Raw genomic sequence first — 47208 nt, forward strand, 5'->3', positions numbered from 1 at the left:
GTACGGAAGCAGTCCACACACGGACCCTCGGCGGTCTCTTCGACTCATCTCCGAGCCCACGAGTGCGTAACCAGGGACGCGGAGGCCAGCTGCAGGGTGTCCTGCGGGGGGGGCGGGGGGGGGGGGGGGGCGGGCGGGGGTGGCGGCGCCGGACGGCCCGCCACCCCGCGCTCGGCTTACTTGGCCTCGTCGTCCAGGAACTTCTGGAACGCCGCGTTGGCGGTGTCGGCCGCGGCCGCCGCGTCCTTGCCGGCGATGGCGTCGACGATCGGCTGGCCGACGATCTCCCGGGCCTGGGCGACCTTGTTCACCAGCGGGCGGTCGTGACCCACGCCCGCCTTGGTGCTCGCCGCGATGGCCTCCACGAGGTCCTTCGGGTAGGTCGCGGTGCCCTCCGGGTTGGCCCAGACCGAGGTACGCGCGCTGGGCACGCCGGACTTCTGCTGCGCGAGCGTCTGCTCCTTACCGGTCGCCCACTCGACGAACTTCCAGGCGTTGCCCTGGTTCTTGGAGCTGTCGTTGATGCCCAGCGCCCAGGAGGGGATGTTGTAGGGCTTCGAACCGGCGGGGCCGGCCGGGAACGGCGCGAAGCCGACGGTGTCGGAGACCTTCGACTTGGCCGGGTCGGTGGCGTTCTTGTAGAGCGAGTTGGCCTCGGTGTAGAACGCCGCCTTGCCCTGGGTGAAGATGGCCATCGCCTCGGGCCAGCTCATGTCGGTGCTGACGTTCGCCGGGCCGTTGTCCCGGATGAGGCCGCCGTAGAAGGCGTACGCCTGCTTGGCCGCCTCGGTGTTGACGGTGGCCTTGCCGCTGCCGTCGACGAAGTCACCGCCGAAGCTGTAGAGGAAGCTGGAGAACTGGGTGACGGCCGGCGACTTGCCGGTACGGGCCACGAAGCCCGCGACACCCGGGTCGGCGGCCTTGATCTTGGTGGCGGCCGCCTTGAGCTCGTCGAGGGTCTTCGGCGGGGCGGTCAGGCCGGCCTTGGCCAGCAGGTCCTTGCGGTAGTAGAGGACCTCCTGCTCGGTGATGATCGGGACACCGACCGACTTGCCCTCGTACGAGGTAGCCTCCACCGGCCCTGCCTGGAAGTCGCTGAAGTCCCAGTCCTTGTTGGATTTGACCTCGTCGGACAGGTCGGCGAGGTACTTGTTCTTGGCGAACAGCTTCCCCTCCTGCAGGGGGCGGTACATCATCACGTCGATGTCGCTGGAGCCCGCGTTCAGCTTGACGTTGTACTGGTCGGAGAGCTGGTCCTCGCCGAGCTGGGTGATCTCGACCTTCAGGCCGGTCTCCTTCTCGAACTCAGGCAGGGCCTTCTTGATGTTGTCGGTCCACACGTGGTTGGCCAGGGTCACGCGGACGGTCTTGGAAGCGCCGCTGTCGTCGCCACCGTCGCCGCAGGCGGACAGGCCCATGGCGACAACCACGGCCAGAGAAGTGCCGATTATCGATCGACGTCGCACGTCCATCTCTCCTTCTGTCGTGGCCGCCACCTCGGGGGGAAGAGCGCCACACCGTTGTAACGTCTGTTTATCGCCCGGATGTTAGGGCTAAAAAGCCGACTTATTCAAGACCTGATCTTCAACTGATATGCTCCGACGCGTGGATCAGTCCTCTCCAGAGGCCGCAGCCGCCCAGCAGGCCCCTGCCGAGGCCGGGCTGCACGCACGCGTCCTCGACCACCTCGGCACCGCCATCTGCGGTGGCGAGGTCGCGGCGGGAAGCGTGCTCAACATCGACGACCTCGTCGACCGGTACGCCGTGTCCCGCTCCGTGATTCGCGAGGTCCTGCGGGTGCTCGCGTCCATGGGATTCGTCGAGACCCGTCGCCGGGTCGGGGTGATGATCCGCCCGGCGGACCACTGGAACGTCTTCGATCCGCAGGTGATCCGCTGGCGGCTCGCCTCGGCCGGGCGGATGGCGCAGATGCGCTCGATCACCGAGCTACGTACCGCCGTGGAGCCACACGCCGCCTGGCTGGCCGCCCACCGGGTCGATCACGATGAGGCGAGCGACCTCGTCGGGCTCGCCGCCAAGATGTGGGCCGCCGGCAAGGCCGGCGACGGGGAGCGCTTCCTCAACCTGGACATAGAGTTCCACCGGCGGGTGCTGCTCGCCTCCGGCAACGAGATGTTCGTCAAGCTGCAGCAGATCGTCGCCGAGGTGCTCACCGGCCGGCACCACTACCACCTGATGCCGCACTACCCCGACGAGCAGGCCCTGCAACTGCACGCCGACGTGGCGCAGGCGATCCAGCGGCACGACGGCGAACGGGCCAGGCACGCCATGGTGCAGATCATGGAGCAGGCTTTTGACGAGATGAAGGCCATGTGGGAACAGGAGCGAACCACGGAGCCCGGCCCGGCCTGACCACACCGTCATGACGCCGCGCCCGGCGCGCCCCTGGCTGACCCGCGGACGGCGGGTCAGACGCCGCGGGTGCGGGGCCGACCGGTGGACCGGCGCGACAGCGAACTCGGCGCGTTGACGCCCGCGTTCTCACTGACGCTGATGCCGAGCCGCTCGACCAGTTCGCCGCCGAGCCACCCGGTCACCCCGACCAGGATGATGCCCGCGAAGCTGCAGATCAGGGCGAGGGCGTTCGGGTCCCAGTTGTCCGCGGCCCGCCGCAGCAGCCAGCTCACCGCGAACAGCAGCACGACCACGACGTTGCCGACACCGTGCACCGCACCGACCCGCTTGGCGCGCGTACCGGCGGGGATGGCCCGCCAGTCGATCAGGCCGAACACCGCGGCGACGAGGCCGCCGATGACGCCGACCCCGATCGTGTACGCCGCGGAGATCTGAAAGCCCGCCCGGTCGGTGATCAGGTACAGGACGTCGAAGATCACCGAGGTGGCGAGCAGTCCCAGCGGAAACACGATCATGATGGGGTGGATCCCGTGGCCCATGGCCTTGGCTCGGCTTTCCATGGCAAGCCCTCCCTGTCTCCCCCCAGGCGGGCGGCGGGTTCCCTGTCCCGGCGCTGTTACACCTCCTACCGTGGGGCCGCCATCCGGGCAGGTGGCGCGGCAGGGCCGACCGGCGGGTCAGGACCGGTGACGGCGGGTGGACATGGCCTGCAGCGTGGGGCGGCGGACCACCGCGATCCGGTCACCACGCGCGCGGACCGTGGTCCGGCCGCCACGCCGGCGTCGGACGGTGAGGTCGACGGTGGCGCCACCGACCTGCACACCCTCCAGCCGGAGGTCCGGCAGCCACTCGGGCAGGTGTGGATCCACGAAGATGGTCCGCAGCGGTGCGGCCGGGCGCAGCGCCAGCAGCGCCTGCACCAGCGCGATGATGGAGCTGGCGGACCATGCCTGCGGGGAGCAGGAGTTCGGATAGACGCCGGGGTGCGGGTGGGCGTCGTCGCGCGGCAGACCGCTGAGCACCTCGGGCAGGCGGTGTTCCTCGAAGAGCGCTGCCGCGGCGAACATCCCCTCGGCCAGTTGGTGCAGGTGTTCCCAGCAGCCGTACCGGGCCAGGCCGAGGCCGATCGTGCCCGCCTCCACTGGCCAGACGCTGCCCCGGTGGTAGCTGAAGGGGTTGTATGCCGGGTGCACGGCGGAGAGGGTACGCACACCCCAGCCGCTGAACATGTCCGGCGCGAGCAGCCGGCGGGCCACCACGGGGGCGACCCGGGGCGGCACGATCCCGGTGGCGAGCAGGTGGCCGTCGTTGGAGTTGACCGACCGGACCGGCCGCTTGTCCGGCCCGAGCGCCATCGCATAGCAGCCACGGCCGGGAAGCCAGTAGGCGCGGTGGAAACGACGGCGCAACCGGTGGGCCCGGGCCAGGAGGGCGGCGCCCGTGGCCGGGTGGCCGGTCGCGGTGAGCACCACGGCGGCGTGCCGCAGCGCGGCGTACCAGTACGCCTGCAGCTCGCTGGTCGCGATCGGGTTCGGCACGACCGTCCCGTGCTCGTCGACGATGGCGGTGTCCGAGTCCTTCCACCCCTGATTCTTCAGGCCCGCCCGGGAGCGGCAGTGGTACTCCAGGAAGCCGTCCCCGTCGGGATCGCCGTACCGTTCGATCCAGTCCAGGGCGCGACGTGCCGTCGGCAGCAGGTCCCGCACGGTGTCCAGGTCTCCGGTCCAGGCGAAGTACTGGCCGAGGAAGACCAGGAAGTCCGGCGCGGTCGACCAGTCGCCGTAGTAGCCGGTGTACGGGTCGAGCCCGAGCACGGACACCGGGCCTTGGCGGGCCTCGTGCAGCGGCTTGCCGGGTTCCTCGTCCCGCCAGTCGTCGATGCGCTGCCCGAGGTGGTGGGCGTTGAGCCGGAGGCTGTCGGCCAGCATGGTCGGTCCGGCGAGCAGGGCCTGCCACGACGCGGTCATCGTGTCCCGGCCGAAGATCTCCTGGTAGATGGGAAGCCCCGCCATCGGCGCCGTCGGCCCGGACGGTTCACCGAGCGGCAGCAGGGCGAGGTCGTCCATGGCGCACCGCCAGGCCGCCGTGACGTCGAAGTTGGTGCTGCCCAGCCGGGTGAGTTCGTGGGTCAGCCGGGCCCGGGCGACACCCGCGGTGTCGTCGGGCTCGGCGAAGGTCGCCGGTGGCGCGGGTAGGCGATCTCCATCGAAGATCGGCTCGACGATGAGGTCCACCCGGCTGCTTCCGCCCGGCGGCAGCCCGAACCCGATCGTGAGCACGCCGTCCGCGTACCGGACGGGTGCGTCGGCCCGTACCCGGATCGCCACCGCCCGGTCGAGGTCGTCGCGCAGGTAGGTCAGGCGTAGTTCCTGGTCGCCCGGGTTCCAGCTCGCGTCGACGGCGCCGACCTGCACGCGGCGGCCCGTCTCGGCCTCGCCGGTGTCGGCGAAGTCGGCGGCGAGGCGGATCGCCAACCGCAGGGTCAGCCGCTGCTGGGCGAAGCTGACCACGGTGTGTCTGGTACGCAGCCCTTCGCCGACGAACCGTTCGGTCAGCAGGTAGGCGGCACGGGAGGGCAGCGTCTCCCCGTCGCTGATCTCGGCGTACGAGAGTTGGGCGTGTCCCTGCACGTTCGCCGTGCTGAACGGGACCGGCTCCCGGCCGTCGACGGCAACCCGTTCGGCGCTGAGCACCCGGGTGTTGCGGGCGAAGAAGCCCTGCGGGTCCGCTCCGGTGATACGGCCCCGCACGTCGGTGACCAGCGTGCTCCAGCCGGTCGCCACGTAGAGCAGGTCGGGTCGGACGCGGAGGTTGCGGACCCGGCTCATCGACCGTGCGGTCGCCGCGACGGCACGTCGCGGCGACCCGGTCGGCGGAGCTGGGCGGGCGACGCGTTCGGAATCGCCGGCGGCACGGGTGGCACCCCCCTGAGCTGCGGACGCGGCCCGGGCGCACCCGTGGCTACGGGCGCGGGACGGGTCGGACAGCCGGCCTTACCCGTCCTCGCCGCCGGTACACCTCCCGTCCCGCACCGCCCGGGCGCCGCGGGCGTGGTCACCGCGTCAGATCAGATTGCCGACGACCGCCTGCTGCTTCGCGGCGGTCTGCTCTTCAACGGGCTACGGCCGCCAGGTACTCCTTGCGGTCGGTGGGGTCGTGGTCCCAGCGGACGCGGGTGGGCGGTTCGCCGCGGACCGGGCGGTGGTGGTCGAAGGCCGTCTCGAAGATCGCCTCGCCGCGGGTCAGGGCGGGCAACCGCCGCTCCACGGCGTGCACCCGCCCCGCCGGGACGTACCCCTCGACCACGTACGACGAACCGTGTGACGCGGTCGCGCGAGGCACCGCGTCCAGCCGGGACAGCACGGGCAGCACCACGCCGAGGACGTCGTCGGGCACCTCCAGGCGGAACCGGTGCATCGGCTCCTCCACCCGGCTGCCGGCCCGCGTCAGCGCCGCCATCAGCACCAGCGGCGTCAGGTTGCGGAAGTCCCCGGCGGTACTGGACATGCTCTTGTCGAACGTGCCGTGGGAGTGACTCTGGCGGGCCCAGTACCCGGCGTGGGTCATCGTCACCACGCAGTCGACGACCTGCCAGCCGTGCGGTCCCTGGCGCAGCGTCTCGCGGACGGTCTCCTCGACCGCGGTGAAGAAGGCCGGCGGCATCGAGCCGAGTTCGACGCCGAGCCGGAAGCCGACTCCGCTGCCGGTCGGCCCGGGTGCGACGCGCAGCCCGACGGTGGCCAGGAACGGATTGGGCGACACGCCGATCACCTCGACCGCCGCGCCGTTGCCGACCAGGCGTTCGACGCAGACGGTGGTGGTCTCACGGAAGTCGACCGCCAGGCCGTACCCGTCGGCGAGCAGCGCCTGGATGACCTCCTTCTGCACCTCCCCGTAGAGCGACACGGAGATCTCCCGCCGGTTCGGGTCCTGTCGCACGTTGATCAACGGGTCCTCCTCGGCGAGCTGGCTGAGCGCGGCGTGCAGGGCGCCCTGTTCCGCCGCCCGCGCGGGGACGACGACGGTTTCCAGGCTCGGCGGGGCGAAATGGCGGTCGCCGGTCGGGCCCGCCGGCGACGCTCCGACCGGGTCACCGATCCGGACGTCCCCCAGGCCGCGGAGCAGGGCGATGCGGCCGGCGGTGACGGCGTCGGCGCGTACGGTGCGGCCGCGGTCGAAGATCTCGATCCCGGTGACGGTGGCGATCCGGCTGGGCCCGACGGGCAGCCGGTCCCGCAGCCGGACGGTGCCGCCGAACATCCGGACGTAGGCGACCTTCTCGCCGGACCGGCCCCGCTCCAGCTTGAAGACCATGCCGGCGGCCGGGGCGTCGACCTGCTGCCCCCGCACGGGCAGCAGCTCGGTCAGCCCGGCGATCAGGGGCGCCACCCCGGCACCGGTGATCGCGGAGCCGCCGAACACCGGGTGCACTAGGGCCTGCCGGCTCTGGGCGGCGAGCGCGGTCCGCAGCCGCCGGCCGGTCAGCCGCCGCTCGTCCTCGACGTACTCGGTCAGCAGCGCATCGTCGTGCGCGGTGAGCAGGTCGCGCAGCCGTCGGGCGAAGTCCGGGTCGGTGTCTGGGTACGGGACGCAGCGGGCTGCCGCCGTGCCGGGCGCGTGGACGGCCCCGGTCGACACCACCGCCGGGGAGAGCCGGGCGGCGATGTCGCGCAGCACCCGGTCGGGGTCGGCGCCACCCCGGTCAATCTTGTTGACGAAGATGAGGGTGGGCAGGCGCAGGCGTTGCAGCGTCCGCATCAGTACCCGGGTCTGCGCCTGCACGCCCTCGACGGCGGAGACGACGAGCACCGCACCGTCGAGCAGGCCGAGAACCCGTTCCACCTCGGCGATGAAGTCCGGGTGGCCGGGTGTGTCGATGAGGTTGACCGTGACATCGTCGACGACGAAGGAGACGACGGCGGAGCGGATGGTGATGCCGCGTTGCCGCTCCAGGGCCATCGAGTCGGTCCGGGTGGTGCCGTCGTCCACGCTGCCGATCTCGTCGATGAGGCCGACGGCGTGCAGCAGGCGTTCGGTCAGGCTGGTCTTCCCGGCGTCAACATGCGCCAGGATCCCGACGTTCAAGGTCTTCACGGAGCATCATGTCCCTCGGGTAGGTGGTCATTCCCAGACGGTCGGACATGAACGCTGCGCGCATCTCTCTTCCTCTCCGATCGGTTGCAGTGGCCCGCCCAGTCCATCAGCGGACCGTGGGCCGGGCAAACGAATATGGGAACGATCAGGAGATCCCGTCGCCGGCTCTGTCGCCGCAGCGGTGATGCTGCTGCTGGTCACCCGCCGGCTCGTGGCGGCCCTGGTGGACCTCGAGTGCTGTCGGCCGCGCTCCTCTGTCCCAGGACGGCTTTACATGCATCTCACCGCGCCGCCGTTCATGCGGACGTGTGGCGGTCGAAGAGACCAGAACCTATCGGGGGTCGCCACTCGGGTGGTGGTTCGGCCGCCTGCTGATCTGGGCGGCGTATGCCGCCCAGTCACCGTTGGAGGCACGTTGCCAGGCCGCGGCGCTGCCGATGTGGATGCCGAGCCGGCCCGGCTCGTAGCGGCTGTCGAGGCGTTTCGCGACCACGCCTTCGATGCCGGCCGTGGTCCACGTGGCCGACCATTCTCGCGGCGCTGGACCCGCTCACCGGCGCCCTGAACCGGCGCGGCCTGGCGGAGTTCGCCACACAGCTCTTCAAGGACGGCGATCGCCCCGGCCCGTCCATGCTCTGCCTGGATCTCGACGACTTCAAGCTCGTCAACGACCGCCTCGGCCATGCCGCCGGCGACAAACTGCTGCAGCGGACGGTGGCGACGGCGCGAGAGATGCTGCGGGCCGAGGATGCCATCGCACGTGTCGGCGGTGACGAGTTCGTCGTCGTCCTGGTCGACACTGACGAGGCCACCACGCGGACGATGGTGGCCCGAATCGACGCGGCGGTTCGCCAGCACGCCGCCGTCAGCATCGGCTCGGCCACCGCTCCGCACGACGGCGACACGCTTGAGACTCTGATGCAGGTGGCTGACCAGCGCCTTTATCGTGTGAAACAGGACCGCCGCCGCGCGGCCAACTCACCGCTGGCAGACGGCCACGGCCTGGTGTCCAGCCGCTCGGACACCCTCGGCGCGCCGTAGCGGGACACCTGTTCATTTCGCTGGCCGGTGAGCTCGGCAGAGCGCGCCGAGTGGACCTTCCCGTTCACCGGCCTGCAGCCAGCCCGGTTCCGCCGGCTGGTCCGCCTGGTCGCCGGGCGTGGCGGGGATGCGATTGCTGACGGCCGACCGGACCGACGGATGCCGTAGGGGTCACGATGCGGTGTTCGGCTTAGGGGCCGGTCGCGGCGAGGTCGCGGAGGTGAGCGAGCGGGCTGCGCGGCGGGCGCCACTCGAGGAACACCGCCGTGGCGTCGTCGTCGAGCTCGTCATCCTGGTACTCGACGACGGCGCGCACGAGGCGGCGCATCGTCTCGGGGGTGGGCAACTGGTCGTTGAGCGCGCGGTTGACGAAGTCGACGAGCCGGTCCACCCCGAACCGATCGCCGCCGGCGCCGCGGGCATCGGTGATGCCGTCGGTGTAGGCGAGGATGCGGTCCCCCGGGTGCAGGTCCTCCTCGTACACCTGGGGGCGGCGTGCCGAAAAGTGACCGAGGCCGAGTGGCAGCGCGGTCGGCCCCGGCAGTTCCCGGATCGCCTTGCCGTCGCGCAGCAGCAACGCGCCGGGGTGACCGGCGTTGATCATCCGCAGTCGGCCGGTCGCGCGGTCCAGCTCGGCGAGCATCGCGGTCGCGAAGAAGTGCGGATGCTCGGACCGCACCCACTTGTCGATGCTGCTCGCCGTGTCGACCAGGTCGAGCCCGCAGCGGCGCGCGTTGCGGTAACTGCTGACCACCAGTGATGCCAGCGTGCTCGCCTTGATGCCATGCCCGCAGGTGTCAAAGAGCCCGACGCTGAGCACGTTGCCGTTCAGTGCGTAGTCGAAGATGTCCCCACCGACGTCGTAACACGGTTCGAGGATGGCGGTAATCAGCAGGTCGTCGGTCGCGAAGGTCAGCGGCGGCAGCAGTCCCCACACGATCTCGGCGGCGACCTGCATCGGAAGGCGCCGCCGCAGCCGCTCGACGACGTCACCGTAGGGCCGGCGGTTCACCAGGAGCTGGGCGACACTGACCGCCAGCTCCCGCGCGGGCCCCTCCTTGGCCCGATCACCCGCCGCCGGCAGGACGATTTCCAGCACACCGATCCGTTCACACCCGACGAGCAACGGAACCCAGATCCGGTCCGGGCCGTCGGCCGCGCGCTGCACGTCGAGGCTGGTGAACGCCCGGCCGGCGAGGGTGGTCTCGATCGGCAGCTCGTCCCGGACGAGACCGGCGCCGAGCAGCGGCACGAGGCGGGACTGCGTGTAGTCGGCGAGATAGATCACGATCTCGGTGGCGCCGATCGCCGGTGCGGCTCGGGCGACCAGCAGGGACAGGTCTTCCGGCCCGCCGCGGGGCGCGGTGAGCTGCAACCAGCGCATGGCAGGGCCCGCGTCCACCAATCCCCACCTCCCCATGTCTCCCCCACCTTAGGGGCAGTGCCGCGGCCTCGGGCCCGGCGATTGTCCGCGCCACCGCGCGCGCACGGCGCCACCCTAACCGCGCGGTCCCGACCCGAGGGCGGCCTGGACATCGAGGTCACATTCCCCGAAGGTGGAGAGGGTGAAGGTGATCCGTCTCAGCTGGCGCAGGTACGCGCGGACGGCCGAACCGCAAGCCGTTCCGCTGGGATCGGAAGGCCGCATCGCTCACACCTGCCGTACGTGCCCGCGTCCAGTCGTTCCAGCGCGGCATCCAGCTCCGCGAGGTGTCGTCGCGCGCTGGCCAGCAGCGCGGCGACCTGTTCCCGCTCGAACGCGATGGTCGCGCCTTCAGGATCGTGTTCGTCATCGGCGTTGGAGGAGAGGGAGGCGTCGATGACCCCGTTCAAATCGCGGGTCAACGACGCCCGTGCGCGGCCACGGTTCGGCGGGCCGCCGGGAGGGTACCGGGCACGGGTGTCTCCTACCGTTGACAATGACAGCGCTGCCGGCGTACCCGGATCAACCGTCGCCCCAGCGGGGCGAAAACCTCGGCGCCGGCGCATCCTGATCGTCCTGGCCGTGCTCGCGCTGCTCGCCGGCACCGGTCTCACGGCCGGTACCTACTACATCGACAGCGTGCCCACGCCCACCGACCTGAAGCTGCCGGAATCGACCACGGTCTACTTCGCCGACGGCCGCACGCCGATGGCGAAGCTGGGCGCGGAGAACCGCACGATCGTGCCCTACGACCAGATGAACGACTCCGCCAAGCAGGCGATCGTGGCGACCGAGGACCGCACGTTCTGGACCAACGAGGGCATCGACTTCACCGGCGTGCTGCGCGCCGCCTGGTCCAACGTCACCGGCGGCCAGCGCCAGGGTGCGTCGACGATCACCCAGCAGTACGCCCGGGTGGCCGCCGACCTCAAGGGCGTCTCGTACTCGCGCAAGCTCCGCGAGGCGGTCATCGCGTGGAAGCTCGACGACAAGTACAGCAAGGAGGAAATCCTCGGCTTCTACCTGAACACGGTGCCGTTCGGGCGGGGCGCGTACGGTATCGAGGCGGCCGCGCAGGCGTACTTCGGCAAGACGGTGCGCCGCGACGCGCCGGCGGCCAACCAACTGACCACGGCGGAGGCGATGGTGCTCTGCGCCATGGTGAAGCAGCCGGAGGCCGACCCGGACGATCCCGAGGGCCACCCCGGCTACGACCCACGGCGCAACGCGACGGCCCGGCAGAACTCGATCGACCGGTGGAACTACATCCGCGACGGCATGGTGAAGCTGGGCTACCTGTCGGCGGACGAGGCGGCCAACCTGGCGTACCCGGACACGGTGAAGCCGATCGACCCCACCGCCCGCCAGTCCGGTCTCGACCGGCCCACCGGCCTGGTGGTCAACCACGTACTCAGCGAGCTGCGGCAGAACGAGCCGTTCAAGGACAAACCCGTCGACTACCTGCGCAATGGCGGTTTCAAGATCGTCACGACCATCGACAAACGGGTCCAGGACGCCGCCGCGGCGGCCGCCGACATCCGGCGCGACACCGCCCCCGAGGCGGTCCGCGGGCAGCCGAAGAACTGGCAGGCCGCGCTCGTGGCGGTGGAACCCGGCACCGGCCGGGTGCTCGGCTACCACGGCGGCAACGACGGCTCCGGTGCCGACTACGCCGGTTGGTACAACGACGAGAACGGCGAGGCCCGCGGCTTCGGCCAGCACCCGCCGGGGTCGTCGTTCAAGGTGTACGACCTGGCCACGGCGGTACAGGAGAAGATCTCGGTGAAGCAGCACTTCGACTCCCCGGAGACCAAGGAGTTCCCCGCATCCGGCCGGACGAAGGACAGCCCCGCTGGTCCGATCCGCAACGCCGAGCACGCACCGTGCCAGCCGGACTGCGCGCTGTGGGAGGCCACCGTCGCCTCGCTCAACGTCACCTACTTCGCGCTCACCGAGCAGGTCGGCACGGCCAAGGTGATCGACATGGCCACCCGGGCCGGGGTCGACTCGATGTGGGCCAACCAGAAGGGCAACCCGCAGCCGAAGCGGATCGAGCTGCGCGGCCACCCCGGCCAGGAGACGGCGCGGCACTTCTCCACCGAGGTCGGCATCGGCCAGTACGGCATCACCGTGCAGGACCACGCCAACGGGATGGCGACCTTCGCGGCCGGCGGGAAGCGGGCCGACGCGCACTTCGTCCGCTCGGTGACCAAGGGCGACGAGCACGTCCTCGACGAACAACTGGTACAGGCCGACGTCGGGCTCGACCAGGAGGCGATCGACCAGCTCAACTGGACGCTGCGCCGGGTGAAGGCGGCCAAGCTGGACAACGGCTGGGACTCCGCCGGCAAGACCGGCACCTGGCAGGCCGGCACGAGCACCACCCAGAACGTCCACACCTGGATGGTCGGCTACACGGGGGCAATCGCCGCCGCGGTCTGGCTCGGCACCACCGACGGCAAGCCGCTGAAGACCTCCGACGGCAGCTACGAGGTCTATGGGGCCACCGGCCCCGGGCCGATCTGGCGGCAGTTCATGGAACAGGCCACGGCCGCGCTCAAACTCGACCCGGACAAGTACCGGTTCCGGGAGCCGAAGTTCCCGGACGACACACCGTCGCCCACCGCTGCGGCGACGCCGAAGCCGACCACCGCGCAGCCGACGCCGACCGTGACCCGGCCGACCTGTGACCCGGGGCCGTGCGTCACCGCGAGCCCGACCGGGAAGCCGACGCGGACGCCGACGCGATCGCCCAAGCCGAGCCCGTCGCGGAGCCTGGAGCCGTCGCGGAGCCCGGAGCCGTCGCTCCCCCCGCCACCGAGGTGACGGCCGGTGTCCGCCGCCGCCCGGCACAGCCCCGGCGGGCGGGGCGGCGGCTGACACCGCGACCGGAGCCTCGGGGCCGGCCGCCGGCGGTACCGCCGGGGCGCTGCTCGGCTTCAGGTTGTGGAGGATGCCGGTATTCCCCGGGGGGCTCCACTACGGTCGGGCCTGTGCCCGCCAACGAACTCCGGCATCGGGTCCGGTCGGCCCGGGTAGCCCGGCTGGCCACCGTCGGCTCGGACGGTGGTCCGCATCTGGTGCCGGTGTGCTTCGTCCTGCTCGGCGACGTCGTCTATCACGCCGTCGACGAGAAGCCCAAGCGCCACCGGCGGCTGCGCCGGCTGGAGAACATCCAGGCGACGGGACAAGCCTGCCTGCTCATCGACGAGTACGACGAAGACTGGTCGAAGCTGTGGTGGGTTCGGCTGGACGGGCATGGCCGGCTGGTCGAGGACCGGGCGGAGGACGCCGCGGCCCGCGCGGCACTGGCCGTCAAGTATCCGCAGTACGTGAAGCGCCCACCTGGCGGGCCGGTCATCGCCGTCGCGGTGACCCACTGGTCGGGGTGGTCAGCCGCCGACGGCGTGGCGGAGCCGGCCGGGTGACCGCCGAGGAGCACCGCGCGGCCCAGCGCGTCAGCGGGTTGGGGCGAGGGCATCGAGGACCTCATCGGCCCGTCGCATTGACACGTGCGGGTCCACCCGGGGTGCGCCGATCTCCGGGTCGAAGTTGAGGTCCACGAACAGCTCGGTGATGCCGGCCGCGGCGAGTCTGCCGAAGTCCGACCGGATCTGATCGAGGGTGCCGGTGAGCGGCTCGCGGTCCACCGGGCCGGCTTGGCGTACCCGAACGGCGCCCCGGCAGACGAACCGTAACGAGGCCGGGTCGCGGCCGGCGTCCGCCGCGGCGGCCTTGACCGTCGCGACCGCCTCGCCGATGTTCTCCAGGTCGGCTTGACTGCCACTGACCCAGCCGTCGGCGAGCCGACCCGCCCGGCGCAGCGCCTCGGGGGCGTGGCCGCCGAGCAGGATCGGCGGGTGCGGTCGCTGCACCGGCTTGGGTTCCATCCGGGTCGGCGGGACCTGGTAGAACTCGCCGCGATGCTCTGCGACGTCATCCCGCCAGAGGGTGCGAAGGACGGCGAGGAACTCCGTGGCCCGCGGGCCCCGCCGGTGCCTGCTCGCGCCGGTCGCCTGATACTCCTCATCCGACCAGCCCAGACCGAGTCCGACGTCCAGCCGTCCGGCGGAGAGGATGTCGAGAGTAGCGGTCTGCTTCGCCAACACCACCGGTGAGAGGAACGGCAGGTTGAGCACAGCCACCCCGAGCCGGATCCGCGTGGTGTGGGCCGCGAGAAAGGCCAGCGTGGTCAGCGGGTCCTGAACGCTGTGATAGGCCTCGCTCCAGCCGAGGTCGGCGGGCACCAGCAGGCGCTGGAATGTCCACAGCGAGTGGTACCCGAGCTGCTCGGCACGGCGGGCGACGTGGATCATGTTCTCCGGGGTGGCCCACGAGCCGGAGACCGGCGGGGCGAATCCAACCTCCACGCTGGCACGGTATCCGGTTCCGCGCTGCTCCGGCGCGACAACCGACATCGTCCACGCCGTTGCCGCGACCCGCCACCACGCTCTGCCACCGGTTCGCTACTCGGATCGCCAACGCTATGAGCCAGGTGATATATAGCGCCGTCGATCAGACGCGCATAGGTTGACCCTGTCCTGCCCGATCCAGGCCGACGCAAGGCCAACGGCCATCGGCAGCCGTGGCACCGGAGTCTCCCCGCTCCTGCCCGCGGCGCACGCCGAACCCGGCGTCGCGCCCGGCCGCCCCAAGGAGGCAACGGATGAAACGAAGCCTCGCCGCTGCGGCAGCAGCTATCCTGCTGCCCGTCGGCGCCCTCACGGTCGCGGTATCACCAGCCGTCGCGACCCCGGATGCCCCAGCCGCGAGCGTCCCGACGGGAGCCGATGCGGCGCCGTCAGAGATGCTCGTCGCGATGCAACGTGATCTCGGCCTGACCGCCGACCAGGCCCGGATCCGCACCGCGCGGGATGAGAAAGGCAGCCGTGCGGATGCCGCCCTGCGCCGGTCACTCGGCTCCGCGTACGCCGGCGGGTGGTTGACCGCCGACACTGGCGCCCTCGTCGTGGCGGTCACCCGCGAGGCCGCGGCCGCCCGGGTCCGGGCTGCGGGCGCCCAGGCGAAGGTCGTCGGCCGCAGCGCCGCCGAGCTCGACCGGATCAAGTCGACGTTGGACCGCCATGCCGCGAAGGCACCCGCCGCGTCAGTCCCGGGCTGGTACGTCGACGTGCGGACCAACAGCCTCGTGGTGCTCAGCCGCGGGGACGCGAGTGTGGCCGCCGCATTCATCAGGGCGAGCCGGGTGGACGCCGCCGCGGTCCGCGTGGTCGCCACCACCGAGGCGCCGCGCACCTTCTACGACGTACGTGGCGGGGACGCCTTCTACATGGGCGGCGGACGCTGCTCGGTTGGATTCTCGGTGACCGGCGGGTTCGTCACGGCCGGGCACTGCGGCACCACCGGCACCGCCACCCAGGGCTACAACCAGGTCTCCCAGGGGACCTTCCAGGGGTCCTCGTTCCCGGGCAACGACTACGCCTGGGTCGCCACCAACTCGAACTGGACGCCGCAGCCGTGGGTGAACAACTACTCCGGTGGCAACGTCACCGTGGCCGGCTCCGCCGAGGCTGCGGTCGGCGCGGCGATCTGTCGCTCAGGTTCGACCACGGGCTGGCACTGCGGCAGCGTGCAGGCCAAGAACCAGACGGTCAACTACGCGCAGGGCACGGTCACCGGCCTGACCCGGACCAACGTCTGCGCGGAACCGGGCGACTCGGGCGGCTCGTGGCTCTCCGGCCAGCAGGCGCAGGGTGTGACCTCCGGCGGCTCGGGCAACTGCACCTCCGGCGGGACCACCTACTTCCAGCCAGTCAACGAGATCCTGTCGGCGTACGGCCTGACGCTGCGCACCGGCAGCGGCGGCGGCAACCCGCCACCGACCGGCTGCACCGGCTACGAAGCGACCTACGCCGGCTCCGTCTCGCAGGGCAACAGCCAGTACCAGCCGAACGGGAGCTACTACTACTCGTCGGTGTCGGGGACCCACCGCGCCTGCCTCGACGGGCCGACCGGCGCTGACTTCGACCTGTACCTCCAGAAGTGGAACGGCTACACCTGGGTGGACGTGGCCGGCTCCTACACCGCAGGCCCCGACGAGACACTCAGCTACTCAGGTACAGCGGGGTACTACCGCTACGACGTCTACGCCTACAGCGGTTCGGGCAGCTACTCGCTGAGCATCACCAACCCGTGATCACCACTGGCCGGGGCGGTGCGCTCCGGCCGCCACGATCGGGCGGGGTGCGGACCGATTGGTCCGCGCCCCGCCCGATCGCTCCGGTTTTCCGTCGACTGCACCCAGCTCCCGGCCGCTGGTTGCGCTGCCCATGTGACCTGGGACCGTCCGCCGATCCCACAACACATCGGCGCTCAACGGTTCTGTGGGAAGCCGAGGTTCACTCCACCGTGGGACGGGTCGAGCCACCGGCTGGTGACCACCTTGGATCTGACGAAGAAGTTCACCCCCTCCGGCCCGTACGCGTGAGCGTCACCGAACAGTGAGTCCTTCCAGCCGCCGAAGGAGTAGTACGACACCGGGACCGGGATCGGGACGTTCACCCCGACCATGCCGATCTCGATCTCATTCTGGTACCGGCGGGCTGCGCCGCCGTCGTTGGTGAAGATTGCCGTGCCGTTGCCGTACCGGTTGGCGTTGACCAGTTCGACGGCGGCGTCGTAGCTGGGCACCCGCAGCACCGACAGCACCGGTCCGAAGATCTCGTCGGTGTATATGGACATCTCGGTGCCGACGTGGTCGAAGAGGGTCGGCCCGAGCCAGAAGCCGGCTGGCTCACCGTCGATCGGGTGGCTCCGCCCGTCGACCACCAGCTGCGCCCCGGCGGACCGACCCGCGTCCAGGTATGACATCACCCGGTCGCGGTGAGCACCGGTGACCAGCGGTCCCATCTCGCAGCCCGGGCGACGGCCGTCACCGACATGTAGTGCGGCGATCCGCTCGCTGATCTTGCCGACCAGCTCGTCACCGACCGGGTCGACGGCCACCACGACGGAGATGGCCATGCAGCGTTCACCCGACGAGCCGAAGCCAGCCGAGACGGCCGCGTCGGCTGCGAGGTCGAGGTCGGCGTCGGGCAGTACGACCATGTGGTTCTTCGCGCCGCCGAGCGCCTGCACCCGCTTCCCGTGCTGGGTGCCCGTCTGGTAGACGTAGCGGGCGACCGGGGTGGAGCCGACGAACGAGATGGCCTTGACGCTGGGATGCTCGAGAATCCGGTCGACCGCCTCCTTGTCGCCGTGCACGACGTTGAGGACACCGTCCGGTAGCCCTGCCTCCGCGAACAGCTCCGCCAGGAAGTTCGACGCGGACGGGTCCTTCTCGCTCGGCTTGAGCACCACTGTGTTGCCGCACGCGATAGCGTTCGGCACAAACCACAGCGGCACCATGGCCGGGAAGTTGAAGGGGGAGATCACCCCGACCACGCCGAGCGGCTGCCGGATGGAGTACACGTCCACCTGGGTCGAGGCGTTCTCGCTGAACCCGCCCTTCAGCAGTTGCGGGATCCCGCAGGCGAACTCGACGGCTTCCAACCCGCGCTGGATCTCCCCCGCCGCGTCGGACCGCACCTTGCCGTGCTCGGCGGTGACGATCTCGGCGAGGTCGGACCGGCGGGCGTTGAGCAGTTCCCGGAATGAGAACATCACGCTCGTCCGCTGGGCGAGGGATGCGGTACGCCATCGGGAGAACGCCTCGCCGGCGGCGGCGACCGCCTCATCGACGACCGAGGCGGTCGCGAAGTCGACCTGTCCGGAAACCTGGCCGGTTGCGGGGTCGTAGATGTCACCGGTACGCCCGGCGACACCGTTCCATGGCTTGCCGCCGATCCGGTGCGTGGTCCTCATAGCTCCTGCGCCTCCTTGGCCACGGCCTCGATCGACTGGGTGAGGATCTCGAGCGCCTCATCCGCCTCGGCCTGGGTCAGCGTCATCGGCGGCGCCAAGCGGATGACGTTGCCGTACAGGCCGCCCTTGCCGACGAGCAACCCCCGTTCCCGTGTTTCCTCGAGCAGCGCGGCGGCGGCCGCCGGGTTGGGCGCGCCGTCGGGTCGGACGAACTCCAGCGCGATCATCAGGCCCTTGCCGCGGACGTCGCCGACCACGGGATGCGCTGCGGCGACCGAGCGCAGACCGTCGAGCAGGCGGCTGCCCAGCTTCGCGGCGTTGGCCTGGAGGTCGTGCTCCAGCAGATAGTTCAGCGACGCCAGAGCGCCGGTGGTGGCGACCGGGTTGCCACCGAAGGTGGAGATGGAGTTGGCCCGCAGGGAGTCCATGAGGTCAGCCCGCGCGACCACGCCCCCGATCGCGAGACCGTTGCCCAGGCCCTTGGCAAAGGTGATCGCATCGGGCACGACGTCGTGTGCCTGGATACCCCAGAAGTGCTCGCCGGTGCGGCCCCAGCCGGTCTGCACCTCGTCGGAGACGAGGAGGATGCCGTACTCGTCGAGCACCTTCTTGAACTCACCGAACAACCCGTCCGGCGGGGTGGCGAAGCCACCGACCCCTTGGATCGGCTCAACGATCATGCACGCCACGTCTCCCGCCGTCGTCGTTTCGATGACTTCGCGAAGGTCGGCGACGCAGGCCTTGATGTAGTCCGCGTCGGACAGATCCCGGAACGCGCTGCGGTAGCGGTAGCCGCCGTGCACCCAGCTCACCTTGATCGGGCTGAGCGCGCTGGCCGACCAGCCGCGGATGCCGGTGATCGCGACGGTGGCGAATGCGCGGCCGTGGTAGGAGTTGCGCAGTGCGAGCACCTGCTCGCTCCGGCGGTTCTGGGTGGCGAGCATCAGCGCGGTCTCGTTCGCCTCGGTGCCCGAGTTGGTGAAGAACACCTTGGCGTCCGGGATGCCGGACAGTTGCGCGATCTTCTCCGCCAGCTCGACCTGCGACTTGATCAGGTACAGCGTGGAGGAGTGCAGCACGCCGGTGTCGAGCTGCGAGCGGATCGCATCGCTGATCTCGGCCACGTCGTAGCCGATTGCGTTGGTGAGGATGCCGGCGAAGAAGTCGAGGTAGGTGCGCCCCTCGCGATCGGTCACCCGGCGACCGTGCGCGCTGGCGATCTCGATCGGCTGCTCGTAGTACAGCGCCAGCCAGTTCGGCATCACGGACCGGTGTCTGGCCAGCAGCTCGCGGTGCGCCATCGCGTCCTCCGTATCTCGTCGCTATGGCGAGTGTGGCGGCAATCGTTGTCCAACCGCTATGCACAACCTGTGCCGCTCTGGGCGCAATGGCATTACGTTGTGTGCAATTTCGCCCCAGGGAAGGCCGCGATGTACCCCTCCGTCGCAGAAGCCGTCGCACTGCCGGTGATCCGGCGCGCGAAGCCGCAGGTAGTGGCCGGATCGGCCGGCATGCAGGGCCGGGTCCGCTGGGTCCACGTGGCGGAGGTCGCCGACATCGCGCACCTGCTGCGTGGCGGAGAGCTGGTGCTGACCACCGGAATCGCGCTGCCGGACGAGGCGGCGGCGCTCACCAGGTACGTCGACGACCTGGCCGCGGTCCGCGCGGCGGGACTGGTCATCGAGTTGGTCCGGCGGTGGAGTGACCAGATACCAGAGGCGCTCGTGACAGCGGCCGACCGGCACCGACTCCCACTGATCACGCTCGCGCAGGAGACGCGGTTCGTGTCTGTCACCGAGGCGGTGGTGGCGCTGATCGTCGACGCGCAGCTCGCCGAGCTGCGGGCGGCCGAGCAGGTGCACGAGACGTTCACTTCGCTCACCGTGGCCGGGGCGGAGCCGGCCGAGGTGCTGCGCGAGGTGGCCAGGATTTCCGGACTGCCGGTCGTGCTGGAGACGCTGGGGCATGACGTGCTCGCGTACGACGCGGCCGGGCAGGATCCCACCGAGCTGCTGGCCGACTGGGGTCAGCGGTCCCGGTCCGTGGCCGCGCCCGAGCGGACAGCCCACGACGAGGAATCCGGCTGGTTGGTCACGATGGTCGGCGCGCAGGGCGCCGACTGGGGGCGCCTGGTCCTACTCTCGCCGGATCCTCCGCCCCATCGGCACGTGGTGGTCGCGGAGCGGGCCGCGTCGGCGCTGGCGGTGCATCGGCTCGTGGCGCGTGATCGAGAGAGTCTGGAGCGGCAGACGCACCGCATGTTGCTCGCGCAACTGCTCGGTCAGGCGGTACCGCCCCCGGATCTGGCCGCCCGGGCCGCCGCGCTGGGCGTCGGCCTCGAGCGGCGGCAGCTGGTCGGGGTGGCGATCCGGCCCGGGACCGTGACGCCGCGCGCCCCTGCGCTGGCCACGCAGGAGGTGTTGCGAGACCTCGCGGAGGTGACCGCGTTGGCCGCGCGGCGGGTGGCCGTGCCCGCCCTGGTGGGCGTCGTGGACGACACGAGTGTTCGCACGCTGTTGTCCCTGCCCGCGCAGGCCGGGGTCGACGCGGTACTGCGCCGGTTGGCCCGAGAGGTGCACCGCTCTGCGGCCGGTCCGGTGCTGGTGGCGGTCGGTACCACGGTGTCACACGTTGCCGAGGTGCGCCGCAGCCTGGGCGAGGCCGCCCACGTGGCGGGGGCGGCCCTACGCTCCCCCGGCACACAGCTCTACCACAAGCTGGACAATGTGCGCCTGCGCGGCCTTCTGCATCTGTTGCGGGAGGACGAGCGGGTCCGCGCATTCGCGGACCGCGAGTTGGGTCCGCTGTTGGCGCGGGACGCCCACCAGCGCAGCCGGCTCGTGGAGTTGCTGCGCTGCTTCTGCGAGCAGGGCGGGAACAAGTCGGCGGCGGCCGCCGCCGCGCACCTGTCGCGTACGGCCTACTACCAGCAGTTGTCGCGGATCGCGCAGGTGCTCGGGGTGTCGCTGGAGGATCCGGAGTCGATGCTGTCGCTGTACGTCGCGCTCCTGGTGCACGACCTCGACGACGCGTGACGTGCCAAGGACCCGGTATGCGGCCTGAATCCATCCATCGCGCCGATTGACAGGTCGGTGCGGGCATGCCGTGGACACAGTGTGCCCTGATCATGGCAAGCGTGGACACTTTGCCACTGCCCGTGGCGGGTCCGTGACACCCACCATTCCGAGATAAAGATCGAGCTGAACCGCCCCACCAGGAGCGCGTGAACCGGTTGGTCGGCCAGTGTTGCAGCAGCGTAACAGGGAGGTGACCGATGGCCGTTGAACCCCTGCCCCCCGCCGAAACCACCGCGGTCGAGCCGGGCACGCAGATCACCCATCCGGATGGCCGAGTCGAGTTGCGGGACTTCTCCACGATCGCCGACAGCCCGTACTTCAACGAAGAGCTCGCCCCGGTGCCGATCGAGAAGCGCACCTGGACCACGTACAACTTCGCGGCGCTGTGGATCGGCATGGCGCACAACATCCCCACCTATCTGCTCGCCGCCGGCCTCATCCAGATCGGCATGAACTGGGCGCAGGCGTTCCTCACGATCACGCTGGGCAATCTGCTCGTCCTGATCCCGATGCTGTTGAACAGCCACGCGGGCACGAAGTACGGCATCCCGTTCCCGGTCTTCGCCCGAGCGTTCTACGGAGTGCGCGGCGCCAACCTCGCGGCCCTGCTGCGCGCCTTCATCGCGTGCGGCTGGTTCGGCATCCAGACCTGGATCGGTGGCGAGGCGATCTACGCCATCACGGGCAAGCTGCTGGGCTCCGGGTGGGTGAACGCGGCGCAGATCATGGACTACCCGTGGACGCTGTGGGCGTCGTTCTTCCTGTTCTGGGCGATCGAGATGGCGATCATCTGGCGGGGCATGGACACGCTGCGTCGCTTCGAGAACTGGGCCGCGCCGTTCGTCATCGTGGTCGCCGTCGCCCTGCTGATCTGGGTGATGGTCAAGGCGGGCGGGCTCGGCCCGATCCTGTCCCAGCCGTCGAAGCTGGGCTGGGGCGTGGACTTCTGGAAGCTGTTCGCGCCATCACTGATGGCGATGATCGCGTTCTGGGCCACCCTCTCGCTGAACATCCCCGACTTCACCCGGTTCGGCGGCAGCCAGCGGCAGCAGGCGTACGGGCAGATCCTCGGGCTACCCACCACAATGTCCTTCTTCGCCATCCTGTCCATCGTGATCACCTCGGGCACGGCCGTGATCTACGGCGAGGCGATCTGGGACCCCATCCAGCTGGCCGCCAAGTTCGACAACCCGCTGGTCGTCGCGCTCGGTCTGTTCACGGTCGTGGTCGCCACGCTGTCGGTGAACGTCGCGGCGAACACGGTCAGCCCGGCGTACGACTTCTCCAACGCGGCGCCCCGACTGGTCAGCTTCCGGACCGGAGGCCTGATAACCGGCGTACTCGGCATCCTGATCCAGCCGTGGCGCCTGGTGCAGGACCCCAACATCTACATCTTCGTCTGGCTCGGGTTCTACGGCGGCCTGCTCGGCGCGGTCGCCGGCGTACTCATCGCCGGATACTGGGTCCGCAACCGCACCAGCCTCCAATTGCCCGCCCTCTACCGCCCCGAGGGCCGGTACTGGTTCTCCGGCGGCTGGAACTGGGCCGCGATCGTCGCCACCCTCGTCGGCGCGATCCTCGCGGTGGGCGGCGCCTACTCCGCACCCGGCAAGGGGCCGTTCCCGGAGGGCGGGCTCATCCCGTTGCTCAGGCCGCTCTACGACTACAGCTGGGTGGTCGGTCTCGTCGGCGCGTTCCTCGTGTACCTGGCGCTGTCGCTACCGCGCACCGCCCACGCGAAGGGGGAGAACAGATGAGCAACATCATCCGAGCCGGGCTGGTGCAGCAGAAATGGACCGGCGACAAGGACTCCATGATCGCCAACGCGATCGAGGCCATCCGCAGCGCCGCATCGCAGGGCGCGCAGGTCGTCTGCCTGCAGGAGCTGTTCTACGGCCCGTACTTCTGCCAGGTGCAGGACGCCGACTACTACTCGTACACCGAGGCGATCCCGGACGGGCCGACGACCGCGCTGATGCGCGAGGTCGCCGAGCAGCTCGGCGTGGTCCTGATCGTGCCGATGTACGAGCAGGAACAGCCGGGCATCTACTTCAACACCGCCGCGGTGATCGACGCCGACGGCACCTACCTCGGCAAGCACCGCAAGAACCACATCCCGCAGGTGAAGGGCTTCTGGGAGAAGTTCTACTTCAAGCCCGGTAACCTCGGCTACCCGGTGTTCGACACCGCCGTCGGCCGCATCGGCGTCTACATCTGCTACGAGCGGCACTTCCCCGAAGGCTGGCGCGCACTGGGGCTGGCCGGCGCGAGGATCGTGTTCAACCCCTCCGCCACGAGCCGCGGCCTGTCGGAGTATCTGTGGCGGCTCGAGCAGCCCGCCGCCGCGGTCGCCAACGAGTACTACGTCGGCGCGATCAACCGGGTCGGCGTGGAACCGTTGGGCGACAACGACTTCTACGGCCAGTCCTACTTCGTCGACCCACGGGGGCAGTTGGTGGGCGACGCCGCGTCGGACTCCGAGGAGGAGATCGTCGTCCGCGACCTGGACATGGACAAGCTGGCCGAGGTCCGTGACCTGTGGGCGTTCTACCGCGACCGCCGGCCCGACACGTATGAATCGCTGGTGAAGCCTTGACCTCCTCCCGACCTCGAAATGCCGGGATTCCAGCGGTCGCCCGCTGGGCTTCCTGTTTCACCGCCGACTGCCCGCGAGGAGTTTTCCTGTGAGGTCTTACGTCAGCTCCGCAGGCGTTTTACCTCTCCGCCAGCCCGGCGGCGAGGATGTTGCGGGCTGCGTTGACATCCCTGTCATGGACCGCATCGCACCCGAGACAGGTCCAGGAGCGTACGGCGAGCGGCATGGTGTCGGTGGCCCGGCCGCAGATCGAGCAGAGTTTGCTCGACGGGTACCAGCGGTCAACCACCCGCAGGTCACGGCCGTACCAGGCGCACTTGTACTCCAGCAGCCGGCGGAGGTCGGACCAGGCCGCGTCGCTGATAGCGCGGGCCAATCGGTGGTTACGGAGCATGCCGCGCACGCCGAGGTCCTCGATGACGACCGTTTGGTTTTCGCGGACGAGTCGAGTGCTCAGCTTGTGCAGCAGGTCGCGACGCCGGTCGGCGATCCGGGCGTGGATACGGGCCACCCGCAAGCGGGCCCTGGCATGGTTGTTCGAGTCCTTCTGCTTGCGGGACAGCTCCCGCTGCGCCTGTGCCAGTTTGCGCCGGTCCCGGCGTTCATGCCGGGGGTTGGCGACCTTCTCCCCAGTGGAGCTGGTGACCAGCGATGTCAGGCCGGCGTCAAGCCCGACGTGACGATCCGACGGTGGCAGCGGCGCGACGGTGGGGTCCTCCACGAGGATCGAGACGAACCAGCGGCCGGAACTGTCGCGCGACACGGTCACCGTGCTCGGCTCGGCGCCATCGGGCAGAGGCCGCGACCACACGATGGCAAGCGGATCGCGCATCTTCGCCAACGTCAGTTGCCCCTGCGCCCACCGGAAGGCCGAACGGGTGAACTCCGCGCTGGCGCGGGACCTGCGCTTCGATTTGAACCGCGGATACCCGGCGCGTTTGGCGAAAAACGCCGTGAACCCCGCCTGCTGGTGACGCAGCGTCTGCTGCAACGGGACGCTCGACACCTCATTGAGAAACGCCAACTCCGGCTCGCGTTTCCAGCCGGCCAGCACCGCGGACGACTCGACGTACGTCATCGACCGGCGCTCCGTGGCGTACACGCGCGTCCGCTCGGCCAGCGCCCGGTTGTAGACCAGGCGCACACAGCCGAACGTGCGATTGAGCAGGTCAGCCTGCTCAGGGCTCGGATGGAAGCGGTACTTGAACGCACGCTTCACCACCCCACCCACGGCTCGCACAATACAGGTAAATACATCAAACCCGCGAAGGGAGGGAGCGGCGTTTCCTCCCGGCCCTGAACGGCCAGGCTTCCACGCCGCGCACATCAAATGAGCATCCTCATCCGCAACGGAACAGTCGTCAACGCCACCGGGGCGTACCCGGCCGACGTGCTGGTGGAGGGCGAGCGGATCGCGGCGCTCGCCGCGCCTGACTCGGGTCTGGCGCAGCAGTGGGCGTCCGGCGCCGAACGCGTGATCGACGCCGCCGGGAAGTACGTGGTGCCTGGCGGCATCGACGGCCACACCCACATGGAGATGCCCTTCGGCGGCACGTCCTCGGCGGACACCTTCGAAACCGGGACGATCGCGGCAGCGTGGGGTGGCACGACGACCATCGTGGACTTCGCCGTACAGGCCAAGGGAACGTCCCTGCTGTCCGCGCTGGACAAATGGCACAGCAAGGCCGACGGCAACTGCGCGATCGACTACGCGTTCCACATGATCGTTTCGGACGTCAACGACACGTCTCTCAAGGAGATGGAGTCCTGCATCGACGCGGGCGTCAACACGTTCAAGATGTTCATGGCCTACCCGGGTGTCTTCTACGCCACCGACGGGGAGATCCTGCGGGCGATGCAGAAGGCCCGGGACACCGGTTCGATGATCATGATGCACGCGGAGAACGGCATCGCCATCGACCAGCTCGTCGCGCAGGCACTCGCGAGCCAGCGCACCGACCCCGTACAGCACGGGCTGACCCGGCCGCCCGAGCTGGAGGGCGAGGCCACCTCGCGGGCGATCACGCTGGCAAAGGTCACCGGCTCGCCGCTGTACATCGTCCACCTGTCCGCCGCGCACGCCCTGGACGCGGTCACCCGGGCCCGCGACACGGGCCAGAACGTGTTCGCGGAGACCTGCCCGCAGTACCTGTTCCTGTCGTTGGATGATCTGGCCAAGCCCGACTTCGAGGGCGCGAAGTACGTCGCCTCTCCCCCGCTGCGACCCAGGGAGCACCAGGCGGAACTCTGGCGGGGCCTGCGCACCAACGACCTGTCGCTGGTGTCCACCGACCACTGCCCCTTCTGCTTCAAGGACCAGAAGGAGCTGGGCCGGGGAGACTTCTCCAAGATCCCGAACGGGATGCCGGGCGTCGAGCACCGGATGGACCTGCTCTATCAGGGCGTGGTGAAAGGCGAGATCACCCTGCCGCGCTGGGTGGAGATCAGCTCGACCACGCCCGCCAGGATGTTCGGCCTCTACCCGCGCAAGGGCGTCATCGCTCCGGGCGCCGACGCGGACATCACCGTGTACGACCCGACGGCCGAGCAGACCATCTCGGCCAGCTCGCACCACATGAACGTGGACTATTCCGCGTACGAGGGCATGGAGCTGACCGGGAAGGTCTCCACCGTTCTGTCCCGTGGTCGGGTCGTGGTCGACGACAACGCCTTCCACGGCGCGGCCGGACACGGGAAGTTCCTGAAGCGCGATCTCAGTCAATACCTGGTCTGACAAGGAGAAACCGTGGACTTCGGTGTCGTACTTCAGACCGACCCGCCCGCTCGCGACGTCGTGGCGGGCCTCACCGCCGCCGAGGACAACGGGTTCCGCTACGGGTGGACGTTCGACTCCTGCGTGCTGTGGCAGGAGCCGTTCGTCATCTACTCGCAGGTCCTCGCCGCGACCAAGCACCTGATCGTCGGGCCGATGGTGACCAACCCGAGCACCCGCGACTGGTCGGTCACCGCGTCGCTTTTCGCCACGCTCAACGACATGTTCGGCAACCGCACGGTGTGCGGGATCGGCCGCGGCGACTCGGCCCGACGGGTCATCGGCCAGCCGCCGGCGAGCCTGGCCACGCTGAAAACGGCCATGCACGTGATCAAGGAGCTGGCCGAAGGCAACGAGGTCGAACACCACGGCACGCCGGTGCGCATCCCGTGGGTGCGCGACGGCAAGCTGGAGATCTGGATGGCCGCCTACGGCCCGAAAGCGCTACGGCTCGTCGGCGAGCAGGCCGACGGCTTCATCCTGCAGACGGCCGATCCCGACATCGCCCGTTGGACGATCGGCTCGGTACGCGACGCGGCCACCGCCGCAGGCCGAGATCCTGACTCGATCACCATGTGCGTGGCCGCACCTGCCTACGTGGGCACGAACCTCGCGCACCAACGGGATCAGCTGCGCTGGTTCGGCGGCATGGTCGGCAACCACGTGGCCGACCTGGTCGCCCGCTACGGCGACTCCGGGATGGTGCCAAAGGCGCTCACCGACTACATCAGCGGCCGCGAGGGCTACGACTACGCACACCACGGCCGCGCCGGCAATCCGTCCACCGACTTCGTGCCCGATGAGATCGTCGACCGGTTCTGCCTCATCGGCCCCGAGTCAGCCCATGTCGACCGGCTGCAGGAGCTCAAGGAGATCGGGGTCCACAACTTCGCCCTCTACCTGATGCATGACGACAAGGAGAAGACGCTCTCCTCATACGGCAAGGACGTGATCACACACGTCTGATCCCGGCGCGCGCCGGTCCTTGGCGATCTTCAGGTGCCGACAGGCGTGCACGACCACTGGGCCGCCGTCGATGTCCACCGGCGGCGCGAGCGAGTCGGCCGAGACCGTCGGCGCAACGGCGCCCGGGTCAACGGTCGATGAGTGCGCGGCCGCCCCACTCCGGCGCCAGCAGCGACCAGACCTCGGTGTCGTGCCGGACCCCCCGGTACGGAAACTCCTCGCGCAGCACCCCGTCCAGCCGCATGCCGAGCCGGCGCGCGACGTTGCGGCTGGCGGTGTTGTCGGGGCGGCAGAGCCACTCGACCCGGTGGATGCCGCGCACGCGCACCGCCCAGTCGACGAGGTGCCCCACCGCCCGGGTGATCAGCCCCCGGCCCTGCCCGGCCGGCTCCAGCCAGCAGCCGATCTCGCACGTGCCCGCGGCCGCGTCGAAGTCGACGAACATGGTCCCGCCGACGAGCGTGCCGTCGAGCCAGATGCCGTACAGCCGGCCGGCGTCGCGGGCGGCAAGGTCCGCGTAGCGCTGCAGCGTGGCGCGGGCCGAGTCCAGGTCGGTGCTCCGGCTCGCCCACGGGATCCACGGGTCCACCGCAGCGCGCGCCCGGTCCAGATGGGCGAGGAACTCCTCGGCCTGCCACGGCTCCAGCGGGCGCAGCTCGGCCCCGTCGTTCAGAATGATCGCGAACACTCGCGCACTGTACCGGCGTGGTCCGGGTCGGTCGCACCGACGGTCTGTCCTACCGATCAGATCGCGCCGTCATGGGGCTTCCATGATCGGCAGGACAGGCGGTCCAGACGACCATCCTGTGCGGGTCGTCGGCGCCGGTCCTCAGGGCACACCAGTTCGCACCATGCCAAGTGGGCGTGCGCGCGACATTGCCCTCGGCGCCGTTGCGATCACACCCGAAGATCCCACCGTCCCGGGCACCGTTCAACTGAGCCACCGGACGGGTTATCCGGAAGTGGACACCCTCTCTCACGGCTTCGGCTAGGGTCCCCCAGTGGACGCCCAAGCCGGCGCCATTGAGGCGCTCAAGACTGATCCGGTCACTTCCGCTCTTCGTCGCTCACTGGACCTCTACTACGGTGACCCGGAGCGCGAGGCGGAAATGGACCGGCTCTACGCGCGTTTCGTCAGAGCCCGAGATCTCGTCTTCGACATCGGCTCTCATGTGGGCGACCGCATCGGCAGCTTCCGCCGCCTCGGGGCCCGGGTCGTGGCCGTGGAGCCGCAGCCGCTGTGCGCGCGAGCCATCCGTGCCATATACGCCGGCGACGACCAGGTCACACTGGTCGAGGCGGCATGCGGTGCACATGTCGGAAGCGTCCAACTCAACATCAACTCTGCCAACCCCACGGTATCCACCGCTTCCCCTCACTTCCTGCAGGCGGCGGACGGCGCAGTCGGGTGGGAAGACGAAATATGGGACTCTGAAATCGAAGTGACGTCCATAACTCTGGACGCACTCGTGGCTGAATACGGCGTGCCGGCCTTCGTCAAGATTGACGTCGAGGGTTTCGAGGATGCAGTGCTGGAAGGGCTGAGTCGTCCCCCGCCCGCACTCTCCTTCGAGTTCACCACGATCGAGCGCCCGGTAGCGCAACGTTGCCTCGATCGTCTCACCGCGCTCGGCTTCAACGGATTCAACATCGCGCTGGGCGACACCATGTCGCTGGCTTTGCAGCAGTGGACGTCCGCGGAAGGCATGGCGGCGCACCTCCTCTCACTGCCACACGCGGTCAACTCCGGTGATGTGTACTGCCTGTCGCAGTCTCGCCGACAGCGCCCGGACAGGACCGAATAGCCCACCGTGGAGCGTTCCCCTGAGAAGCTGACGCCCTCGGGCCGCCGAGGTGGTCACCCGTACGCGTCTACAAGCCGCTCGGCGCGAAGCCCGCGCCGTTGCCTGTCGTGTTGTGGGCTCACGGCGGCGGCTGGATCCTGTTCACGAACGACGACTACGACGCGTCGTGTCGCGCTCTGGTCACCAAAACGGGCGCGATGGTCGTGTCGCCGGAGTACCGCAAGGCTCCGGAGCATGTCTTTCCGGCTGCCCACGACGACGTGCTGGCCACCTACCGGTGGCTCCGGGCCAACGTCACCGAGCTCGGCGGCGACCCGTCGCGCATCGCCGTCGGTGGCGAGGGCGTCGGGGCGAACAAGGCGGCGCACGCCCAACAGGACGCCGCCCTGTACCTGCGGCAGGCGTTCGACCAGAGCCCGGCCGCCCAACCCTTGCAGGACACGTCGACGCGGGGACCCAAGGTCATCGGGTAACACAACGGGGCGGATCTCGGCGTCGAACGCTTGACCGCGTCGGTCTCCTCCGGGTGGTCTCAGACCCCGGAGGGGAAGGTCTCCGGCTCCCGCAGGCCGGCCCGGCCGGTGTGCAGGGGGCGTACCCCCTGGGTGGCGTCGAACCAGCAGAAGGCGTCGTACCGGTCGCCCAGCACGGTCGGCACGTAGTTGCCCAGCCGTTCCCGCTCCGGGTGGTAGACCACCCCGATCGCCCGATGGTCCAGTTCGTCGGTGAGCAGATCGGGCCGGTCGCCCCGGGGGAAGGCAAAGAGCGCCCGCTCGGGGGCCGAGCGGTGCAGCACGTCCTCCAGGGTGCCGGTCATGGCCGGCGGCACCGGCATCAACTCGGTCGGCGCGCCCCATGCACCGCCCGCGACGACGGTGCCGTGGTGGGTGCCGAAGCCGACCAGCACCACCTGGTCGGCGCCGTACCGCTCGCGGGCCAGCTGACCGATGTTGATTTCCCCGGCATCGGCCATGTCGGTCGCCCGGGCATCACCGACGTGGGTGTTGTGCGCCCACACCACGGCCTTCGACCCGGGGCCGTAGTGGTCGAGAAGCCGGTCCAGGGTCTGGTCCATGTGCCGGTCCCGAACGTTCCAGGACTGCCGCCCACCGGCGACCATCGCCCGGTAGTAGCGTTCCGCGCCGGCCACCACCTCGGCGTTCTGCCAGGCGGCAAAGCGCGACCCCGGGTCACCGCCAGCCTGCGCGGGGCCGCCGGCCGCGGCGCGGAGCGCGACCAGCAGGTCGACGACCTCGTTCTCGCAGTTGGTCGGCACGAACCGGGTGGCCATCGCGTACTCCTGCGGGTCCTCCCGGTACGGCTCGAAGCAGCGGTACGCGGCCAGCGCGACGGGCACCAGGCCCGGTTCCCGCTCGCGCAACCAGACCAGGATCTCCCGCAGCGACTCCCAGAGCGAGTAGACGTCCAGCCCATGGAAGCCGACCCGATGCTCCGGATCGACGCCGGTGTTGTGCCCCCGCAGCCAGCGGCAGAAGTCGACGACCTCCTCGTTGGCCCACATCCAGGTCGGCCAGCGCTCGAACGCGGCGAGCGCGTGGTACGGGTCCTCCGGCGCGTCGGCGCGGCAGCGGACGCTCCGGTCGACCCTGTCGCAGTCCGGCCAGTCCCCCTCGACGGCGACGAATGAGAAGCCCTGCTCGGCGATCAGGCGCCGGGTCAGCTCCGCCCGCCAGCGGTAGAACTCGTGGGTGCCGTGGCTTGCCTCGCCCAGCATCACCACCCGAGCGTCGCCGATCCGGTCCAGGAGGACGTCGAGGTCCCCCGCGTCCGTCAGCGGCGCGGCGAGTGCGACCACCTCGTCCGCGTACCGTGCCACGGTCCCTCCCCCGTCGGTGCCGTCCTTCCGGTTCGGCTACCCGGCGGCGCGCCGGACAAACGGGCGGCGCTACCGCCCGCACGCGCCCATGGCTCGGCGGTGGCTATCTGACCTTTCGAGTCGATCGGGCGACGATGTCCTCGTACTCCGGGTGCTTGCCCAGCCACTCGCCGAGGAACGGGCAGATCGGCACCACGGTTCGACCCTTGGCGCGCGCGTCGTCCATTACCGCACGAGCGAGGGTCGATCCGACGCCCCTGCCTTCGAACTTCGGATCGACCTCGGTGTGGGTATAGACGATGATGTTGCCGGTCAGCTGGTAGGTGACCACCCCGGCCACCGCACCCGCCTCGTCCCGCGCCTCGAACCGCTCCTGCCCCGGCGCGTCTGTCACGGTGAATTCCACCCGACCATCCAAGCACGGCTGCCATCAGATGGATGTCTGAGGCGGCAACGCCCTTCGACGATGCGTGTCCTCGCTGATCACGGCAGATGAGTGCAGCGACCGGATTACTGTGGTGGTCGCGAAACGGGGATGCGCCGTCGATCAAGACTTGGCACCCTCAACGGATGCAGCCGACCGACGACCTCACCGCCCTACGCTACGCGCGGATGCGCTGGAACACACCGTTGTCGGAAGAGCATGCGGCTCTGCTTCTGCGGCGGCTTGATATCCGCTCTGGTGCACGCGTGCTTGACCTTGGCTGCGGATGGGGCGAGCTGCTGCTCAGGGCAGTTGCCGTCGGCGGCGTGGACGGCGCGGCCGCGACGACGGGCATCGGTGTCGACACGGACGATGATGCTCTCGCGAGGGGGCGGGAACTGGCCACGGACCGGTCATTGGACAAGCACGTCACCTTCGTGAAGGGGGAAGCGGCGGCCTGGCGGGAGCCGGCCGACCGCGTCCTGTGCGTTGGCGCTTCGCATGCCTTCGGCGGTACGGCCGCTGCCCTCGAAGCGCTCGCCGAGTTCGTCCGGCCCGGTGGCCGACTCCTGTTCGGCGACGGGTACTGGGAGCGTCCACCTACGACCGAGGCCGTGGAGATCTTCGGAGAGGAGACTGTCGCTCTTGCGGATCTCATCGAGCACGCACGCGGTCTGGGCTGGCGGGTCCTGCACCTCAGCACGGCCGACCAGCGAGAATGGGATGACTTCGAGGCCACCTGGCGTGCAGGCCGGCAGGAGTGGCTGCTGGAGCATCCGCAAGACCCCCGCGCGACGGAGGTCCGCGAGTGGCTCGATGCCCGGCTGCGCGAGTACGTCAGCACCTACCGCGGGGTTCTGGGTCTTGGGTACCTCGTACTCGGTCGCTGACGCTGTGACAGCCCACCAGTCGCCCCGGCGGCCTTCTGGACCGAGCCTTTGGTCTCGCAACGTACTTACGCCGGATAGACGAAGACGTCACTCTGGCGCCAATGGATGACATGCGGGCAGTGGTGTTCGACTGGCGGGGCACCCTGGTGACGACCTTGTCGCCGGAGGACTGGGTCCGCGCTGCGTTGGACCGGCTCGGCCGCGGCAGCCGGCCGGAGTCGGTGGCGAGGACATGGGCGGCCATCGCGGAGGCGGCGGGTGAGCCGGACCGACTGGACGCGCCGGGGGTCGACTGTGATGCGGCCGTCCACCGGGACGCGTACCACGGCGTCTTCGCCGACGCCGGTCTCGACGCCGAGCTGGCCGACGCCCTCTACGCCGTGGAATCCGACCCCGCGTTCAACCCGTTCGCGGTCGACGCGGCGCCGGTGCTGCGGGCGATCGCCCGGCACGGTCGCCGAATCGCGGTCGTCAGCGACGTCCACTTCGACCTCCGACCGGCCTTCGCCGCCGCGGGCCTGGCCGACGTCGTCGACGCGTACGTGCTGTCGTACGAGCACGGGGTGCAGAAACCCGACCCTCGGGCCTTCCGGCTGGCGCTCGACATGCTCGGCACGGTGCCTGGCCAGACGCTGATGGTCGGTGACCGGCGGCAGCCCGACGGCGGCGCCCTCGACGTCGGGATGCCCACGCTGCTACTCCCGCCCCTGGTCGACGTGCGTCATCAGCGGTTGGGCCTGGTCGCCCGGGCCCTCGGCGTATCCGTCGACCGATCGGCGTGAGCCCGACGGAGTGGCGTGGCGCCGTGGACGGCCATAGGGTTCCAGATCGCGTCCGTGAGCAAGCAGTTCACCGCTGCGGCGGTGCTGCTGGCCCAGGGCGGTGCGCTGGACCTCGACGACCGGATCGAACGCTGGTTTGACTACAGCAGCCCGGGATACGTCCTGCTGGCGGAGGTGGCGCAACGGGTGGCCGACCGGCCATACCGCGATGTGCTCGCCACTGAGATCTTCGCGCCGCTGGGGATGGAACGCACCTTCGCCGGCTCACCAGGCGACCGCGACGACATCGCGCACGGACACGGCGTCGATGGCGGCGCCCGTCCCCTCGTGGGAACTGGACAGCGTGGGCATGGACGCCGGCGACGTCTGGTCCACCATCGGTGACCTCGTCGCCTGGATCGACGCCCTGCGGGCCGGACAGCTGCTCGACGGGCGGTACCGCACGCTGATGCTTACCGAGCGGGCGCCGACCGGCGGACGACCGACGGCACGCGGATACGGCTGGTTCGTCGGCACCATCGCCGGCGAAACCCTGGTTCCACCACGACGGCGGGAACGCGGGATTCATCGCGTTCGACGGCTGCCTGCCCGAGTCGGACCGTCGGATCGTGATGCTCAGCAACACCGCGGCGACCAGCCCCGCCGTACTCGATGAACTGCTGGCAGTCACGCTCGGGGCGTTGTCGTAGGCTCGGGTGCATGGGAGATCCGTTCCGGGTGCGCATCACCGTGCGCGGCTACGAGCTTGACACGCAGGGGCACCTGAACCAGGCCGTCTACCTGCAATACGGCGAGCACGCCCGGTGGGAATGCCTGCGCGCCGCCGGAATCTCACAGGACCGGCTCATCTCCTCCGGAGTGGGACCCGTCGCCTTGGAGGTCACCCTGAAATACCTGCATGAGCTGCGCGGTGGGGACCAGGTGGATGTCTCCTGCGAGTTCCGCTGGGGCGAGGGCAAGACCTTCCAGATCGAGCAGGACTACACCCGCCTGGACGGCACCCAGGTCGCGACTGTGACTGGGGTGGGCGGGCTGCTCGACCTGTCGGCCCGGCGGCTGGTGCCCAACCCGCGGGAGCGGTTCCGAGAGCTGGCCACCGACCCGGGGCCGCTCAACCTCTGAGGCCCGGCGTCCGGGCGGCACCGTTTTACGCCCGCTACCGCGGCGACGATCATCCCGGGACGGCATACCTCGGCCCTGCTCGCGTCACGCGCAAGCCGGCCGCGCCGTACGCGGGCGGGGAGCGGGTATGGCGGGCGGGATCTGGACCACCCAGTTCGCCGTCTTCCCGGAGAACACCGCCAGCCTCATCCCTCACGAGCGGGCCGGCTTCCGGCGGGTTGGCGGTCCCAAAGGGATCGGTCGCCACGGCGGCCGGTGGGGCGAGAGGGTGCTGCTCGAACGCAATAGCCCGCTGGTGGCCTGAGGTCAGACCGGCTTGACGTACCGGTGGGCCGGCACAGTGATCGTCCCGCCCGAGATCACCGCGGCGTGGTCGAACACTCCCTCATCGGCCCACCCGCACCGCTCGTAGAACCTGCGGGCCCGCGCGTTGCCGGCGACGACCGCCAGCCAGGCTCGCCGATGACCGGCAACAGCGACGAGCCGCTCGGCCTCGGCGAGCAACAACCCCGCCACGCCGGACCCGCGGTGGTCCGCTGACACGTACGCCTGCTCGACCTCGTCGTCAACCACCATCACGAAGCCCGCAACCTCGTGGCCAGCGCCGGTAACCGCGACCACCGTGTCGCCGACGCGCTGGGCGGCCCGCGCTCGGAACGACTCCGGCGTACGCGCCGCGACGAGGGCCTCGGACACCTGCCCGAGGTGGCCGTCGCACCACCCGTCGTACCAGATCCTCGCGACCGCCTCTGCATCCTCGGCGATGGCGGAACGAAGGCTGAAGGCCGGCATCGGTCGAGGCTAACAAAATTGTCGGAGGGCACCGGTAACGTCCATCGCGTGACCGGCCCCGCAGACGTCCCACCCGAGATCCTCGGCCGGCTCCGGCCGGTCTGCCTCGGGCTGCCAGAGACCTACGAGGAGCCAGCGTGGGTGGGCACCCGCTGGCGGATCCGCAAACGGACGTTCGCCCACGTACTCACCGTCGACCCCGACCACCAGATGGCCTACGCCCGCGCCGCCGCGACCGACCACCCGATCTACGTGCTGACATTCCGGTCGCCCGGCGACGAGATCGACGGGCTCGTCAACAGCGGCCACCCGTTCTTCAAGCCGGGCTGGGGCGCCGACGTCGTCGGCATGATGCTCGACGACGACGTCGACTGGGACGAGGTCGCCGAACTTCTCACCGAAAGCTACTGCGTCCTCGCGCCGAAGAAGCTGGCCGCCCTGGTCGACCGGCCGCCCGGCAAAGTCGAGCTTGGGTAGCGGCTCCGCGGCGCGTCACCCGCCTGCCGAGGCTGGTCGCGTCGTCAGAGACTCCTTGCACGGTCCGCAGGTGGTTCTGCCGCTACCGGCGGGTCGCCTCACTGTCGGGTCCCGCGGGCCGGCGGAGATCGCGTTCGGCGCAGCGGTTAGCCTGTGCGTATGCAGGAGGCGGTGTCCTGGAGCAACCTCGATGGCTGACGCCGGCGATGTCCGTCACCTGGCACTGGCGCTGCCTCACGTGGTCGAGATCGACAGTGACGGCTTCGACTTCCGGGTCGCCGACAAAGGGTTCGTCTGGTCCTACCCCGAGCGCAGACCCGGCACGTCGCGCCGCATCCGGACCGATATCGCGGTGCTGTACGTCGGCGACGAAGCGGAGAAGCAGGCGTTACTCCTCGGCGAGCCCGAGGTTTTCTTCACCACGCCCGCGTACGACGGGCTGCCCCTGGTCATGCTGCGGCTGGCGCAGGTGAACGTCGATCGCCTGAAGGAACTCGTCACCGACGCCTGGCGCATGCGTGCCCCGGATTCGCTCGTCGGCGACCTTGATGACGGCACTGATTCGTTGAGCCCAGATCTGAGCAGAGCCGATCAGTAGGTCGAGGTAGCACTCGCCTGATGCGGCAGGCGGAGCCTGCGTAACGCTGCTCGATCGCCGTCTGCGCCAATCATGCTGCTGGAGGAACCGGGCGACCCCAGCGAGCACGCCATCGACCCGACCGGAACCGGTTAACAGGAGGGGTTCGTCCTCAGCAACGGGCAGCACCACGCATACAGCGACGGCGACACCATCGCGCTTGTGCAGGCGCTCGCGATCGTGGAGCACATCGCCGATGACGGTCACCCGCAGGCCAGCGTAGGCTGGCACGTCGACCGGAAGCTAGCAGCGGTTTGCCCGATCAGCGGCCATGAGCGGACGTTACCGAACATCAGCACAAGGCTGGGCCTGCGCGTCAGTCGCAACCGCGTCCTAGCATTGAGATGAGCCCGCCCAAGGCGCGTCTACCCGGTAAGGGCGTTTCCGCAGTTGGAGAGGGTGGCAGCCCGTTCGAGCCGGGCCGGGTCCGAAGAGCCCCTGCGTTCGACGTGGGGGCTCTTGTTTGTCTCGCCGCGGTCCGCTCACGTCGATCTGATCTCGTGCATCGATGAGCGTCGTCCGGCGGGTGGTGACGTCAACCGTGCTGGTGGAGGCGATCAGCGAACCGGTCGGGGGCGCGGACCAGTTGGTCGGTGATGCCGGGTTCCATGGAGGAATGGCCTGCGTCGGCAATGATGTTCAGGGTGGCTTCAGGCCAGTGACGAGCAAGGTCGTAGGCGGTGGCCGGCGAGCAGCACAGGTCGTAACGGCCCTGGATGATGACGGCCGGCGGGTCGCGGATGCGGTCAATGCCATCCAGGTGTTGAGTCTCCGGGTCGAAGAAGTCGCCGTGGATGACGTAGTGGGCGAGAACTTGCGCCGCCGGCAGCGCTGTTTCGTCCGCCGTCAGCGCCGCGACGAGGTCGGGATCGGGCGTCAGGGAAGAGTTGATCGCCTCCCAGCGCATCCACGCATCGGCGCAGCGCAGGGCCTCCTCACGATCAGGTCCGATTAGGCGGCGGTGGTCGCGGCGGCGACGTCGTCACGTTCGGCAGTTGGTATCGGAGCGATGAACCGCTCCCATTCCTCGGGCTGCACATGATGCAGGCCGTGTTGATAGATCCAGGTCCGCTCGCTGCGGGCGCAGCAAGTAGATCCCGCGCAGGATCAGGCCGGTCACCCGGGCTGGGTGGGTCTGGGCATACGCGAGAGCGAGCGTGGAGCCTCACGAGCCGCCAAAAAGCAGCCAAGCGTCCAGCTTGAGACCTTCGCGGATGAATTCGAGGTCGGCGACCAGGTGCCAGGAAGTCATTTCCCGCAGGTGAGGTCCCTTCCGCGTGTGTCGGGCATGGCATGATCTCGCAGTGGCCACCTATGACGTCGCACTCGTGCTGCTTGTCGATCCCTCAGGCGCGGTGCTTCTGCAGCACCGCGATGAAGACGTGGCCGCCTCGCCGAACCAGTGGAGCCTGCCAGGCGGCCATGTCGAGCCCGACGAGTCGCCTGAGGAGGCAGCCCGCCGCGAACTGCTGGAAGAGACGGGTTTGACAGCGGGTGAGCTGCACCCGCTGTGGAGTGGTCCGCGTCCGTATGAGGCCGGCTTCCCTCACACTGTGACGGTCCACGTGTTCTGTGGCACCACCAGGGCGCGGCAGGAGGACGTGGTACTCGGCGAGGGACGGGCCATGGTGTTCGTCCCCCGAGATGAGGTACTCGACCGTGAGCTGGCGGTCTCCTCTGCGCTGGTCCTGTCTTTGCACCTCAACGGCACATGACGCGTGACCGCCGGTCATCGAAGCCAGAGCAGCGCGGCGATGAGGACTAGGCAGGCACGGTAGACGCTGGCGGGTTTGGCGTAGCGGGTGGCCAGGTCGCGCCAGTGTTTGAGCCGGTTGAAGCAGCGTTCGACCTGGTTGCGTTGACGGTAGATGTCCTTGTCGAAGGCGGGGGGTCGTCCGCCACGACTGCCCTTGGTCGCGCGGCGGGCGACCTGGTCGGACCGCTCGGGGATGGTCTGGGCGTTACCGCGCCGGCGCAGCGCGGCGCGGATGGACTCGTGGGCGTACGCCTTATCGGCGACGAGCATGTCCGGACGCTTGCGCGGCCGACCCAGGCCTGGGGAGTTGACGCTGATCACGTCCAGGACGTTGAACAGCTGCGGGTTGTCGCCGGCCTGACCAGGCGTGAGCAAGATCGACAACGGCCGGCCCGCCGATCGACTGCGATATGGATCTTCGTGGTCAACCCGCCCCGGGACCGTCCCAGCGCTTCACCGTCCACGGCCGTGACCGTCCACCGTCCACCGCCCTTTTTTGCGAGCGCCAGCCGCATGCTGGGTGAGCCCGCACAATCGTGGAGTCAACGCTGATCACCCACTCCACCGGCTGGCCGTTACAGTCCGGTCCGGTGGGAGGGAGACGCCATCCGACGCCTCGGCGACCTCGACTCGGGGATCGTGGATTTGCTCTCGACATATGCGAGCCGCGACCGCCCGCTCCCCGTCACAGCTTGCCGCCCGGCGGGCGTCAGCGGTGCATGTGAAGGCGGGTCGTGGTGGAACCGGGCTTGGTGTGGACGCGCACGAGATCGCAGAGCTGGTTGACCAGGACGAGTCCTCGGCCGCCGGGCTGCTGCGGTGGCACGGGAATCCGGCCGGCGAGCGGATTCGTGATGTGCCCGGTGTCGGTGAGCTGGCAGATCAGCCGGGTGCCGTCGGTCCAGACCGCGAGGGTACCGCCGGCGGCGGTGTGTTCGATCGTGTTCGCAGCCAGTTCGTTGACCGCCAGGGTCAGGTCGGAGACTCGGTCCGGGGTCAGCCCGGCCGCGGTGGCCTCGGCGGTCACGACCCGGCGGATGGCCGGGAGGGCATGGAAGTCGATGGCGATGGTGGTCGCGTGGGCAGGCGGGTCCGGCAGCGGCAGGTTAAACCCTGCGGCCACCGCGACCGGGTCGGCGTAATGCGGGCTCGCCCACACCGCGCTGCCCGTCTGCAGGATGGGATGGGTGCGGTAGGCGTCGTCGAGCCAGCTCCGGTCTAGGCGACTGGTGTCGTAGGGGCAGAGGATGGTGGCCCGCCGGCCAGCGAATGCCGCGTTGATCAGGGCTTCGTGCTGAGCACAGGCGGGGTATTCAGTAGCGGTACGGCCGGCCCAGATAGGTTCGCCGATGATACGTACCCGCTTACCGACGTGGGCGGCGGCGAAGGCTAGCAGGACGCCGGGAATGATCCGCCCGGGGTTGCGACCGGCCATGCTCATGTCGTGCAGCTGGACCCTGTCCGCGTCGATGCCAAGCGCGGTGCGGATGTGGTCGAGGTTTTCCCCCGGTACGGCGGCCATGACCGGCTCATCGGCAGCGAGGCCGGCTTGGATGAACGGCACCGTGCCGGCCAGGTACTCCTCGCGGTCGGCGTAGAAGAGGGCGGGGTGAACAAAACTATCGGTATTGGTGGAGGCGGAGACATTCATGCGGCGGCCTCCGAGGTGCGTGGTCCGGCCGCCTCATCGGGCCACCGCAGGGTCAGTCCGGGGCCTGGTCGGCACCGGTCAGGTGCAGTGTACGGGCCTTGGAACAGCCGCTCAGAGCGAGCCCGGCCGGGGCTGAACCGGAGCAACCGTCCCTGGCAGCCCTGCTGAGCTGGTCATCCGCTGCCGCTTGCGCAGGCCCGGGGCCACGAATCGAGCCATCGGCGACAACGCCCGGTTTAAGTTTCAGGGTGACCTTTGTCGGTTGCGCGGACGGCGAGTAGGGCGATGTCGTCGGTGGCCTGTTCGGCGGCGAGTGTGGCCATGATGCGGGCGCAGACCGTTTCGGCGGGACCTGGTTCGACGGCGGAGCAGAGCCGTTCGATGCCGACGTCGATGATTTCGCTGCGGCGTTCGACGAGCCCGTCGGTATAGCAGATCAGTACCGCCTCGGAAGGGAACGCGACTGCGGTGTGCCGGCGGGCCGGTTGAAGCGGGCCCAACCCCAATGGAAGATCAACTGGAACGTTCAGCGTGCCGGCCGGCTGTCCTGGTGCGGCCAGGATGGGTTGCAGGTGCCCGGCGAGGGACATCTGGATGGTGGCGCGGTCCGGAGAGATCATGGCGTAAAGAACCGTGGCGAGGTTCCCGGCCTCGAAATGGTGGATCTTGCGGTCGAGCAAGGTCAGCGCGTTGGCCGGGTTGTCGCAGACCAGGGCGTAGGCGCGCAGCGCGCTGCGGAGGCGTCCCATCACGACTGCGGAGCGCAGTCCGTGTCCGGACACGTCGCCGATGACGACGCCCAGCCAGCCGGAGGGGAGGGTGAACACGTCGTACCAGTCGCCGCCGACGCCGGCGTCGTGGCCAGGCACGTAGCGGGCGGCCAGGTCCACGCCGGGCACGTCGGGTAGGTGGGTGGGTAGCAGGCTGCGCTGCAGGGCGAGGGCGGCGGTGCGGTCGATGCTGCTGGCCCGGGCCTGGCTGGCAAGGCTCGCCCGGTCGGCGGCGAGTTGGAGCAGTCGCACGTCGTCGTCGGTGAATCGGTGCGGGCTCAGGCAGCCGACGTGCAGTACGCCAATTAACTCGCCGCCGGCGAACATGGGCACACCCAGTAGCGAGCGGATCCCCTTGTCGATCAGGATCGGGTTGACCACGTCTGCGGCAGTGACGTCGTCCAGGATTACGGGCAGCTTGTTCCGGGCGATCCGGCCGGCGAAGCCGCGGCCGACGGAGATCCGAAAGCCTTGCCGGACCTCTTCCTCCAGCCCCCTTGCCGCGGTGGCCACTAGCTGCTGGGCGTGCACGTCCAGCAGCAGGATGGCGGCGGTGTCAACCCGCAGCACCTCTCGGACACGGTCGAGGAGCTCGTCGAGAAGGTCGTTGGCGCCAAGCTGGGACAGCGTCGCGTCGGTCAGCGCCTCGATGCGACGCAGCCGCTCGTCGCTCCCGCTACCCTGCACGCCAATCACGGCAGAAGCGTAGCCCCTCCCAGGCCCAGGGCAGGCCACCAGGAGCACCCCGTCCCGAACCAGACGGTCGAGCACCCACCGCCCGGCTGGCGCAAGGCGCAGGTGCATGGAGTCGGGAGCGGTGGCTGGGCCAACGTAACGGCCGGCCGTTCGACGCCCGGCGCTCGGGGTACATTCCACGGTGCAGGAGATCCGCGTCCCTTGGGAGGGAGAGTCGTGGTCGGGCACCCGAGAGACCGCTCTTCTCCTTCCCAAGCCCGGTTACTGCTCGAGACGAAGATAACCGCCGGTCAGCTGCCCGCCGTACGCCAGAAGGTGGAGGCCATCGCCCGCCAGTGCGGCCTGACCGGGGAACGGATCAGCGACTGGGTCACCGCAGTGCACGAGCTGATGACCAACGCCGTGCGCCACGGTGGCGGCGCCGGACAGCTACGCGTCTGGGAAGACGGTCGCCTCATCTGCGAGGTCCGAGACGAAGGCCGTGGCTTCTCCACCGCGGACTACGTCAGCCCTCGGAATCGGCCGCCGCTGTCCGTAGCCGGCGGGATGGGCCTATGGATCGCACAGCAGATGACCGACGACCTGCAGATCCACAGCAGCCCGGCCGGCACCATCGTGCGGATCAGCACCACCGTGCACGGTGCTTAGTAGCGCTACTCGGGCCGCGGCGAGCAGGTCGATGACCTGACCCAGACCGCCATCGTCGGCCTGGTCAAGCCGGTCGCCCACCCCGCCCTGGGCGTCGGCTTCACGGCGTACGCCATCCCGACCATCGTCGGCGAGGTCAAGCGCTAGTTCCGCGATCGCACCTGAGTCGTCCGGGTGCCCTGCCGTCTGCAGGAACTCCGTCCGGCGATCAGCGCGGCCAATACCACGCTGACCCACACGCTGGGCCGCTCCCCGAGGGCCGCCGACACCGCAACCCACCTCGGCGTCACCGAAGAGGCCGTGCTGGAAGGGCAGGAAGGTGCCCGCGCCTACCGGGCGACCTCGCTGTCCACCCGGTAGACACCGACACCACAACTGCACTCGGCGACACCCTCGCCGCCGGCGACCCCGACTACGAGCTGGTCGAATTGTCCGCCGCCTCGGTCCCGCGCTGGCCACATCGCCCGAACGTCGACACGGTCATTGGAGGCGTGGCGATCCTCAATGCGCTGCCACGACCACCGCGTCCGGCTCGAGGTCGGCGAGCCGGGCCGGCCGCACGATCACGAGCAGAACCGCCATCGCCGCCACCATGCCACCTGCAACGACGAGGGCCATCGCCACCGCGTCGGTGCCCAGCACGCCCACCAGGGGCGCGGCCAGCGCGCCGACGCCGAACTGCACGGCGCCGAGCAGAGCGGAGGCCGTCCCGGCCGCTTCCCCGTGCCGGGACAGGGCCAGGGCCGGCGCGTTCGGAATCGCGAGGCCCGCCGCCGCGAGCACCACCCACAACGACACCAGCAGGCTCGGCAGCCCGCCGAGCCCGGTCGCGGCGAAGGCGAGCAGCGCCAAGCCGGCCCCGGTCCCCACGGCCAGGGCGGCAACGAGGATCCGCTGCGGCGAGTGACGGCGCAGCAGCCGTACGTTGAACTGGGTCGCCGCGATCAGCCCGACCGCGCCCACGCCGAAGGCCAGCCCGAACTGCTGCTCGTCCAGCCCGTACTGCTGTTGCAGGACGAACGACGACCCGGCCACGTAGGCGAACAACGCCGCCATGGCCAGCCCGGCGACCAGGACCAGGCCCATGAACGTACGGTCCCGCAGCAGCGAGCCGTACACGATCATCGTCGCGACCACGCCGCCGCGTTGGCGCCGATCGGCCGGCAGCGTCTCGCGGAGGCCGAGCGCGGCGACCACGACGAGCAGCACACCGAAGGCGGCCAGGGCCACGAACACACCGCGCCAGTCCGTCCAGCGCAGCAGCCCGCCACCGAGGGTCGGAGCGAGGATCGGCGCCGCCCCCATGACCAGCAGCAGCCGGGAGAGCATCTTGGCGAAGGCCGCGCCGCTGAACAGGTCGCGGACCACGGCCATCGCGACCACCGAGGCCGCTGCGACGCCGAGGCCCTGCACCACCCGCAATACACCGAGAACCGCGATGTTCGGTGCGATGACGCAGAGCATCGACGCGATGACGTGCAAAGCGATGCCGGCGATCAGCGGCGCGCGCCGGCCGACGGCGTCGGACAGCGGGCCGATCAGCAACTGGCCGAGGGCGAGGCCCGCCAGCGTGCCGGTGAGGGTCAGTTGGACCGCCGCCGACGTGGTCTGGAAATCGGCGACGATCGCGGGAAGCGCGGGCAGGTACATGTCGATGGTCAGCGGACCCACCGCGATCAGCGACCCGAGCACGAGGACGAGCCGCAGGCGTTGTCGGGGGCTCATCAGGTCACCCGGCGTCAGCGGGACTGCCAGCCCCTCAGGGGCGTCGACGGTGGCGGTCATCGGGTCGGTTCCGACCGGTCGTTGCGCAGCCGGGCCGGGAAAAGTGCAGGAGTCACATCTGGCTCCAAATCCGGATCCGCTGATCTGATTCCCGGTCGACAGGGAGGTAACGGAGGTCACAGTCGAGCGGCGGCGACGAACCGGCGATCCAGGCCTCTGCTCGCAGCTGAATCCTCGCCGGTCCTTGCCAGGCAGTGCGCCTCCGCCAGCGCCTCACCCGGCCCTACGCTGCCGCCGGCTTCGTCCTCGAGGGCTTTCCGAGCAAAATCATCGCCCCCGGTGTCGCTCGACGCCCTGCTGTCCGATCTCGGCCGTTGCGTGCAGCTACGGGGCGCGTAACTGCCGCCGCCGGTGTTCGGTGATCGGCGTTCGGCGTTCGGCGTTCGGCGTTCGGCGTTCGGATACTCGTTCCGATCCATGCCGGGCAGACGCCTGCTCGAGTTAGGCCGCAGAGCGGATTGATGCGTCGGCACACGGGTAGACGGCGCCGGTCCGAGAGGAGGAGCAGGTGGTCCACGAGGATTTCATCGACGCAGTGGCCAGGCGGGCAAGGGTGTCGGCCGATCAGGTCACGACGATCACCCGCGCGACCTTGGAGACATTGGCAGATCGGGTCAGCGGAGGCCAGGCTAACGATCTTGCCAAACAGCTGCCTGAAGGGCTCGACGATCACCTGCGCAAACCTCGGGAAAACGTCGAGCCGTTCGGGCTCGTAGAGTTCGTGCAGCGGATAACCGCACGCGCCGGCGTTGACGATGTGCTCGCCAGTGCCGGGGCCCACGCGGTCCTCGCTCAGCGGGTGGCCCCGCCTGACTTCCTACTTGGTGTTGTGTTAATCGCGGGTCTGGGTGTAGTCGATCAAACCGGACGAGACGTCCGGTGATCTGCGGCTACGTCGGTCATGGGTGGTCAACAATGGCCACCCGTGGTTCGCCTTTGACGGCCTGGGGACGGCCTGATCTTACCTCCGGGGGCTGCCTCAAAGATGGGTACGGAACGGGCACGCCGGCACTCCTTCGCCCCCATCATGGCATCGACTAGCTTCAATTAGATGCAACCGATGCCAAGTAGGGTAGGCAAGTGATGTCAGACGATGGAACGCTTCCCGCAGGTCAGCCCGACCACCTCGACAGTTAGCAGCGCGAAGCCCGACAGCACTCACCTCAGGTGACGGGGGCCGGGGGTTCCGGAGGGCGACCCGCCGCCCGCCGCGCGTCGGCCAGCGCGATGAACAGCAGAACGAGTGTCGCCGTGCCCGCCGCCGCCAGGGGCGGCACGAACAACAGGGGCACGGCGAGCAGTGCCAGCACGATGACGCCGACGATGCGAGGCGGCGAGACGCGGCCGAAGACGGCCCACTCCATCCGGGCCCGGCCCACGACGTAGAGCGCGGGGCCCCCGAGGATCACGGCGAGCCAGGCCGGGACGGCGTCGCGGGCCGGATGCCTCTGGACGAGCTCGTACCCGATCGCGGTGGCGACGATGCCGAGGATCATGATCAGGTGAGCGAAGGCGATGTGGCGGCCGAAGCTCGCCCGGTCCTCCGCCGCCGTCACCGCGTCGGGGAGGATCTGGCCGGCCCGGAAGAAGTAGATCCGCCACAGCAGCACGGTGGTGAGGAACGCCAGGATCAGGCCGACGGTCCGGTACGGGCTGGGGCTCGACGGCCCCCTGGTGTAGGAGACGCCGATGGTCAGGACGCCCTCGCCGAGGGCGATGATTAGAAACTGCTTGTAACGGTCGGCGAGGTGGTGACCGCCCACCGACCACGCGGCGGCGCGTCCGCGGCCCATGCCCGGCACCGGCCAACCCAGGCGCGCGGACCCGAGGTCGATCGCAATCGCCAGCGACCACAGGAGGACTCGCCCTCCGGGTTGGGCGAAGGCTCCGACAAGCCACGGTACGGCGCCCACGCAGAACCAGATGCACGCGCGCGCGTAGAGGCTCTGGAGCGCGTGGCCCCGCAACAGCAGGCCGAACAGAAGGGTCCGGCCGACCTGCAGGGTCACGTACGCGAGGGCGAAGGTCAGGCCGCGCCCGCTGAACGCGTACGGCACCGCGGTGCCCATCATGAGCAGCCCGAAGGCACTGGCGAGCACCGCGACCTGAACGCCGAATCGTAACGGCTCGAAACGGGCCGTGACGTACGAGGTGATCGTCCAGGCCCACGTCAAGGGGAGGAACAACAGCAGCGTCTGGCCCATCGTCAACCAGCGCACCGGGAGGCTCATGCTCGACAGTCCCGGCACCGCCTCCGCCACCAAGCGGGTCAGGGCGAACACCATGACCAGATCGAAGAACAGCTCGACGAAGGTCGCCGACGGCCCGCTCTCCCGACCGGGCCGCAGACCGACGGCCGAGCCGACGTCTTGCCCGGCATGTCCCATACTGCTTCATCCAACGCCGATCCCGCCCGCCGCGACGTGGGATGCGCCAAAGCGGGAACCTTCCCTCGAGTTGCTAGTGCGGTGTCCACTAACGTTCGCCGGTTTTCGGCCGTGGGAATTGTCGTACGGGTGGTGTTGGCTTCGGTTCATGCCTCGTCGTCGGGACCCGTCCGCGCCGCCGGTCATGCATCGCACCGCGCGTGTCGCGGTGCGGGTGACACCGGGGCAGCGGCGGCGGTGCTTCGGGCTGCTGCGCTCCGCCGGTGATGTGTGGGCGTGTGTGCTGGAGGTCAACGCGTGGCGCCGCCGCCGTGGGGACGCGCCTCTGGTCGGTTATCAGCGGTTGTGCGGGGAGTTGGCGGCGTCGGGGCCGGGCACGTTCGCCGAGCTTGACTCCACGGGTGCCCGGTCGGTGTTGCGCCGGTTTTCGGATGCGTGGTTCGCGGCGGCGAAGCGCCGCAACGGCGGTGACCTGTCGGCGCGGTTCCCGCGTCGCCGGCGGGGGTTGGTGCCGGTGCGCTGGTATCACGGCACGTTCACTCTCGACGGGCGCCGGGTGCGGATCCCCACCGCCATGGGCACGGCGCCGTTGTGGGTGCGTCTGGCGCGGGAGGTGCCCTATCCGGCCGGGCAGGTCCGGTCGATCACGCTGCTGTGCGAGGGCGGCCGGCTGTTCCTCGACGTGACCGCCGAAGTCCCGGTGACGGTGTACCCGCCGGGTGAGGAGCCGGATCCGGCCAGGGTGGCTGGGGTGGATCTGGGGATCATCCACCCCTACGCGGTGGCCGGCCCGGACGGGGATGCGTTGTTGGTGTCCGGGCGGGCGATCCGCGCCGAGCACCGCATGCACCTGGCCGACACCAAAGCCCGCCGCCGCGCCGTCGCCCGCCGGGCACCCAAGCCCGGCCAGAAGGCGTCGCGGCGGCGGCGGCAGTACCGGCGCCGGGCGCGGCGGGTTGAGGGTCGGCATCGGCGGCGGGTCCGCCAGGCCCAGCACGAAGCCGCCCGTACCGTCGTCTCCTGGGCGGTGCGGCAACGCGTCGGTGTGCTGCACGTCGGTGACCCCCGCGGGGTGCTCGAGCTGCCGGCGGGACGGCGGCACCACCTGCGGTTGCGGCAGTGGCAGATCGGCCGACTCATCCAGGTCCTCACCGACAAGGCCGCGCTGGCCGGTATCGGCGTGCGGTTGGTCGACGAACGCGGCACTTCCTCCACCTGTCCCGCCTGCCGAAGGCGGGTGCCGAAACCCCGTGGGCGGAGCCTGTCCTGCCCGCACTGCCGCTTCTCTGGGCACCGCGACCTCGTCGCGGCCGCCAGCATCGCCGTCCGTGTTCCGGGCGGCGGACCCACCACCGAAACAGCCGTCGTGCTGCCGCAGGTGGTCACGCACCGTCGAGCCGGCCGGCACCTGCCTGGTGCTGGCCGGTCCCGGCGTGACCCCCGCCACCCACCTCGGACGGCGCGAGGGTCGGTTGGCCTGCGGAGGCCCGCCCCACCACCCGGTGGGGAGTCGCTCGCCTACGGCGAGGATCCACAACACCCACCGCAAACCCGGTGAACGTTAGTGGACACCGCACTA

46 protein-coding genes and 3 pseudogenes are annotated in these 47208 nt (G+C 69.7%); 28 read left to right on the forward strand and 21 right to left on the reverse strand.

Annotated features, from left to right (window positions below; genetic code table 11):
* Positions 1-176 precede the first annotated feature (176 nt).
* Positions 177-1466 (reverse strand): ABC transporter substrate-binding protein, encoded by a 1290-nt coding sequence (locus tag ACLQ2U_RS26385; protein ID WP_425753619.1) that lies wholly within the window; start codon positions 1464-1466, stop codon positions 177-179.
* Between the two features lie 139 nt (positions 1467-1605).
* On the opposite strand from ACLQ2U_RS26385, the gene ACLQ2U_RS26390 reads away from it, so the two are divergent.
* Complete coding sequence (locus ACLQ2U_RS26390; RefSeq protein WP_425753620.1) at positions 1606-2373, forward strand: FadR/GntR family transcriptional regulator; 768 nt, start codon at positions 1606-1608, stop codon at positions 2371-2373.
* A 56-nt stretch (positions 2374-2429) separates the two neighbouring features.
* On the opposite strand, the gene ACLQ2U_RS26395 is transcribed toward ACLQ2U_RS26390, so the two are convergent.
* From ACLQ2U_RS26395 to ACLQ2U_RS26410, 4 genes are all read right to left on the reverse strand, one after another.
* Positions 2430-2936, reverse strand: coding sequence for a DUF2231 domain-containing protein (locus ACLQ2U_RS26395; protein ID WP_425753621.1), 507 nt, complete (start codon positions 2934-2936; stop codon positions 2430-2432).
* Positions 2937-3053: 117 nt separating this feature from the next.
* Entirely contained in the window at positions 3054-5204 is a 2151-nt protein-coding gene (locus ACLQ2U_RS26400; protein ID WP_425753622.1) for a glycogen debranching N-terminal domain-containing protein, read from the reverse strand.
* A 283-nt stretch (positions 5205-5487) separates the two neighbouring features.
* Complete coding sequence (locus ACLQ2U_RS26405) at positions 5488-7470, reverse strand: GTP-binding protein (protein WP_425753623.1); 1983 nt, start codon at positions 7468-7470, stop codon at positions 5488-5490.
* A gap of 331 nt (positions 7471-7801) precedes the next feature.
* A complete protein-coding gene (locus tag ACLQ2U_RS26410) occupies positions 7802-7963 on the reverse strand; it encodes a hypothetical protein (RefSeq protein WP_425753666.1) in 162 nt (53 codons plus the stop codon).
* 47 nt (positions 7964-8010) lie between these two features.
* Between ACLQ2U_RS26410 and ACLQ2U_RS26415 the strand changes: the two genes are divergently transcribed.
* Together ACLQ2U_RS26415 and ACLQ2U_RS26420 are read left to right on the forward strand one after the other, a co-directional pair.
* Positions 8011-8511 (forward strand): GGDEF domain-containing protein, encoded by a 501-nt coding sequence (locus tag ACLQ2U_RS26415; protein ID WP_425753663.1) that lies wholly within the window; start codon positions 8011-8013, stop codon positions 8509-8511.
* Positions 8512-8538: 27 nt separating this feature from the next.
* Positions 8539-8670, forward strand: a pseudogene (locus tag ACLQ2U_RS26420) (IS5/IS1182 family transposase); the annotation flags it as partial.
* Positions 8671-8701: 31 nt separating this feature from the next.
* Here ACLQ2U_RS26420 and ACLQ2U_RS26425 read toward each other — a convergent pair.
* Positions 8702-9913, reverse strand: a complete 1212-nt coding sequence (locus tag ACLQ2U_RS26425) for a PP2C family protein-serine/threonine phosphatase (RefSeq protein WP_425753624.1) — start codon at positions 9911-9913, stop codon at positions 8702-8704.
* A gap of 179 nt (positions 9914-10092) precedes the next feature.
* Positions 10093-10356 carry a TraR/DksA family transcriptional regulator gene (locus ACLQ2U_RS26430; protein WP_425753625.1) on the reverse strand — a complete coding sequence of 88 codons (264 nt, stop codon included), beginning with the start codon at positions 10354-10356 and terminating at the stop codon, positions 10093-10095.
* A 160-nt stretch (positions 10357-10516) separates the two neighbouring features.
* Here ACLQ2U_RS26430 and ACLQ2U_RS26435 point away from each other — a divergent pair, with 160 nt between their 5' ends.
* Together ACLQ2U_RS26435 and ACLQ2U_RS26440 are read left to right on the forward strand one after the other, a co-directional pair.
* Complete coding sequence (locus ACLQ2U_RS26435; RefSeq protein WP_425753626.1) at positions 10517-12760, forward strand: transglycosylase domain-containing protein; 2244 nt, start codon at positions 10517-10519, stop codon at positions 12758-12760.
* Between the two features lie 167 nt (positions 12761-12927).
* The gene (locus ACLQ2U_RS26440) at positions 12928-13362 is read left to right on the forward strand and encodes a TIGR03668 family PPOX class F420-dependent oxidoreductase (RefSeq protein ID WP_425753627.1); all 435 of its coding nucleotides are present in this window, start codon (positions 12928-12930) and stop codon (positions 13360-13362) included.
* 30 nt (positions 13363-13392) lie between these two features.
* On the opposite strand, the gene ACLQ2U_RS26445 is transcribed toward ACLQ2U_RS26440, so the two are convergent.
* Complete coding sequence (locus ACLQ2U_RS26445) at positions 13393-14304, reverse strand: TIGR03619 family F420-dependent LLM class oxidoreductase (protein ID WP_425753628.1); 912 nt, start codon at positions 14302-14304, stop codon at positions 13393-13395.
* A 449-nt stretch (positions 14305-14753) separates the two neighbouring features.
* Here ACLQ2U_RS26445 and ACLQ2U_RS26450 point away from each other — a divergent pair, with 449 nt between their 5' ends.
* The gene (locus ACLQ2U_RS26450; protein WP_425753629.1) at positions 14754-16091 is read left to right on the forward strand and encodes a S1 family peptidase; all 1338 of its coding nucleotides are present in this window, start codon (positions 14754-14756) and stop codon (positions 16089-16091) included.
* Between the two features lie 176 nt (positions 16092-16267).
* Here ACLQ2U_RS26450 and ACLQ2U_RS26455 read toward each other — a convergent pair whose 3' ends face one another.
* Together ACLQ2U_RS26455 and ACLQ2U_RS26460 are read right to left on the reverse strand one after the other, a co-directional pair.
* Positions 16268-17758, reverse strand: a complete 1491-nt coding sequence (locus ACLQ2U_RS26455; protein WP_425753630.1) for a CoA-acylating methylmalonate-semialdehyde dehydrogenase — start codon at positions 17756-17758, stop codon at positions 16268-16270.
* Positions 17755-19059 carry an aspartate aminotransferase family protein gene (locus ACLQ2U_RS26460; RefSeq protein ID WP_425753631.1) on the reverse strand — a complete coding sequence of 435 codons (1305 nt, stop codon included), beginning with the start codon at positions 19057-19059 and terminating at the stop codon, positions 17755-17757. The genes ACLQ2U_RS26455 and ACLQ2U_RS26460 overlap by 4 nt, the downstream gene beginning before the upstream one ends.
* A 129-nt stretch (positions 19060-19188) precedes the next feature.
* Between ACLQ2U_RS26460 and ACLQ2U_RS26465 the strand changes: the two genes are divergently transcribed.
* From ACLQ2U_RS26465 to ACLQ2U_RS26475, 3 genes are all read left to right on the forward strand, one after another.
* Positions 19189-20793, forward strand: a complete 1605-nt coding sequence (locus tag ACLQ2U_RS26465; RefSeq protein WP_425753632.1) for a PucR family transcriptional regulator — start codon at positions 19189-19191, stop codon at positions 20791-20793.
* 239 nt (positions 20794-21032) lie between these two features.
* Positions 21033-22592, forward strand: coding sequence for an NCS1 family nucleobase:cation symporter-1 (locus ACLQ2U_RS26470; RefSeq protein ID WP_425753633.1), 1560 nt, complete (start codon positions 21033-21035; stop codon positions 22590-22592).
* Complete coding sequence (locus ACLQ2U_RS26475; protein ID WP_425753634.1) at positions 22589-23431, forward strand: nitrilase-related carbon-nitrogen hydrolase; 843 nt, start codon at positions 22589-22591, stop codon at positions 23429-23431. Before ACLQ2U_RS26470 ends, ACLQ2U_RS26475 begins: the two co-directional genes overlap by 4 nt.
* 118 nt (positions 23432-23549) lie before the next feature.
* Here the strand turns inward: ACLQ2U_RS26475 and ACLQ2U_RS26480 are convergent, their stop codons facing one another.
* Positions 23550-24662, reverse strand: a complete 1113-nt coding sequence (locus ACLQ2U_RS26480) for an RNA-guided endonuclease InsQ/TnpB family protein (protein WP_425753635.1) — start codon at positions 24660-24662, stop codon at positions 23550-23552.
* A 99-nt stretch (positions 24663-24761) separates the two neighbouring features.
* Between ACLQ2U_RS26480 and hydA the strand changes: the two genes are divergently transcribed.
* Complete coding sequence (gene hydA, locus ACLQ2U_RS26485; protein WP_425753636.1) at positions 24762-26165, forward strand: dihydropyrimidinase; 1404 nt, start codon at positions 24762-24764, stop codon at positions 26163-26165.
* Positions 26166-26177: 12 nt separating this feature from the next.
* Complete coding sequence (locus tag ACLQ2U_RS26490) at positions 26178-27170, forward strand: TIGR03842 family LLM class F420-dependent oxidoreductase (RefSeq protein ID WP_425753637.1); 993 nt, start codon at positions 26178-26180, stop codon at positions 27168-27170.
* Positions 27171-27297: 127 nt separating this feature from the next.
* Here ACLQ2U_RS26490 and ACLQ2U_RS26495 read toward each other — a convergent pair whose 3' ends face one another.
* The gene (locus ACLQ2U_RS26495; RefSeq protein WP_425753638.1) at positions 27298-27858 is read right to left on the reverse strand and encodes a GNAT family N-acetyltransferase; all 561 of its coding nucleotides are present in this window, start codon (positions 27856-27858) and stop codon (positions 27298-27300) included.
* A gap of 313 nt (positions 27859-28171) precedes the next feature.
* Here ACLQ2U_RS26495 and ACLQ2U_RS26500 point away from each other — a divergent pair, with 313 nt between their 5' ends.
* Positions 28172-28975 (forward strand): FkbM family methyltransferase, encoded by an 804-nt coding sequence (locus ACLQ2U_RS26500; protein ID WP_425753639.1) that lies wholly within the window; start codon positions 28172-28174, stop codon positions 28973-28975.
* Positions 28976-29052: 77 nt separating this feature from the next.
* Positions 29053-29448: pseudogene (locus ACLQ2U_RS26505) on the forward strand (alpha/beta hydrolase fold domain-containing protein); the annotation flags it as partial.
* Positions 29449-29507: 59 nt separating this feature from the next.
* Here the strand turns inward: ACLQ2U_RS26505 and ACLQ2U_RS26510 are convergent.
* Together ACLQ2U_RS26510 and ACLQ2U_RS26515 are read right to left on the reverse strand one after the other, a co-directional pair.
* A complete protein-coding gene (locus ACLQ2U_RS26510; protein ID WP_425753640.1) occupies positions 29508-30812 on the reverse strand; it encodes an erythromycin esterase family protein in 1305 nt (434 codons plus the stop codon).
* A gap of 103 nt (positions 30813-30915) precedes the next feature.
* The gene (locus ACLQ2U_RS26515; RefSeq protein ID WP_425753641.1) at positions 30916-31218 is read right to left on the reverse strand and encodes a GNAT family N-acetyltransferase; all 303 of its coding nucleotides are present in this window, start codon (positions 31216-31218) and stop codon (positions 30916-30918) included.
* A 164-nt stretch (positions 31219-31382) separates the two neighbouring features.
* Between ACLQ2U_RS26515 and ACLQ2U_RS26520 the strand changes: the two genes are divergently transcribed.
* The 6 genes from ACLQ2U_RS26520 (at position 31383) to ACLQ2U_RS26545 (ending at position 34334) form a co-directional block, all read left to right on the forward strand.
* The gene (locus ACLQ2U_RS26520; RefSeq protein ID WP_425753642.1) at positions 31383-32126 is read left to right on the forward strand and encodes an SAM-dependent methyltransferase; all 744 of its coding nucleotides are present in this window, start codon (positions 31383-31385) and stop codon (positions 32124-32126) included.
* 101 nt (positions 32127-32227) lie between these two features.
* Positions 32228-32908, forward strand: a complete 681-nt coding sequence (locus ACLQ2U_RS26525) for an HAD family hydrolase (protein ID WP_425753643.1) — start codon at positions 32228-32230, stop codon at positions 32906-32908.
* A gap of 54 nt (positions 32909-32962) precedes the next feature.
* A complete protein-coding gene (locus ACLQ2U_RS26530; protein WP_425753644.1) occupies positions 32963-33292 on the forward strand; it encodes a serine hydrolase in 330 nt (109 codons plus the stop codon).
* Complete coding sequence (locus ACLQ2U_RS26535) at positions 33258-33563, forward strand: hypothetical protein (RefSeq protein WP_425753645.1); 306 nt, start codon at positions 33258-33260, stop codon at positions 33561-33563. Before ACLQ2U_RS26530 ends, ACLQ2U_RS26535 begins: the two co-directional genes overlap by 35 nt.
* Before the next feature lie 44 nt (positions 33564-33607).
* Positions 33608-34030, forward strand: a complete 423-nt coding sequence (locus ACLQ2U_RS26540; RefSeq protein WP_425753646.1) for an acyl-CoA thioesterase — start codon at positions 33608-33610, stop codon at positions 34028-34030.
* A gap of 127 nt (positions 34031-34157) precedes the next feature.
* Positions 34158-34334 carry a GNAT family N-acetyltransferase gene (locus ACLQ2U_RS26545; protein ID WP_425753647.1) on the forward strand — a complete coding sequence of 59 codons (177 nt, stop codon included), beginning with the start codon at positions 34158-34160 and terminating at the stop codon, positions 34332-34334.
* 2 nt (positions 34335-34336) lie between these two features.
* Here ACLQ2U_RS26545 and ACLQ2U_RS26550 read toward each other — a convergent pair whose 3' ends face one another.
* Positions 34337-34822 (reverse strand): GNAT family N-acetyltransferase, encoded by a 486-nt coding sequence (locus ACLQ2U_RS26550; protein WP_425753648.1) that lies wholly within the window; start codon positions 34820-34822, stop codon positions 34337-34339.
* A 48-nt stretch (positions 34823-34870) separates the two neighbouring features.
* Here ACLQ2U_RS26550 and ACLQ2U_RS26555 point away from each other — a divergent pair, with 48 nt between their 5' ends.
* The 3 genes from ACLQ2U_RS26555 (at position 34871) to ACLQ2U_RS26565 (ending at position 36284) form a co-directional block, all read left to right on the forward strand.
* The gene (locus ACLQ2U_RS26555) at positions 34871-35299 is read left to right on the forward strand and encodes an MmcQ/YjbR family DNA-binding protein (protein WP_425753649.1); all 429 of its coding nucleotides are present in this window, start codon (positions 34871-34873) and stop codon (positions 35297-35299) included.
* A 190-nt stretch (positions 35300-35489) separates the two neighbouring features.
* Positions 35490-35897, forward strand: a complete 408-nt coding sequence (locus tag ACLQ2U_RS26560) for an MmcQ/YjbR family DNA-binding protein (protein ID WP_425753650.1) — start codon at positions 35490-35492, stop codon at positions 35895-35897.
* Between the two features lie 201 nt (positions 35898-36098).
* Positions 36099-36284 carry a hypothetical protein gene (locus ACLQ2U_RS26565; RefSeq protein ID WP_425753651.1) on the forward strand — a complete coding sequence of 62 codons (186 nt, stop codon included), beginning with the start codon at positions 36099-36101 and terminating at the stop codon, positions 36282-36284.
* A gap of 187 nt (positions 36285-36471) precedes the next feature.
* On the opposite strand, the gene ACLQ2U_RS26570 is transcribed toward ACLQ2U_RS26565, so the two are convergent.
* Positions 36472-36843: a hypothetical protein gene (locus ACLQ2U_RS26570; RefSeq protein ID WP_425753652.1), complete on the reverse strand. Its 372-nt coding sequence runs from the start codon at positions 36841-36843 to the stop codon at positions 36472-36474.
* Between the two features lie 397 nt (positions 36844-37240).
* On the opposite strand from ACLQ2U_RS26570, the gene ACLQ2U_RS26575 reads away from it, so the two are divergent.
* Positions 37241-37651 carry an NUDIX hydrolase gene (locus ACLQ2U_RS26575; RefSeq protein ID WP_425753653.1) on the forward strand — a complete coding sequence of 137 codons (411 nt, stop codon included), beginning with the start codon at positions 37241-37243 and terminating at the stop codon, positions 37649-37651.
* A gap of 14 nt (positions 37652-37665) precedes the next feature.
* Here the strand turns inward: ACLQ2U_RS26575 and ACLQ2U_RS26580 are convergent.
* The 3 genes and pseudogenes from ACLQ2U_RS26580 to ACLQ2U_RS26590 form a co-directional block, all read right to left on the reverse strand.
* Positions 37666-38269: pseudogene (locus ACLQ2U_RS26580) on the reverse strand (IS5 family transposase); the annotation flags it as partial.
* 132 nt (positions 38270-38401) lie between these two features.
* Positions 38402-39343, reverse strand: a complete 942-nt coding sequence (locus ACLQ2U_RS26585; RefSeq protein WP_425753654.1) for an anti-sigma factor RsbA family regulatory protein — start codon at positions 39341-39343, stop codon at positions 38402-38404.
* Between the two features lie 236 nt (positions 39344-39579).
* Complete coding sequence (locus ACLQ2U_RS26590) at positions 39580-40884, reverse strand: PP2C family protein-serine/threonine phosphatase (RefSeq protein WP_425753655.1); 1305 nt, start codon at positions 40882-40884, stop codon at positions 39580-39582.
* Between the two features lie 141 nt (positions 40885-41025).
* On the opposite strand from ACLQ2U_RS26590, the gene ACLQ2U_RS26595 reads away from it, so the two are divergent.
* Genes ACLQ2U_RS26595 through ACLQ2U_RS26605 form a run of 3 tightly spaced genes read left to right on the forward strand, consistent with a single transcriptional unit; the run spans position 41026 to position 41817 of the window.
* Complete coding sequence (locus tag ACLQ2U_RS26595) at positions 41026-41457, forward strand: ATP-binding protein (protein WP_425753656.1); 432 nt, start codon at positions 41026-41028, stop codon at positions 41455-41457.
* A gap of 60 nt (positions 41458-41517) precedes the next feature.
* Positions 41518-41604: a hypothetical protein gene (locus ACLQ2U_RS26600; protein ID WP_425753664.1), complete on the forward strand. Its 87-nt coding sequence runs from the start codon at positions 41518-41520 to the stop codon at positions 41602-41604.
* A 27-nt stretch (positions 41605-41631) separates the two neighbouring features.
* Entirely contained in the window at positions 41632-41817 is a 186-nt protein-coding gene (locus ACLQ2U_RS26605) for a sigma-70 domain-containing protein (protein WP_425753657.1), read from the forward strand.
* A gap of 141 nt (positions 41818-41958) precedes the next feature.
* On the opposite strand, the gene ACLQ2U_RS26610 is transcribed toward ACLQ2U_RS26605, so the two are convergent.
* Positions 41959-43182 carry a multidrug effflux MFS transporter gene (locus ACLQ2U_RS26610; protein WP_425753665.1) on the reverse strand — a complete coding sequence of 408 codons (1224 nt, stop codon included), beginning with the start codon at positions 43180-43182 and terminating at the stop codon, positions 41959-41961.
* A 568-nt stretch (positions 43183-43750) separates the two neighbouring features.
* On the opposite strand from ACLQ2U_RS26610, the gene ACLQ2U_RS26615 reads away from it, so the two are divergent.
* Positions 43751-44125 (forward strand): DUF2267 domain-containing protein, encoded by a 375-nt coding sequence (locus tag ACLQ2U_RS26615; RefSeq protein WP_425753658.1) that lies wholly within the window; start codon positions 43751-43753, stop codon positions 44123-44125.
* A 280-nt stretch (positions 44126-44405) separates the two neighbouring features.
* Here the strand turns inward: ACLQ2U_RS26615 and ACLQ2U_RS26620 are convergent, their stop codons facing one another.
* Entirely contained in the window at positions 44406-45629 is a 1224-nt protein-coding gene (locus ACLQ2U_RS26620) for a low temperature requirement protein A (RefSeq protein WP_425753659.1), read from the reverse strand.
* Between the two features lie 208 nt (positions 45630-45837).
* Between ACLQ2U_RS26620 and ACLQ2U_RS26625 the strand changes: the two genes are divergently transcribed.
* Entirely contained in the window at positions 45838-47187 is a 1350-nt protein-coding gene (locus tag ACLQ2U_RS26625) for an RNA-guided endonuclease InsQ/TnpB family protein (RefSeq protein ID WP_425753660.1), read from the forward strand.
* Positions 47188-47208 lie beyond the last annotated feature (21 nt).

The organism is Micromonospora sp. DT47 (genome assembly GCF_049844475.1).
GTDB lineage: Bacteria > Actinomycetota > Actinomycetes > Mycobacteriales > Micromonosporaceae > Micromonospora.

Excerpts from the sequence above, each read along its gene's own strand:
- ACLQ2U_RS26395 (WP_425753621.1), bottom strand. The coding sequence starts at position 2,936 with ATGGAAAGCCGAGCCAAGGCCATGGGCCACGGGATCCACCCCATCATG.
- ACLQ2U_RS26400 (WP_425753622.1), bottom strand. The coding sequence starts at position 5,204 with ATGAGCCGGGTCCGCAACCTCCGCGTCCGACCCGACCTGCTCTACGTG.
- ACLQ2U_RS26450 (WP_425753629.1), top strand. The coding sequence starts at position 14,754 with ATGCAACGTGATCTCGGCCTGACCGCCGACCAGGCCCGGATCCGCACC.
- ACLQ2U_RS26455 (WP_425753630.1), bottom strand. The coding sequence starts at position 17,758 with ATGAGGACCACGCACCGGATCGGCGGCAAGCCATGGAACGGTGTCGCC.
- ACLQ2U_RS26460 (WP_425753631.1), bottom strand. The coding sequence starts at position 19,059 with ATGGCGCACCGCGAGCTGCTGGCCAGACACCGGTCCGTGATGCCGAAC.
- ACLQ2U_RS26465 (WP_425753632.1), top strand. The coding sequence starts at position 19,189 with ATGTACCCCTCCGTCGCAGAAGCCGTCGCACTGCCGGTGATCCGGCGC.
- ACLQ2U_RS26470 (WP_425753633.1), top strand. The coding sequence starts at position 21,033 with ATGGCCGTTGAACCCCTGCCCCCCGCCGAAACCACCGCGGTCGAGCCG.
- ACLQ2U_RS26475 (WP_425753634.1), top strand. The coding sequence starts at position 22,589 with ATGAGCAACATCATCCGAGCCGGGCTGGTGCAGCAGAAATGGACCGGC.
- hydA (WP_425753636.1), top strand. The coding sequence starts at position 24,762 with ATGAGCATCCTCATCCGCAACGGAACAGTCGTCAACGCCACCGGGGCG.
- ACLQ2U_RS26520 (WP_425753642.1), top strand. The coding sequence starts at position 31,383 with ATGCAGCCGACCGACGACCTCACCGCCCTACGCTACGCGCGGATGCGC.
- ACLQ2U_RS26525 (WP_425753643.1), top strand. The coding sequence starts at position 32,228 with ATGGATGACATGCGGGCAGTGGTGTTCGACTGGCGGGGCACCCTGGTG.
- ACLQ2U_RS26535 (WP_425753645.1), top strand. The coding sequence starts at position 33,258 with ATGGACGCCGGCGACGTCTGGTCCACCATCGGTGACCTCGTCGCCTGG.
- ACLQ2U_RS26540 (WP_425753646.1), top strand. The coding sequence starts at position 33,608 with ATGGGAGATCCGTTCCGGGTGCGCATCACCGTGCGCGGCTACGAGCTT.
- ACLQ2U_RS26545 (WP_425753647.1), top strand. The coding sequence starts at position 34,158 with ATGGCGGGCGGGATCTGGACCACCCAGTTCGCCGTCTTCCCGGAGAAC.
- ACLQ2U_RS26550 (WP_425753648.1), bottom strand. The coding sequence starts at position 34,822 with ATGCCGGCCTTCAGCCTTCGTTCCGCCATCGCCGAGGATGCAGAGGCG.
- ACLQ2U_RS26560 (WP_425753650.1), top strand. The coding sequence starts at position 35,490 with ATGGCTGACGCCGGCGATGTCCGTCACCTGGCACTGGCGCTGCCTCAC.
- ACLQ2U_RS26570 (WP_425753652.1), bottom strand. The coding sequence starts at position 36,843 with ATGCGCTGGGAGGCGATCAACTCTTCCCTGACGCCCGATCCCGACCTC.
- ACLQ2U_RS26585 (WP_425753654.1), bottom strand. The coding sequence starts at position 39,343 with ATGAATGTCTCCGCCTCCACCAATACCGATAGTTTTGTTCACCCCGCC.
- ACLQ2U_RS26610 (WP_425753665.1), bottom strand. The coding sequence starts at position 43,182 with ATGAGCCCCCGACAACGCCTGCGGCTCGTCCTCGTGCTCGGGTCGCTG.
- ACLQ2U_RS26620 (WP_425753659.1), bottom strand. The coding sequence starts at position 45,629 with ATGGGACATGCCGGGCAAGACGTCGGCTCGGCCGTCGGTCTGCGGCCC.